Source organism: Stappia sediminis (genome assembly GCF_009826895.1).
GTDB lineage: Bacteria > Pseudomonadota > Alphaproteobacteria > Rhizobiales > Stappiaceae > Hongsoonwoonella > Hongsoonwoonella sediminis.
Genome location: NZ_WUMV01000003.1, coordinates 695172 through 752842, shown reverse-complemented (window position 1 = coordinate 752842; position 57671 = coordinate 695172). Strand labels below are relative to the sequence as shown.

At 60.5% G+C, this 57671-nt stretch carries 51 protein-coding genes (2 of these 51 cut by a window edge); 22 read left to right on the top strand and 29 right to left on the bottom strand.

All coding sequences use genetic code 11. From position 1 onward, the window contains the following. Window positions 1-489, bottom strand: the start of a protein-coding gene (locus GR183_RS10365; RefSeq protein WP_160775501.1) for a lytic murein transglycosylase. 771 nt of this gene lie to the left of the window's left edge; the window shows 489 of its 1260 coding nt (coding positions 1-489); its start codon is at window positions 487-489; its stop codon lies beyond the left edge, outside the window. Between the two features lie 117 nt (window positions 490-606). Beyond that, window positions 607-2103 carry an outer membrane beta-barrel protein gene (locus tag GR183_RS10360; protein WP_160775500.1) on the bottom strand — a complete coding sequence of 499 codons (1497 nt, stop codon included), beginning with the start codon at window positions 2101-2103 and terminating at the stop codon, window positions 607-609. Between the two features lie 205 nt (window positions 2104-2308). Between GR183_RS10360 and GR183_RS10355 the strand changes: the two genes are divergently transcribed. The 3 genes from GR183_RS10355 (at window position 2309) to GR183_RS10345 (ending at window position 5149) form a co-directional block, all read left to right on the top strand. After that, window positions 2309-3334 (top strand): KpsF/GutQ family sugar-phosphate isomerase, encoded by a 1026-nt coding sequence (locus GR183_RS10355; RefSeq protein ID WP_160775499.1) that lies wholly within the window; start codon window positions 2309-2311, stop codon window positions 3332-3334. A gap of 161 nt (window positions 3335-3495) precedes the next feature. Then, a complete protein-coding gene (locus tag GR183_RS10350; RefSeq protein WP_160775498.1) occupies window positions 3496-4266 on the top strand; it encodes a motility protein A in 771 nt (256 codons plus the stop codon). Window positions 4267-4294: 28 nt separating this feature from the next. Next, entirely contained in the window at window positions 4295-5149 is an 855-nt protein-coding gene (locus GR183_RS10345) for an OmpA/MotB family protein (protein ID WP_160775497.1), read from the top strand. A gap of 22 nt (window positions 5150-5171) precedes the next feature. On the opposite strand, the gene GR183_RS10340 is transcribed toward GR183_RS10345, so the two are convergent. The 10 genes from GR183_RS10340 to GR183_RS10295 form a co-directional block, all read right to left on the bottom strand. After that, window positions 5172-5630, bottom strand: coding sequence for an NfeD family protein (locus tag GR183_RS10340; protein ID WP_376765761.1), 459 nt, complete (start codon window positions 5628-5630; stop codon window positions 5172-5174). Then, window positions 5627-6613 carry an SPFH domain-containing protein gene (locus GR183_RS10335; RefSeq protein WP_160775815.1) on the bottom strand — a complete coding sequence of 329 codons (987 nt, stop codon included), beginning with the start codon at window positions 6611-6613 and terminating at the stop codon, window positions 5627-5629. Before GR183_RS10335 ends, GR183_RS10340 begins: the two co-directional genes overlap by 4 nt. A gap of 156 nt (window positions 6614-6769) precedes the next feature. Beyond that, a complete protein-coding gene (gene hemH, locus GR183_RS10330) occupies window positions 6770-7846 on the bottom strand; it encodes a ferrochelatase (protein WP_160775496.1) in 1077 nt (358 codons plus the stop codon). A gap of 675 nt (window positions 7847-8521) precedes the next feature. After that, window positions 8522-9760, bottom strand: a complete 1239-nt coding sequence (locus GR183_RS10325) for a phenylacetate--CoA ligase family protein (protein WP_160775495.1) — start codon at window positions 9758-9760, stop codon at window positions 8522-8524. Window positions 9761-9833: 73 nt separating this feature from the next. Continuing rightward, the gene (locus GR183_RS10320; RefSeq protein WP_160775494.1) at window positions 9834-10652 is read right to left on the bottom strand and encodes an ABC transporter ATP-binding protein; all 819 of its coding nucleotides are present in this window, start codon (window positions 10650-10652) and stop codon (window positions 9834-9836) included. A gap of 46 nt (window positions 10653-10698) precedes the next feature. Next, window positions 10699-12021 (bottom strand): ABC transporter substrate-binding protein, encoded by a 1323-nt coding sequence (locus GR183_RS10315; protein WP_160775493.1) that lies wholly within the window; start codon window positions 12019-12021, stop codon window positions 10699-10701. 98 nt (window positions 12022-12119) lie between these two features. Beyond that, window positions 12120-13196: a branched-chain amino acid ABC transporter permease gene (locus GR183_RS10310; RefSeq protein WP_160775492.1), complete on the bottom strand. Its 1077-nt coding sequence runs from the start codon at window positions 13194-13196 to the stop codon at window positions 12120-12122. Between the two features lie 23 nt (window positions 13197-13219). Further along, window positions 13220-14116 carry a branched-chain amino acid ABC transporter permease gene (locus GR183_RS10305; protein WP_160775491.1) on the bottom strand — a complete coding sequence of 299 codons (897 nt, stop codon included), beginning with the start codon at window positions 14114-14116 and terminating at the stop codon, window positions 13220-13222. 16 nt (window positions 14117-14132) lie between these two features. After that, complete coding sequence (locus GR183_RS10300; RefSeq protein ID WP_160775490.1) at window positions 14133-14957, bottom strand: ABC transporter ATP-binding protein; 825 nt, start codon at window positions 14955-14957, stop codon at window positions 14133-14135. Beyond that, window positions 14954-16942 (bottom strand): AMP-binding protein, encoded by a 1989-nt coding sequence (locus tag GR183_RS10295; protein WP_160775489.1) that lies wholly within the window; start codon window positions 16940-16942, stop codon window positions 14954-14956. Before GR183_RS10295 ends, GR183_RS10300 begins: the two co-directional genes overlap by 4 nt. A gap of 425 nt (window positions 16943-17367) precedes the next feature. Between GR183_RS10295 and GR183_RS10290 the strand changes: the two genes are divergently transcribed. The 4 genes from GR183_RS10290 (at window position 17368) to GR183_RS10275 (ending at window position 22147) form a co-directional block, all read left to right on the top strand. Then, window positions 17368-18135, top strand: a complete 768-nt coding sequence (locus GR183_RS10290; protein WP_160775488.1) for an FRG domain-containing protein — start codon at window positions 17368-17370, stop codon at window positions 18133-18135. A 1-nt stretch (window position 18136) separates the two neighbouring features. Then, window positions 18137-19198 carry a DUF262 domain-containing protein gene (locus tag GR183_RS10285; protein WP_160775487.1) on the top strand — a complete coding sequence of 354 codons (1062 nt, stop codon included), beginning with the start codon at window positions 18137-18139 and terminating at the stop codon, window positions 19196-19198. A 127-nt stretch (window positions 19199-19325) separates the two neighbouring features. Beyond that, window positions 19326-21404: a PAS-domain containing protein gene (locus GR183_RS10280; protein ID WP_160775486.1), complete on the top strand. Its 2079-nt coding sequence runs from the start codon at window positions 19326-19328 to the stop codon at window positions 21402-21404. Continuing rightward, on the top strand, window positions 21401-22147 hold the full coding sequence (locus GR183_RS10275) for a response regulator transcription factor (protein ID WP_160775485.1): 747 nt from the start codon (window positions 21401-21403) through the stop codon (window positions 22145-22147). The genes GR183_RS10280 and GR183_RS10275 overlap by 4 nt, the downstream gene beginning before the upstream one ends. A 6-nt stretch (window positions 22148-22153) precedes the next feature. Here the strand turns inward: GR183_RS10275 and GR183_RS10270 are convergent, their stop codons facing one another. The 6 genes from GR183_RS10270 to GR183_RS10245 all read right to left on the bottom strand — a co-directional run bounded on the left by GR183_RS10270 (window position 22154) and on the right by GR183_RS10245 (window position 33283). Beyond that, window positions 22154-25612 (bottom strand): indolepyruvate ferredoxin oxidoreductase family protein, encoded by a 3459-nt coding sequence (locus GR183_RS10270; RefSeq protein ID WP_160775484.1) that lies wholly within the window; start codon window positions 25610-25612, stop codon window positions 22154-22156. Window positions 25613-25756: 144 nt separating this feature from the next. Next, window positions 25757-27325 carry a TRAP transporter large permease gene (locus GR183_RS10265; protein ID WP_160775483.1) on the bottom strand — a complete coding sequence of 523 codons (1569 nt, stop codon included), beginning with the start codon at window positions 27323-27325 and terminating at the stop codon, window positions 25757-25759. Between the two features lie 45 nt (window positions 27326-27370). Next, a complete protein-coding gene (locus tag GR183_RS10260) occupies window positions 27371-27883 on the bottom strand; it encodes a TRAP transporter small permease subunit (protein ID WP_160775482.1) in 513 nt (170 codons plus the stop codon). Window positions 27884-28364: 481 nt separating this feature from the next. Then, window positions 28365-31028 (bottom strand): TRAP transporter large permease, encoded by a 2664-nt coding sequence (locus GR183_RS10255; RefSeq protein ID WP_160775481.1) that lies wholly within the window; start codon window positions 31026-31028, stop codon window positions 28365-28367. Window positions 31029-31046: 18 nt separating this feature from the next. Then, window positions 31047-32009, bottom strand: coding sequence for a TRAP transporter small permease subunit (locus GR183_RS10250; RefSeq protein ID WP_160775480.1), 963 nt, complete (start codon window positions 32007-32009; stop codon window positions 31047-31049). Window positions 32010-32182: 173 nt separating this feature from the next. Next, the gene (locus GR183_RS10245; RefSeq protein ID WP_160775479.1) at window positions 32183-33283 is read right to left on the bottom strand and encodes a TRAP transporter substrate-binding protein; all 1101 of its coding nucleotides are present in this window, start codon (window positions 33281-33283) and stop codon (window positions 32183-32185) included. Between the two features lie 439 nt (window positions 33284-33722). On the opposite strand from GR183_RS10245, the gene nthA reads away from it, so the two are divergent. The 3 genes from nthA to GR183_RS10230 are packed head-to-tail and all read left to right on the top strand — an operon-like array spanning window position 33723 to window position 35396. After that, window positions 33723-34370 (top strand): nitrile hydratase subunit alpha, encoded by a 648-nt coding sequence (nthA, locus tag GR183_RS10240; RefSeq protein ID WP_160775478.1) that lies wholly within the window; start codon window positions 33723-33725, stop codon window positions 34368-34370. Further along, on the top strand, window positions 34367-35026 hold the full coding sequence (gene nthB, locus GR183_RS21790; RefSeq protein ID WP_160775477.1) for a nitrile hydratase subunit beta: 660 nt from the start codon (window positions 34367-34369) through the stop codon (window positions 35024-35026). The genes nthA and nthB overlap by 4 nt, the downstream gene beginning before the upstream one ends. Further along, window positions 35013-35396, top strand: a complete 384-nt coding sequence (locus tag GR183_RS10230; RefSeq protein WP_208999809.1) for a nitrile hydratase accessory protein — start codon at window positions 35013-35015, stop codon at window positions 35394-35396. The genes nthB and GR183_RS10230 overlap by 14 nt, the downstream gene beginning before the upstream one ends. A gap of 18 nt (window positions 35397-35414) precedes the next feature. Here the strand turns inward: GR183_RS10230 and GR183_RS10225 are convergent, their stop codons facing one another. Both GR183_RS10225 and GR183_RS10220 read right to left on the bottom strand, forming a co-directional pair. Next, window positions 35415-36467: a nickel/cobalt transporter gene (locus tag GR183_RS10225; RefSeq protein WP_244313664.1), complete on the bottom strand. Its 1053-nt coding sequence runs from the start codon at window positions 36465-36467 to the stop codon at window positions 35415-35417. A 2-nt stretch (window positions 36468-36469) separates the two neighbouring features. Then, window positions 36470-37126, bottom strand: coding sequence for a DUF1007 family protein (locus GR183_RS10220; protein WP_160775474.1), 657 nt, complete (start codon window positions 37124-37126; stop codon window positions 36470-36472). A gap of 300 nt (window positions 37127-37426) precedes the next feature. Between GR183_RS10220 and GR183_RS10215 the strand changes: the two genes are divergently transcribed. After that, on the top strand, window positions 37427-38509 hold the full coding sequence (locus GR183_RS10215) for a Leu/Phe/Val dehydrogenase (RefSeq protein ID WP_160775473.1): 1083 nt from the start codon (window positions 37427-37429) through the stop codon (window positions 38507-38509). 36 nt (window positions 38510-38545) lie between these two features. Here the strand turns inward: GR183_RS10215 and GR183_RS10210 are convergent, their stop codons facing one another. From GR183_RS10210 to GR183_RS10195, 4 genes are all read right to left on the bottom strand, one after another. After that, entirely contained in the window at window positions 38546-39454 is a 909-nt protein-coding gene (locus GR183_RS10210) for a LysR family transcriptional regulator (RefSeq protein WP_160775472.1), read from the bottom strand. Window positions 39455-39551: 97 nt separating this feature from the next. Then, a complete protein-coding gene (locus tag GR183_RS10205; RefSeq protein ID WP_160775471.1) occupies window positions 39552-40529 on the bottom strand; it encodes a WD40 repeat domain-containing protein in 978 nt (325 codons plus the stop codon). 3 nt (window positions 40530-40532) lie between these two features. Next, window positions 40533-41588: a CobW family GTP-binding protein gene (locus tag GR183_RS10200; RefSeq protein WP_160775470.1), complete on the bottom strand. Its 1056-nt coding sequence runs from the start codon at window positions 41586-41588 to the stop codon at window positions 40533-40535. A 154-nt stretch (window positions 41589-41742) separates the two neighbouring features. Further along, complete coding sequence (locus GR183_RS10195) at window positions 41743-42198, bottom strand: methylated-DNA--[protein]-cysteine S-methyltransferase (RefSeq protein WP_160775469.1); 456 nt, start codon at window positions 42196-42198, stop codon at window positions 41743-41745. Between the two features lie 141 nt (window positions 42199-42339). On the opposite strand from GR183_RS10195, the gene GR183_RS10190 reads away from it, so the two are divergent. Further along, window positions 42340-43524: a pyridoxal phosphate-dependent aminotransferase gene (locus GR183_RS10190; RefSeq protein WP_160775468.1), complete on the top strand. Its 1185-nt coding sequence runs from the start codon at window positions 42340-42342 to the stop codon at window positions 43522-43524. 9 nt (window positions 43525-43533) lie between these two features. Here the strand turns inward: GR183_RS10190 and GR183_RS10185 are convergent, their stop codons facing one another. Then, entirely contained in the window at window positions 43534-44337 is an 804-nt protein-coding gene (locus GR183_RS10185; RefSeq protein ID WP_160775467.1) for a creatininase family protein, read from the bottom strand. A gap of 193 nt (window positions 44338-44530) precedes the next feature. Here GR183_RS10185 and GR183_RS10180 point away from each other — a divergent pair, with 193 nt between their 5' ends. After that, window positions 44531-45370, top strand: a complete 840-nt coding sequence (locus tag GR183_RS10180) for a putative metalloprotease CJM1_0395 family protein (RefSeq protein WP_160775466.1) — start codon at window positions 44531-44533, stop codon at window positions 45368-45370. Window positions 45371-45389: 19 nt separating this feature from the next. Here GR183_RS10180 and GR183_RS10175 read toward each other — a convergent pair whose 3' ends face one another. Then, window positions 45390-46736 carry an 8-oxoguanine deaminase gene (locus GR183_RS10175; protein ID WP_160775465.1) on the bottom strand — a complete coding sequence of 449 codons (1347 nt, stop codon included), beginning with the start codon at window positions 46734-46736 and terminating at the stop codon, window positions 45390-45392. A 298-nt stretch (window positions 46737-47034) separates the two neighbouring features. On the opposite strand from GR183_RS10175, the gene GR183_RS10170 reads away from it, so the two are divergent. Then, window positions 47035-47463, top strand: coding sequence for a nuclear transport factor 2 family protein (locus GR183_RS10170; protein ID WP_160775464.1), 429 nt, complete (start codon window positions 47035-47037; stop codon window positions 47461-47463). Window positions 47464-47812: 349 nt separating this feature from the next. After that, on the top strand, window positions 47813-48445 hold the full coding sequence (locus GR183_RS10165) for a hypothetical protein (protein ID WP_160775463.1): 633 nt from the start codon (window positions 47813-47815) through the stop codon (window positions 48443-48445). A gap of 134 nt (window positions 48446-48579) precedes the next feature. On the opposite strand, the gene GR183_RS10160 is transcribed toward GR183_RS10165, so the two are convergent. Then, window positions 48580-48963 carry a RidA family protein gene (locus GR183_RS10160; RefSeq protein ID WP_160775462.1) on the bottom strand — a complete coding sequence of 128 codons (384 nt, stop codon included), beginning with the start codon at window positions 48961-48963 and terminating at the stop codon, window positions 48580-48582. Between the two features lie 297 nt (window positions 48964-49260). Here GR183_RS10160 and GR183_RS10155 point away from each other — a divergent pair, with 297 nt between their 5' ends. The 7 genes from GR183_RS10155 to GR183_RS10125 all read left to right on the top strand — a co-directional run bounded on the left by GR183_RS10155 (window position 49261) and on the right by GR183_RS10125 (window position 56042). After that, the gene (locus tag GR183_RS10155; protein ID WP_160775461.1) at window positions 49261-50262 is read left to right on the top strand and encodes an ABC transporter substrate-binding protein; all 1002 of its coding nucleotides are present in this window, start codon (window positions 49261-49263) and stop codon (window positions 50260-50262) included. A 59-nt stretch (window positions 50263-50321) separates the two neighbouring features. Continuing rightward, window positions 50322-51125, top strand: a complete 804-nt coding sequence (locus tag GR183_RS10150; protein ID WP_160775814.1) for an ABC transporter ATP-binding protein — start codon at window positions 50322-50324, stop codon at window positions 51123-51125. Continuing rightward, a complete protein-coding gene (locus tag GR183_RS10145; RefSeq protein WP_160775460.1) occupies window positions 51122-51997 on the top strand; it encodes an ABC transporter permease in 876 nt (291 codons plus the stop codon). Before GR183_RS10150 ends, GR183_RS10145 begins: the two co-directional genes overlap by 4 nt. A gap of 4 nt (window positions 51998-52001) precedes the next feature. After that, window positions 52002-53312: a cytosine deaminase gene (locus tag GR183_RS10140; RefSeq protein WP_312846810.1), complete on the top strand. Its 1311-nt coding sequence runs from the start codon at window positions 52002-52004 to the stop codon at window positions 53310-53312. 2 nt (window positions 53313-53314) lie between these two features. Further along, entirely contained in the window at window positions 53315-54712 is a 1398-nt protein-coding gene (locus GR183_RS10135; protein WP_160775812.1) for an FAD-binding oxidoreductase, read from the top strand. A 2-nt stretch (window positions 54713-54714) separates the two neighbouring features. Then, on the top strand, window positions 54715-55296 hold the full coding sequence (locus tag GR183_RS10130) for an NAD(P)H-dependent oxidoreductase (protein WP_160775459.1): 582 nt from the start codon (window positions 54715-54717) through the stop codon (window positions 55294-55296). Between the two features lie 233 nt (window positions 55297-55529). Beyond that, window positions 55530-56042, top strand: a complete 513-nt coding sequence (locus GR183_RS10125; protein ID WP_160775458.1) for a MarR family winged helix-turn-helix transcriptional regulator — start codon at window positions 55530-55532, stop codon at window positions 56040-56042. 16 nt (window positions 56043-56058) lie between these two features. Here GR183_RS10125 and chrA read toward each other — a convergent pair whose 3' ends face one another. Further along, window positions 56059-57402 carry a chromate efflux transporter gene (chrA, locus tag GR183_RS10120; protein WP_160775457.1) on the bottom strand — a complete coding sequence of 448 codons (1344 nt, stop codon included), beginning with the start codon at window positions 57400-57402 and terminating at the stop codon, window positions 56059-56061. Further along, window positions 57399-57671, bottom strand: partial view of a chromate resistance protein ChrB domain-containing protein gene (locus GR183_RS10115; protein ID WP_160775456.1) — the final stretch only. Its footprint extends 537 nt past the window's final position; only the last 273 of its 810 coding nucleotides appear in the window; its start codon lies off the right edge, out of view; it ends in the stop codon at window positions 57399-57401. Before GR183_RS10115 ends, chrA begins: the two co-directional genes overlap by 4 nt.

The window sequence follows — 57671 nt, the reverse complement described above, 5'->3', positions numbered from 1 at the left end:
GGCAAGGGTCGCCAGCGCGCGGATCACATAGTGCTCGCCCTTGAAACCGCCGTAGTTCGTCTCCATGCCCCAGATCGCCAGCACGACCTCCCGGTCGACACCGAAGCGGCGCTCGATGCGGGCCAGTTCCTCGCCATATTCGACAAGCATCTGGCGGCCGGTTTCCTGCCGTTTTTCCGAAACGGCGGATTCCAGGTATTCCCACACGGGCTTGACGAATTCAGCCTGCTTGTTCATCAGCCGGATGGTGTCCGGATCGGGCGAGATCCCGCCGAGCGCCGCGTTATAGGTCGCGGAGGTCACCCCGCTCGCATGCGCCGTCGGCCAGAACTGGCGCTTCCAGCGTTCGAAACCCGCATCCGCATGCGCCGTCGCCGCAAGCGGGCCCGAGAGGGCGGCAAAGGCCAGGACCGCAAGCGGCGTCAAAAGGCGCCCGATGCGGCAAGAACCCCTCACGGCTTTCGCGCTACTCAGTACTTTCTTCCTCATCTGCTGTCCCCAATTTGCCGTATTGCCGTTGCGCCGTCAGGACAATGCGTCCAAACCTTGAACCAAAGATTTTGGCGCCATCATGGTCGCATCGCCCGCCCGCCCCGAATTTCGCGATCAATGCCGGAACCTCACTCCGGCTTCGATCGTGTTTACGTGGTAGTCTCCGCCGCTCGTGGTCGTGTCGAAATAGCGGTATGTGTATCTCGTCTGCAGCGCGATATTGTCGGTCACGGCCCAGATGAGGCCTGCGGTCGCCAGCGTGTTGCGCTCATCCAGGTAGATTCCTTCATAGCGGCGCAGCGAATAGCCCACACCGGCCTCGCCGACGAGGAAGTCGCTGAAGCTGTGCGACAGCAGAAGGTCTCCCGCGTAGACGATCGACCCGGACGCCCCGACGATGCCGGTCGCCTCGAAGGCCGTCGCGACACTCGCCGTCACCGTCGTCAGCCGCGTCGGCGACCAGATCAGCGAACCGTCGACCAGAAGCCCTTCAAGGTTTTCAAGCGCGTCGTCCTCGGGCCGCTCCTCCCGCCAGCCGATGCCGATCTCGCCGCGCAGTTTCGGCCCGGTATCGATCGTAAGTCCCGTCCTCAAGGCATAGCCGGTCGCATTGCGGTCCTCGCAACTCGTCGGATCGTCGCAGCCTTCGGTGTAGATGCGCCTGAGACCGGACGCCGAGACGAAGGGCGCGAGCTTGGCGCCCGTATCCGCATCGACGCGCAGGGTCGCGGCATAGACCGTGTTGTCACGGTCGCCGGACGTCGGTGTGCCGGTATAGGCGGTATGGTCGATATCGCCGCGAAGCTCCACGCCGATGAGGCCGACGTCGCGCGAGACGGCGAGCGTGCCGCCGATCTCGTGGATGTCCTGGTTGCCGCCGCTCGATTCCGCCGTGCCTCGTTCCTCGCGCGCGAAACCGTAGCGCGCGGTCGTGTCGACTTGCGTGCTCTCGCTCAAATCGAGCCGCAGGCCCACATTGCCGTCGAAGAAGGGATCGTTGTCGATCGGCGCGTCGGTATAGCCGGTATATCCGCCGCGCAGGGAAACGCCCAACTCGTGGCGCGACCAGTCGGAGCGGGCGGTGAGCCGCGGATTGATCCGGTAGAGAGAGCTGGGCTCGCCGCCCGCCGTTCCCGCGGCGTTGTCCGACCAGCCGAAGGCCGTATAGAGCTCGGGAAAGAAAAGGAAGGATCCGGCGCGAAAGCCGATCGCGCGGTCGCGCGTCGTATCGCCGCCGAATACGCCGTCGTCATCGCCCCCGCCATCAGTCCCTCTTGAGGGAAGCCGCCGCGATACGGCGCGCAGGCGTTCGGCGAACGGCTGCACGGGCCTCACCCGGCCCGAAGCGGAGATCGGCTCGATCTCGTCACCGAACGATATCCCGCGGCGCAGATCGCTGTCCCTGTTTTCCCCGTCGAGGTCCTCCGCGCCCGAAACCGCGAGTTCGGCCTCTTCGGGCGCGAAAACGTCCACCGCTCCCCGCAGTTCCAGATCCAGCCCCGCGCCGTCGGACACGCCGGCCGTCTGAGCGAACGCAAGCGGGGCGAACGCCGGCATGGCGAACGCGCACAGCATCGCGAGCGTCAGAAAGAGTGTGCGAGCGCGGATCATTATCGGGCCATCGATAGCAAACGGTGCGGGTGACCCCGCGAATACCGATAATGATTTGTTAGGGTTAACGGATCCTTAGTGGACACTGTCAAGGATGCCGCTTTTACGCCCCAGAATCAGGCGATATATCCGACCGAAACTATTTGCGAACGATTGTCGCCAAGGCTATTGAGCGCATGTGATGTGCTGGAAGACGGATTGATCTATGCGACAGGGATTGACGGGTCAGACGACGGCTCTCGCCGATAAAAGCGACGCCGGGCACCGGAATACGGCGATCGCCTCCGCGCTGCGCACGCTCGTCACGGAGGCGGAAGGGCTGCAGGCGCTTCACACCGCCCTTTCGGACGGTCTTGGCGCGCCGTTCTCGCGAACCGTCGACCTTATCCGCGCGTTGAAAGGCCGCGTCATCGTGACGGGCATCGGCAAGAGCGGGCATATCGGCGTGAAGCTCGCCGCGACACTTGCCTCCACCGGAACGCCCGCGTTCTTCGTGCATGCCTCGGAGGCAAGCCACGGGGATTTGGGCATGATCACCACCGACGACGTGGTGATTGCCATTTCATGGTCGGGCGAGACGCAGGAACTCGCCACCACCATCGCCTATACGCGCCGCTTCAAGGTGCCGCTGGTCGCTTTGACCTCGCGCGAAGACAGCTCGCTCGGCAAGGCGTCGGACATCGTGCTCGCGCTGCCGCGCGTGATGGAGGCCTGCCCGCACGGTCTTGCGCCGACGTCGTCGACGATCATCCAGATGGCGATGGGCGATGCGCTTGCGATCGCACTTCTGGAATCGCGCGGCTTCACCGCGCAGGATTTCAGCGTCTTTCATCCCGGCGGAAAGCTCGGCGCAAGCCTGAAGCACGCCCGCGACATCATGCACACGGGCGATGCCCTTCCGCTGGCGGGTGCGGATTTGCCGATGCGCGAGGCGATCGTCCTGATGACGCAAAAGGGTTTCGGCGTGCTCGGCATCACCGACACCCACGGTGCATTGTGCGGCATCATCACCGACGGCGACCTGCGCCGCCATCTGCGTTCCAACTTCCTCGACATGACGGCGGCGGAAGTGATGACCGCGAATCCGAAATCCATCGCTCCGGACATGCTTCTCGCCTCCGCGGTCGAGTTCATCAATGCGGTCTCGATCACCGCCGTCTTCGTGGTGGAGGACGGAAAGCCGGTCGGCATCATCCACCTGCACGATCTATTGCGCAGCGGCGCCGCCTGAGCTTCGGAACTTGGTCTTTACCGGGCGTTTACCCTATTGAAAGTAAGACGCTTTTCTTGGACGAGGCGGCGCTCGATTAGGGATTGCTTAGCCCGTGCCGCCTACCATTCATGCACAAGTTAAATCAAATCGGCCAGAATGGCTGAAGGTTTGGTGCATCAATGGATCTGGGCACAATACTCGGTATTCTAATCGCTTTCACCATGGTGATGATCGCGATCTTTCTTGGCGGCAGTTTCAATCAGTTCGCGGATTTTCCGTCCGTCCTCATCGTGATCGGCGGCGCGCTGGCGGCAACGCTCGTGCGTTTTCCCCTTTCGGGGATAGCCAGCGCCATGGCCGTCGGTTTCAAGGTGGCCTTCCGCCACAAGAAGACCGACCCGCGCGACCTGATCGAGGAAATCACGCATCTCGCCGATGTCGTGCGCAAGTCGGGTCCGCTTGGGCTTGAAAGCGTCGAGGTTTCCGATACGAACCTCGGAAAGGGCGTTCAGTTCATCGCCGATGGTTACGAGGCCGAATTCATTCGCGAAACGCTGGAGCGCGAGCGCGATCTCTATCTCGACCGGCTGCGCGACGGGCGCAAGGTGTTCAAGGCGCTTGGCGATTCAGCGCCCGCCTTCGGCATGATCGGCACGCTGATCGGCCTCGTGCAGATGCTGGCGACCCTCGACGATCCGACCACGATCGGCCCCTCCATGGCGGTCGCGCTGCTGACGACGCTTTACGGCGCGCTCATCGCCAACATCGTCTGCCTTCCGATCGTCGACAAGCTCGACAGCAAGTTCGACGTGGAGGAAGTGAACCAGACCCTCATCATCGACGGCGTTCTCCAGGTTCGCGACAACAAGAGCCCGGCGCTCATCCGTGACATGCTGACCGCCTATATCCCCGAAAAGTCCCGCCAGGACGAAACGGCACAGGCCGCGTGAAGCGTGACGGCGATGGAGGCCTGATCCGATGGCAAGAAAAAAACCGCCCGAAAGCACCGGAGCTCCGGACTGGCTGGTCACCTTCGCCGACCTGATGTCGATCCTCGTGTGCTTCTTCGTCCTGATCATTTCCTTTTCCATTCAGGACAAGCAGAAGCTGCAGGTCGTCGCCGGCTCCATGCGCGAAGCCTTCGGCGTGAAGGAAACCTCGCGCCGCACGGGCATCATCGAAATCGAAGGCATTCCGATCCGCGATTACATCAAGGACATATCGCAGATCCCGCATGAGCTTGATTCCGACTTCGCGAACCAGCGTCACGAGAAAAAGCGCAAGCAGGGGCCGGAAGCCAATACCCATTCTGTCGCCGAAGCCGAGATCGATATCCCCCGCCAGTTCGCCACCGCCGCCGCCTCGCTGCGCCAGGCCTGGCAGGAACTTCCCGAAATCACCGAGCTTTCGAGCAACATCATCCTGGAGGAAACCGAGGAGGGGCTGAACATCCTGCTCGTCGACCAGGAAGGCCGCTCGATGTTCCCCGAAGGCTCGCGCTATCCTTACGAGCTGACCCGCCGGCTGCTCGCCAAGATGGCGCCGGTCCTCGCCAGGATGCCGAACCGCATCCGCATCACCGGCCACACGACAACCGGCCGCGTGTCGACGGATCCGAGCTATACCGGCTGGGAGCTTTCGTCTGACCGTGCGAATGCGGCGCGTCAGGTGCTGGCGGAATACGGCATTCCGCAGGACAGGTTCTACTCGGTCGTCGGCAAGGCGGATAGCGAGCCGCTTTTCCCCAACGACCCGTTCCTCGCTTCCAACCGGCGCATCGGCATCCTCCTGATGGCGGAAGCCCCGCCCCTGCCGCTCGGTCACAACCCCTGATTTGCGGAACGAAGCTGGCGGTTCACCCTTCGGCGGGTTCCACGACGAGCACGGCGCCATCCGTGTTCGTCACTCGCACTTTCGACCCGCCGCCGCAGTCGGGGCCTTTCACACGCCAGATCGTATCGTCGATGTGGATACGCCCGTATCCGTCGACGATCGGCTCGTCCAGAACGAAGGTGCGCCCGACATAGCGGCTGCCGCGCCGGTTGAGGCCGGGGTCGCCCTCATCCGCCCCTGTTCCGCGAAAGAACAGGCGGCTTGCGATCAGGCTCGCGATCGCGATCACCAGGAACAGAAGCAGCGCGACCTGCCAGGAAAGCTCCACGAAGAGTGCAAGCGTGCCGACGAGGATCGCGGCGATGCCGAACCAGAGGAAGAAGGTTCCGGGCGCCAGGATCTCAAGGCCGATGAGCAAAAGGCCGAGAATCCACCACGACCACGGCCCCAACTCGTGGATCAGGCGCTCGATCAGGCTCACGCGCCGTCTCCGTTGGCCTGCTGCTGGCCGGTGCGCGGAACGCTTGGCGTAGAGCGGCGATGGAAAGCTTCCTCACCGAAGCTGTCCTTGGCGATCTCGGCAATGCCGGCAAGGGATGCCAGCATCGACGTCGCCTCGGTCGGCAGGATCATCAGCTTCTGGTTGTTGGACTTCGCGAAGGCGCCAAACGCCTCGACGTATTTGTTGGCGACGAAATAATTGATCGCCTGCACGTCGCCTGCGGCGATCGCTTCGCTCACCATCTGTGTCGCCTTTGCCTCGGCTTCCGCTTCGCGCTCGCGCGCCTCGGCGTCGCGGAACGCGGCCTCGCGCCTGCCTTCCGCTTCCAGGATCAGCGACTGGCGCAGGCCCTCGGCCTTCAGGATTTCCGCCTGCCTGCGGCCTTCGGCATCAAGGATCGCGGCGCGTTTCTCGCGCTCCGCCTTCATCTGGCGCGCCATGGCGTCGACAAGGTCGCGCGGCGGGTTGATGTCCTTGATCTCGATGCGGGTCATCTTGATGCCCCAGGGCTCGGCGGCGGCGTCCACCACCCTCAACAGCCTGGCGTTGATCTCGTCGCGGTTGGACAGGAGCTCGTCGAGATCCATCGACCCCATGACGGATCGGATATTCGTCATCGTCAGGTTGAGGATCGCGTTTTCCAGCCCCATTACCTCATAGCCGGCGCGTGCGGCGTCGATGACCTGGTAGAATGTGACGCCGTCGACCTCCACGGTCGCGTTGTCCCGCGTGATCACCTCCTGGGAAGGCACGTCGAGCACCTGCTCCATCACGTTCATCTTGTAGCCGATACGGTCGATGAAGGGGATGATGAAGTTCAGCCCCGGCTGGAGCGACTTGCGATACCGGCCGAAGCGCTCGACCGTATAGTTGTAGCCTTGCGGGACCGTCTTCACGCCCGCGAAAAAAACCAGAATGACAAGAAGAAGAAGGACGACGATCGCGATATCGAAGCCGTAGATCTCAAGCGGCATGCAGGCTACTCCCGGCGAATCGAATCAAACGGAAACGCCGGAAGTATGCGGCCAACGCGGAGGCCTCGCCACCCTGCCGCAGCGTAATCGAACGCCCTGCCGCCTGGAGGTCTCGCCTTTTCCCCGCCTTTATCGCCGTTGGGGTCACACCCAGCCGGAAAGCTCGCGGCGCACGATCGTCTCCAGCAGGCTCATGCCAAGCTCGCTGTCGTTAAGGCAGGGGATATGCGCGAAGTGCTCGCCGCCGTTTTCGTGGAATATCTCGCCGGCCTCGCCGGCGATTTCCTCTAGCGTCTCCAGGCAGTCGGATGCAAATCCCGGATTGATCACGGCAATGCGCTTCACGCCGGATTTGGCAAGCTCCTCCACCGTCTTGTCGGTATAAGGCTGCAGCCATTCCTCCGGGCCGAAGCGGGACTGGAAGGTGACCTTCAGTTTCTCCTCGGGCCAGCCCAGGCGCTCGCGCACCAGCCGTGTCGTCTTCTGGCAATGGCAGTGGTAGGGGTCGCCGTTCCTGAAATAGCTTTGCGGAATGCCATGGTAGGAGGCGAGCACGATTTCCGGCTCGAAGTCCAGTTCGCCAAGCTTCGCCTCGATCGATCGGGCGATCGCATCGATATAGGCCGGCTCGTCGTGATAGGGCGGCACGGTACGAACCGCCGGCTGCCAACGCATTTTCATGAGCGCGCGGAAGACTGTGTCGTTCACGGTTGCCGTGGTCGATGCCGAATATTGCGGGTAGAGCGGGAATACGAGAATGCGCTCGCACCCTTGCGCCTGCATTCGTTCTATCCGCGAGGCGATGGAAGGGTTTCCGTAGCGCATCGCCCAGTCGAAGACGAGGGTTTCTCCAAGTCCGCCGAGCCGTTCGGCAAGCTTGTCGGACTGGCCGCGCGTGATCGTGCGCAAGGGAGATTCATCCAGTTCCCGGTTCCAGATTTCCTCATAGGCCTTGCCGGATTTCTTCGGCCGCGTGTTCAGCACGATGCCGTAGAGGATCGGATACCAGATCGCCTTCGGCCATTCGATCACGCGCTTGTCGGTCAGGAACTCTTCCAGATAGCGGCGCATGGAGCGGTAGTCGGTGCCGTCGGGCGTTCCGAGATTGACGAGAAGCACGCCGATACGCCCGGCCTTGACCGGCGGGTGTCCTGCCGGCAGGTGCTGGGCGCGCATCTCCCTTGCGCGTTGCGTATCGGACGTCTTTTCGATCACATTCATTATACCGGCCATTCCTGTTGGGCTTCACACGCGCCCTTTACGCGCAAACCAGGGGTCTGGACCCTAGATAGGCCGGATTTATATTCGTTCCAATGTAGGTGCGAAAGCCCGCCCGCGACCGGTGGTCGCGCGGCTTCCGCTTGGTCCGCGAAAAAGTGAGGCGGAACAGGACGATGGCGTTAAGCCCGGCACGATCCATCCTTCGTCATGCTCGGGGCTTGACCAACCGCTGTCCGGTCAAGATATCTCCGTACGGCTCTTTGCATGAAGCCCGCCCCCACCTTCTGCCGTCACGCCGGGCTTGTCTGGATACCGCGCATGACGAGCGGGAGAACAAAGCGCAGCCGCAAACTCAGCCTGTCATGCCCGCGCAGGCGGGCATCCAGCAACCCACCGCCTTGGTTTCAAACGCTCGATCGGAGGTTAATAGCCCCCCGCTCGGAGGCGGGGGTGACAGCGCGGTGTTTCCGGGGCAAGTGCGTGGATGCTTTCATGCGACATGGTCGCATCAATCCTGTCGTCCCCCTTTTGTACGAGGTATCAGCCGCATCACTCTTGTCTTCCCCGCGAAGGCGGGGCTTGCCCTCGGCTCGATTGGGGGACCTCCCTCCACATGCCGTGGCTTTTCGCGAGAGATGCCCGCATGCGCGGGCATCTCTCGCGAACACACCCGCCTCAGTCGTATTTCCGCTCGTCGGAGATCACCTTGCCGTCGTTGGGAAGGCTGCCGGGCTCCGCCCGCTCCACCGTGCCTCTCAGTTTCGTCACCTCCCGTAAGGTGTTCTCAAGCGCGGAGGCAAGTCCGCCATCGGCGACGGTGCTCTCGAAGACGAGGCGCATCGTATCCTGCTCGCCGTCGCGCTCGACGATCAGCCGCGCCCGGTCCACCTCGGAGTGCCGGGCGAGGATTTCGGCGACCTGCTTGGGATCGACGAACATGCCCTTGATCTTGGTCCGCTGGTCCGCGCGGCCCATCCAGCCCTTGAGGCGCATGTTGGTGCGCCCGCAGGGGGAAGGCTCGGCAACGACGGCCGAGAGGTCGCCGGTACCCAGGCGGATGATCGGGTAGACGCGAGAAAAGCCGGTCACCACCACTTCGCCCACCTCGCCGGTCGGCACGGGCTCGTCCGTGCCGGGACGCACGATCTCCACGATGAAATCCTCGTTGACGACCATGCCGGCATCCACTTCCGTTTCATAGGCGATCACACCCACTTCGGCGACGGCGTAGCACTGTCGAACGTCCACGCCGCGTGTCGCATATTCGGCCCTGAGCGAGGGAAACAGAGCACCGCCCGAAACGAGACCCTTGGTAATCGACGACACGTCGACGCCGGCTTCCGCCGCCTTGTCCAGAAGTACTTTCAGATAGTCGGGCGTTCCGGTGTAGGCGTTCGGGCGAATTTTTGAAATCGCTTCGAGCTGCATCTCCGTGTTGCCGATGCCGGCGGGAAAGACCGCGCAGCCGAGCGCCCGCGCGCCGTGGTCGAGAATGAAGCCGCCCGGCGTCATGTGATAGGCGAAGCAATTGTGCACGATATCGCCGCGCCGGAAGCCGGCGGCGAAGAGCGCGCGCGCGCCGTTCCATGGGTCGGCGCCGGAGCCCTGCGGCTCGAAGATCGGGCCGGGCGACATGAACACCCGACCGTATTGCGACGCATCCGCGACGGCGAAATCCCCGAACGGCGGCTTGCGGGTCTGCGCCTCCAGAAGTTCGTTTTTCCTGAGAACCGGCAGTTTCGCGAGGTTGGTGCGCGATGTCACCATTTCCGGATTGACGCCGGAAAGATGATTTGCCCAGCCGGGCGCCTCTTGCATGGCATGGGCGATAAGCGCGGGAAGTCGGCGAAACAGATCGGCCTCCCGCTCGTCCGTATGCCGCGTTTCCAGGCTGTCGTAGTGCTCGCCGGTCATGGCAGGTCCTCCGCTCCATTTCGGGAACGTTCAATCGTTCGAAACTGTTATGCGAACTTGCGGCCGCGGCTCGTCAGGAAAGCCAGCGCTTGCGCCGCTTGTAGTGCTTCACATCGCGGAACGACTTTCGCCCCTCGCCGCCGACGCCGAGATAGAACTCCTTCACGTCCTCGTTGTCGCGAAGGGCCGCCGCGTCCCCGTCGAGCACGATGCGCCCGGCTTCCAGTATGTAGCCATATGTGGCGTAGCGAAGCGCGACATTGGTGTTTTGCTCCGCAAGCAGGAAGGACACGCCTTCCTTTTCGTTGAGAAGCTTGACGATTTCGAAGATTTCCTCGACGAGCTGCGGGGCGAGGCCCATCGAAGGCTCGTCGAGCAGGATCATGTTCGGCCGGCTCATCAGCGCGCGGCCGATCGCGCACATCTGCTGTTCGCCGCCGGAGGTGTATCCCGCCTGGCTGCTGCGCCGTTCCTTCAGGCGGGGGAAATAGCTGTAGACGAGGTCCAGATCGTCCCTGATCGCGCCGTGGCCGTCCTTGCGGGTATAGGCGCCGGTCATGAGGTTTTCTTCCACCGTCAGGTGGCCGAAACAATGCCGGCCTTCCATTACCTGAATGCAGCCTCGTTTCACGAGGTCGTTCGGCGAAAGGGCTTCCACCTGATCGTCCTTGAAGACGATGGAGCCCTTGGTCACCTCGCCGCGTTCGGCGCCGAGGAGGTTTGATATCGCCTTCAGCGTGGTCGTCTTGCCCGCGCCGTTGGCGCCCAGGAGGGCGACGATGCCGCCCTCCGGTACGCTGAGCGAGACGCCCTTCAACACCAGAATGACGTGATTGTAGATCACCTCGATGTTGTTGACCGACAGGATCGGTTGCGCGGCCGTCTCGTTCATTTCTCGCTCCAACTATCTGACGTTGCTTTTACGGATCGTCAGACGATCAGTTGTTGCACTCGCGCGGAGTGATATTGGCTTCCTTTGCGTAGGCCGCGGCGTCTTCCGCGATCAGCGGGTCGATCACCTCGCGGTCCGGCTGGATGCCGGAGGCGATCACGGTCCACTTCTTCGCGCCCGCGTCCCACTGCTGGATCAGGATGGTGCCCGGATTGGAGTGGACGGCGCAGGAAAGCTCCACCGGATAGGTGAAGTTCGGCAGGCCAAGCTCGGCGAGGCGTGCCTCGTCGACCTTCAGGGCATCGAAGCCGTCGCGGACGTCGGATGCCTTGATCTCGTTCGAGCCCTTGATCTCCATCGCCTTGCGGATCGCTTCGACGGTCCACACGGCGGCGATCAGTCCGCGGTTGTAGAGCACTTCGCCGACGCGTTCCTTCTCGCCGGCGCCCTTGCCGGCACCGTAGACCTTCTCGAGGATTTCCTGGTGCAGCGGGAAGTCGGGGCCCGGTGCGTGGAAGGTTGCCGAGAGATAGCCGTTGGCGTCACCGCCGGCCGGCAGCACGTCCTGCTCGGAACCGGACCACCAGTTGCCGATGAATCGGTCCATCGGGAAGCGGATCGAGGCGGCTTCCTTGACGGCCACCTGGTTCATCACGCCCCAGCCCCACATGAACACCCAGTCCGGGCGCAGGCGGCGGATCTGCAGCCAGGTCGCCTTCTGTTCCTGTCCCGGATGGTCGACGGGCAGAAGCTCGAGCTTGAAGCCGTGTTTCTCGGCCAGGCTTTCCAGCGTGCGGATCGGCTCCTTGCCATAGGCGGAGTTGTGGTAGACGAGCGCCAGCGTCTTGCCCGAAAGGTTTTCAAGGCCACCCTCTACCGCCGCCGCGTAGTTCACCATGCCGGACGCCAGGTCCCAGTAGGTTCCCGGAGGATTGAAGATCCAAGGGAAGGTGGTGCCGTCGGCGGCAGACGTGCGGCCGTAGCCCATGGTGAAGATCGGGATCTGGTCGACCTCGGCCTTCGGGATCAGCTGGTAGGAGATGCCGGTCGAAAGCGGCTGGTAGACGAGCGCGCCGGATTCGCCCTGGTTCTTGGTGTTTTCATAGCATTCCACACCCTGCTGGGTGTTATAGGCGGTCTCGCACTCGACGACGTTGATCTTTGCGCCGTTGATGCCGCCGTCGCGCTCGTTGAGAAGCGTGAAATAGTCGGCATAGCCATTCGCGAAGGGAATGCCGCTCGGCGCATAGGGGCCCGTGCGGTAGACGAGCGATGGAATGGTGAGTTCATAGGCCGATGCGGCGGTCGCCGCGATCGGTGCGGCGATCGCCAATGCGGCGATACCGATTGCCAGATCCTTAAGTCTCATTCGTATTTCCTCCCTAGGATCATGCTTGCGGGTCGGTGAATTTTGACCGAGGCGCCCCTCTTTATTGATATCCGGCGGACGGCCGGTTCGGCTTCGCCTCAGTACGGGAACGGCCAGAGCCTGAATTTCTCCTTCAGGATCTGCCACATGCGGGCCAGGCCATGCGGTTCGACGATCAGGAAGCCCATGATCAGAAGTCCCATCAGCAGGATTTCGACATGCTTTGCCAGAACGGGCAGGAGCCCCAGGCCATCGACCATGAAATTCTTCAGGAAGATCGGCATGAGGACCAGGAACGTCGCGCCCAGGAACGAACCCAGGATCGAGCCGAGCCCGCCGATGATCACCATGAAGAGCACCAGGAACGAGACGTTGATGCCGAAGACCTCCGTCACCTCGACGGCGCCGAGGTAGACGGTGAAGAGAAGCGATCCCGCCATGCCGACGTAGAAGGAGGAGAAGGCGAAGGCGGACAGCTTGGTCTGCAGCGGGCGCACGCCGATAAGCTCGGCGGCGATGTCCATGTCGCGGATCGCCATCCAGTTTCGGCCGATCCGCCCGCGCACGACGTTCTTGGCGATCAGCCCGAACAGGGCGAGGAACGACAGGCAGAACAGGTACTTCACCCAAGGTGCGGCCGTCGGTCCGGTCACCACCAGGCCGAAGATGGTGCGTTCGGGAACGCTGATCTGGCCGGTGGCGGAGTAGTTGTAGAACCATCCGAACTTGTTGAAGAGCCAGACGAGGAAGAACTGTGCCGCGAGCGTCGCCACCGCCAGGTAGAAGCCCTTGATGCGCAGGCTCGGCAGGCCGAACATGACGCCGACGAGCGCCGTCGCTCCGCCGGAAAGCAGCACGACGATCGCGATGTTGAGCTCCGGAAAGCTCGTCATCAGCTTGTAGGAGGCGAATGCCCCCACCGCCATGAAACCGCCGGTGCCGAGCGAGATCTGCCCGCAGTAGCCGACGAGGATATTGAGCCCGAGCGCGGCCAGCCCGTAGATCAGCAGCGGCAGCAGAACGGCGTTCGTCCAGTAGTCGTTGACGAAGAACGGCACGACGAGGAAGGCGATGGCGGCAAAGGCGATGACGGCCCAGCGGTCCTGCGCGATCGGGAAGATCGCCTGATCCGCATCGTAGGTCGTCTTGAACTGGCCGGCCTCACGGTAAAGCATGGTGGATTACGCCCCTCGTTGTCCTAAACGCGCTCGATGATGCGTTCGCCGAAGAGCCCTTGCGGACGCACCAGCAGGAAGGCGAGCGCAAGCATGTAGGCGAACCAGTTTTCGATGGCGCCGCCCACGAACGGCCCCAGGTAGATTTCCGCGACCTTCTCGCCCACGCCGATGATCAGCCCGCCGACGATGGCGCCCGGGATCGAGGTGAAGCCGCCGAGGATAAGCACGGGAAGCGCCTTCAGCGCGATCAGCGACAGCGAGAACTGCACGCCGGACTTCGCGCCCCACATGATGCCGGCGACCAGCGCCACGATGCCGGCGACCGACCAGACGATCACCCAGATGGTCCTGAGCGAAATGCCGACGGAAAGGGCGGCCTGATGGTCGTCGGCGACCGCGCGCAGCGCCCGCCCGATGCGCGTCTTCTGGAAGAAGACCGCAAGGCCGGTGACAAGCGCGGCGGCGACAACGGCCGCGACGACCTCCAGCTTTTCGACGTAGATGTCGAAGGTGTCGAGCATCCAGTCGGAAGCGCCGGAAGGCAGGCCGATGTCGAGCGGCTTGACGTCGGAGCCCCACATCAGGTCGCCCAGGCCTTCCAGGAAGTAGGCGAGCCCGATCGTCGCCATGAAGAGAATGATCGGCTCCTGGTTGACGAGATGGCTCAGCAGGAAACGCTCGATCGCCCAGGCGAGCGCAATCATCACGCCGACGGTCAGCACGAAGGAGACGGGCCATGGAACGCCCGTCTTCTCCATGATGCCGACGAAGGTGAGCGCGGCGAAGAGGCAGAAGACCCCTTGCGCGAAGTTGAAGATTCCGGATGCCTTGAAGATCAGCACGAAGCCGAGGGCGACCAGCGAGTACATCACGCCGGCCATCAGGCCCGACAGGACGGTTTCTATGAAAAACAGCATGTGTGGAGCCGCTCCCTCATTCCTCGTGCGGAACGCCGAGATAGGCGTCGATCACGTCTTGGTTCTTCTGCACGTCCTCGGGCATTCCGTCGGCGATCTTGCGCCCGTAGTCGAGGACGACGACCCGGTCGGAAAGGTCCATGACCACGCCCATGTCGTGCTCGATCAGCGCGATCGTCGTGCCGAACTGCTGGTTCACGTCGAGGATGAAGCGGCTCATGTCCTCCTTTTCCTCGAGGTTCATGCCGGCCATCGGCTCGTCCAGCAGCAGAAGTTCAGGCTCCATGGCAAGCGCGCGGGCAAGCTCCACGCGCTTTTGCAGGCCGTAGGGCAGCCGCCCCACCGGCGTCTTGCGGATCGCCTGGATCTCCAGGAAATCGATGATCTCCTCCACCCGGTGGCGATGGTCGATCTCTTCCTTCAGCGCGGGTCCCCAGTGCAGGCATTGCCAGAGGAAGTTCTTCTTCATCGACAGCCCGCGCCCGGTCATGATGTTGTCGAGCGTGGTCATGCCCTTGAAGAGCGCGACGTTCTGGAAGGTGCGGGCGATGCCGTGGCTCGCCGCTTCATAGGGCTTCATCTTGCGCCGCGCCTTGCCGCGCCAGGTGATGGTGCCTTCCTGCGGATGGTAGAAGCCGTTGATGACGTTGAGCATCGACGTCTTGCCGGCCCCGTTCGGGCCGATGATCGCGCGGATCTCGCCCTTGCGGATGTCGAAGGAGATATTGGTGATCGCCTTCACGCCGCCGAAGGCGAGCGAGACGTTGGCGACGCTGAGCAACACCTCGCCCTTGGCGACGCCGCTTCCGGGCATCGTCGCCGGTTCCACAAAGGCGTTCATTCCGCCGCCTCCCGGGTCACGTCGCCCTCGGGCGCATAGGTCTTCATGTCGCGGATCTGCACCGTCGCCTCGATCGCGCCCTTTCGTCCGTCTTCATAGGTGACTTCGGTGCGCACGTGCTTTTCGGTGGAACCGTCGTAAAGCGCCTCGATCAGCGGGGCGTAGCGATCCGCGATGAAGGAGCGGCGCACCTTCAGCGTGCGCGTCAACTCGCCGTCGTCGGCGTCCAGTTCCTTGTGCAGGATCAGGAAGCGCCTGATCTGCGCGCCCGCCATCATCGGCTCGCGGGAAAGGTCGCGGTTCACCTGGTCGACGTGTTCCTCGATCATCTTGTAGACCTGAGGGTTCGCCGCAAGTTCCTGGTAGGAGGCGTAGTTGACGTTGTTGCGCTCCGCCCAGGAACCGACCGCCGTCAGGTCGATATTCACGAAGACGCTGGCGAAGTCCCGTCCGTCGCCGAAGGCCACGACCTCCTTCACGTTCGGGAAGAACTTGAGCTTGTTCTCGATGTATTTCGGCGCGAAAAGGTCGCCGGACTTGAGCTTGCCTACGTCCTTGGCCCGGTCGATGATCTTCAGGTGCCCCTCGTCGGTGATGATGCCGGCATCGCCCGTCAGCACCCAGCCGTCCTCGGTCTTCGTGTTCTTCGTCGCTTCCTCGTTCTTGTAGTAACCGACGAAGACGCCCGGCGAGCGGTAGAGCACCTCGCCGTTGTCGGCGATCCGGATTTCCACCTGCGGCGCGGGCGTGCCCACGGTATCGCCGTAGATCTGCCCGTCCGGCTGCATGGTGATGTAGACGGAAGCCTCCGTCTGGCCGTAGAGCTGCTTCAGGTTCAGCCCGAGCGCGCGGTAGAAGCGGAAGATCTCGGGGCCGATCGCCTCGCCGGCGGTATAGCCCACCTTGAGGCGGGTAAAGCCCATCTGGTTCTTCAAGGGGCCATAGACCAGGAACTCGCCCAGCCGGTAAAGCAGCCGGTCCTTGAAGGAGACGTCCTCACCGTTCAGGATCGGCTCGCCCACGCGGCGCGCGACATCCATGAAGTAGTCGAACATCCTCTTCTTCAGCTTCGAGGCGTCCTCCATGCGCACCATGATGTGGGTCAGCATGTTCTCGAAGACGCGCGGCGGCGCGAAGAAGTAGGTCGGCGCGATCTCGCGCCGGTCGGCCTCCACCGTTTCGGCGCTTTCCGGGCAGTTCACGCAGTAACCGGCGGTATAGGCCTGGGCGAGCGAGAACACATGGTCGCCGATCCAGGCCATCGGCAGATAGGCGACGATTTCCTCGTGCTCGTCGAGCTTGTCGAATTTGTTGCCGTTGCGCGCGGAAATCACAAGGTTGTCGAAGGACAGCATGACGCCCTTCGGCTGGCCCGTGGTGCCGGACGTGTAGAGCATGACGGCGATGTCGTCGCCCTTTGTGGCGGCAATGCTTTCTTCCCAGGCCTTCACGGCTTGCGGATCGTCGGCCATCGTCTTGCGGCCGGCCACCTGCACCGTCTCGAAGCTGTGCAACGTGGCGTGGTCGTAGTCGCGCAGGCCCCGGTCCTCGTCGTAGATCACCTGCTCCATCGTGGGCAGGCGGTCGGAGATCGAAAGCACCTTGTCGACCTGCTCCTGGTCCTCGACGCATGCGAATTTCACTTCCGCGTGCTGCAGGACGAAGACCATCTCTTCCGCGACCGAATCGGAATAGATCGGCACGGGCACGCCGCCGAGCGACTGTGCGGCCACCATCGTCCAGTAGAGACGCGGGCGGTTGGCGCCGATGATCGCGATCCTGTCGCCTTTCTGGAAGCCCAGGCCCTTCAGGCCGATCGCGAAGGCGCGGATTTCGTCGAGGACTTCGGCCCACGTCCATGCCTGCCAGATTCCTAGATCCTTCTCGCGAACCGCCGGGCGGTCCTTGTAGACCACGCCGTTGCGCAGAAGGATTTTGGGAAAGGTGTCCTCGTCGAGACGCTCGACGACGGGCGACCCTGCCATAGCGTTTCTTCCCCTCTTGATCGTCCCGTTTTCGGGATCGTTCTCTTCGCGTATGAAACGCCTGCCGCGACCGCTTTATCAAGTCCTTTTTGCAAAAGACCGAATTGACGTCGCGTTGACGTGAGTTTCCGCGCAGGTCAAACGTTAGGTCAACTGCATTTCCCCATTATGTTTTAATTGCAACGAATTGTTTCGAGAGCCTCGGCAGCCTAAATTTTAGCAACACAAGATCCACTGGCTCGGACATGCTGCGACTTGTCGAACGTCGTAAATTTTGCTTGCTTATAATGGCATCGCAATATGCCGAGAACCATCACAGAAGGATTTGCCTTTCTATGGATTAATAGCGGCTTTAATCCGTGAAAGATTCATATATCAAGCAATAGAAGAAATATATTTCTCATTGATATTGAAGGAATTCAATAATGAAAATAAAAAAGTTCAGTCAATTCATAGGATCAATTGAAAAATTTCGCCAAAAGGCCGCGCATCAAGAGCTTTGGTACCGCGGACATGGCTCCGAAAAGTATCTACTTGAGCCATTTTTACATCGAAATCGAAAAGCGGCAAATATAGATGAAATAGAGCAAATTGAATCCGATATTTACGCTGAATTTGCCCGTCGCTCTCCGCTATATGATACCTATCAGCGCGAAAAGTGGGACATGTTGTTTTTAATGCAACACTATAGGGCACCGACAAGATTACTAGACTGGACTTCGAGTCCCTTAATAGCCCTATTTTTTGCCTTGATGGGAGGGGACTCCGATAACGACTCTACTATTTGGTGCCTAGATCCAGCAGCATGGAATGGAATTGTATTGAAAGACATATCCGAGGAGCCAAGGATTTTTACCACAGAAGAAAGACTAGTAGATCAATATCATCCATTATTTCGCGAGAAAAGCAGTAGAAATGAGCCATTAGCGATACAAGGAATTATAAATAATCCTCGAATTAACGCGCAAAAAGGTCGTTTTGTTATTTTTAGCTCAGTCCCTCGCACTTTGGAAGAACATGCATCAGATTATAAAATAAAAGATAATGGACCAATCCTACATAAACTCAACATATCCAAGGATGCTAAGAGAAATATTCTGAGAGACTTGGAGAGTTACGGAATCACTTATTCTACAATATTCCCAGACTTAGAGGGTCTGGCAGTCGAGATCAGACGGCAATACGAGGCGTGATATGTTTGAAGTTCAGCATCAGCAATTTAAATCTGCCCGTTGGTGGTTTGCGCGTCGCAAGCAGATCGATACTAGCCCACAGTATCAACGTAAGGGAAATCTATGGAAACTCGAAGATAGGCAATCCTTAATTGACACCATGATAAATGGCTATGACATGCCAAAATTGTATTTTGCTGATTTTACAACAATAAAATCTAAACTCAATGAGGCTGGATTAAGATATGCTGTCGTTGACGGAAAGCAAAGATTAGAAGCGATATTTAAATTTCTTGCAAACGAAATGCCTCTTTCTGATCATTTTGTTCTCGAAGAAGACTCATCCATTGAGTTAGCTGGTTTGTATTATAGAGACATCTCAGAGATATCAACGGAATTAGCCGAACGTGTAGAAGAATTTCCTCTTCCAGTTGTTCACGTGATAACTGATGATTCTGCGCGGATACGCGAGTTATTTTTACGACTGAATAAAGGCCTTGTTCTTACGGGCCCTGAGAAACGGAATGCCATGATTGGCGGAGCGCCCGAAGTTATTTCCGAAATAGCTGCACACGATTTTTTTTCCTCTTCCACTTCTTACAAATCCGACCGCGGGCAAGACTTGAATAATGCAGCTAAGATTCTGGCGTTTGAATTAAACAACAATCTCACTGACACAAAACGAAAATACCTTGATAAAATCGTAAGTGACTATAGAGATAATGTCGATTCTCTGGAATACTCAAAGATGAAAGTTTATCAAAATTTGGATAAATTGTCCTTAGTTTTCGGAAAGAAAGATAAGATATTAAGATCCGCAGGCAGTATTCCTGCTTTTTATTGGTTTGTTCGCGATGTAGAGTTAGATAGAATTAGGTTTATACGGCCATTTCTTGAAAGCTTCTATCGATATATTGGAAATGAAGATAATAACATTGAAGTTTTTAGAGATATTAGTGTAGATGAGTACAAGAGGGCATTGAGAAGCGTTAATGATCGATGGTCGCATAGTTTGCGCGTCGAGATTCTAGAGGAAGCATTTCATAAATGGCTACGGAGCAATGATACCAAGGTATCTTCTTAGCGTCAGCGGTGCCGCTTTAGGCACATATTTTCCCCAATGAATCCTCATTGCGTGACATCCTGAATTCCGCACTCCCTAAGCCCTTTGCCGGTCTTCTCCCGCGCGCATCCTCGGTTAAAATCCGGCCATGACGACGGCCACGACCATACAACACGGCCTTGAGGATCATCCCCAGCTCGATGTCCTTCAGGCCGCGCTCGATCACATCAATCAGGGCTTTTCGGTCTTCGACGCCGATCTCAGGCTGCTTGCCTGGAATCGCGGCCTGTTCGAGATGCTCGACCTGCCGATGTGGCTTGCCGCGCGTGGCACGCCGCTTGAGTACTTCTTCCGCGTGATCGCCGGGCGCGGCGAATACGGCCCCGGAAATATCGAGGAGCAGGTGCAGCGCCGGCTGGAGCGCGCTTGGCTTTTCGAGGCTCATTCCTTCGAGCGGGTACGCCCCAACGGTCAGGTGATCCTGGTCACGGGCGCGCCGCTGCCCCAGGGCGGCTTCGTGACCACCTACACGGATGTCACCAGCGAGCGCCGCCAGCAGGAGCAGCTGGAGCAAACCGTGATGGAACGCACGCGCGCCCTTCGCCAGAGCGAGGACTGGCTGCGGCTCGTCACCGACAATGTTCCGGCCCTCGTCGCCTACTTGGCGCCCGGTCCCGTCTTCGGTTTCGCCAACCGCGCCTATGCCAGGTGGTTCGGCCAGACGGTTTCCTCCATTGTCGGGCGTTCTGTGGAGGAGATCGCGGGACCGGAGCTTTATCCCGTTCTTGCCCCGCACATCGAACGCGCGTTCGAAGGGGCCGCCGTTTCCTACGAATACAGCCGCGCGAGCGCGACGGGGCGCATTGCCCATATGCGCTCCACCCTCATCCCGGATCGCACGCGTGACGGGCGCACGCTCGGCTGCTTCGTCCTCTCGCTGGACGTGACCCGGCAAAAGCACAGCGAAGCAGCCCTTGCCCAGGCCCAGCGCATGGAGGCCGTGGGGCAGCTTTCCGGCGGGCTTGCGCATGATTTCAACAATCTGCTGACGATCATCATAGGCAACACGCTTGCACTGAAACGGCGGGCCGACGAACAGGCCTTGCCGGATCTGAGCGGCCATCTGGACCCTCTGCTTCACGCCGCCCGGCGCGGCGCGGATCTGACGCGCCGGCTGCTGGCGTTTGCGCGCGGCGATGTCTCGGACCAGTCGCGTGTCAGGCTCGCGACCCTTGTCGCCAACGTCGGCAGGCTTTTGTCCGGATCTCTGCCGAAGAACGTGCATCTGAAGCTTGAGCTTTCCGATCAGGACACCGATGCGCTGATCGATGCGTCCGGCCTTGAAAACGCGTTGATCAACCTTGCCTTCAACGCGCGCGACGCCATGCCCGAAGGCGGCGACGTCACGCTTTCGCTCGCAGCCCGTCAACTGGACGGTTCGGAAGCGAAAGCCTTCGGCATCGCCGAAGGCGCATACGGGGTGATAACGGTCGGCGACACGGGCAGCGGCATGAATGCCGAAACGCTCAGGCGCGCGTTCGACCCCTTCTTCACCACCAAGGCCTTCGGAACGGGAAGCGGCCTCGGCCTGCCGACGGTCTATGGCGTGGTCAAGCGCGCCGGCGGCCATGTCGAGATCAATTCGGCACCCGGAGAGGGCACGACAATCACGCTTTACCTTCCCGCCGCTGGCAGCGCGGCCGGTGTTGCCTCGATACGTGAGGAAACGAAGGCCGCGCCCATATCCGACGGCGCGCCGGAGCATATTCCGTTCAGGTTGATTCAAGCTGAGCGACAAGAATATGCTCAAGACATTGATCCCGAAGCGATTTCTTATCGATCGGGCATCTCAGCCCGATCGGAAAGCGCTTTGGTGCTTGTCGTCGACGACGAACCGGACGTCGCCGAAGTGGTGCGCGACCAGCTCGTGGAACTCGGCTTTTCGGTGCTCGTCTCCACCGACACGGAAGACGCGCTCTCGCTCGTGCGCGACGTGCCGGAGATTGTGGCCGTCGTCAGCGACGTCGTCATGCCGGGGCAATTGAACGGCACGGCATTAGCGCGGAAAATGCGGGAAGTGCGGCCCGATCTGCCGATCGCGCTGATGAGCGGTTACCGTAGCGACCGTGCGGGAAAGGATACGCGCGAAGCCGGGTGCTCGGTGCTTGAAAAACCCTTTACAAGCGGCATGCTGGCGAACGCGATGAACGAGATTCTAGATCCATGACGCATCCCGATCCGATCCGCGACCCGCGCAAGGCGACCATGGAAGATACCGTCGTCTATGTCGTCGATGACGAAGCGGACATTCGCGCGCTTCTCGTCGACACGCTCGGCACCTACCGGTTCCGCGCGGAGGGCTTTGCGACCGGTCAGGAGGCCCTTTCCGCGCTCAACCTTCGCGAACCCTCGGTCTTCGTGCTGGACCTCGGCCTGCCGGACATGGACGGCATGGAACTCATCAATCGCATCCGGGCAAGGACGGCGGTGCCGATCATCGTTCTGTCGGCGCGCGCCCATTCCTCCGACCGGATCATGGGGCTGGAGATCGGCGCGGACGACTATGTGGTCAAACCCTTCGACCCGCGCGAGATCGTGGCGCGCATCCGTTCGCTCCTGCGCCGCGCGGTCCCTGATTCTTCAAAAAAATCGAGCGATACCTCCAGGGCCCGCTTCGCGGGCTGGACCTACGAACCGCGCTCGCACCGTCTCGTCGCGCCCGACGGCGAGGAGACGTTCCTTCCGACCGGCGAGGCCCAGCTTCTCCAAGCATTGCTCAATGCGCCGAAACGGGTCCTGTCGCGCGATTTCCTGCTCGACCACGGCGGGCGCGACGATGCGCTCGACCGCGCGATCGATGTCCGCATCTCCCGCATCCGCAAGAAACTTTCCGGCGACAGCAAGACGCCGCTCATCCGCACCGTTTACGGCTCGGGCTATATGCTGACCGCCGACGTCGACTGGTCCTGACACTCGTCATTCCGCCGCGAGATCGGCGCGGCTGCCTTCACGATAAGCCGAAAGCCGCTCGGCCTTCACGGCTTCCGCCTTCCTGGCATTCTCCGCCCGCACCGGCCCGAAACCGCGAATGCCTTCCGGCCACGCCGCGAGCCGGACGGCGGAAGCGTGATTTTCAGCGCTCAGCATCGCCGCGATCTCGTCCAGCGTCGCCTCGTAGTCGGCCAGATGCCGCCGTTCGATCTTGCGGTCGGCGCTGAAGCGGAACGGATCGAAGATCGTACCGCGCAAGCCCTTCATGCGGGCAAGCAGCTTCAGCGGGGATAACATCCAGGGCCCGAAGCGCATCTTCTTGGGCCGCCCAGTACGCGAATCGATCCGGGCGAGAAGCGGCGGCGCCATGTGGAACTCGACCCGCTCATAGCTCTGGAAGGTCCCGTGGAGCTGTTTTTCGAAGCTGCCGTCGGTGAAGAGCCGCGCGACCTCATACTCGTCCTTGATCGCCATCATCCGGAAAAGCTGTCGGGCAACCGTCTGCGACAACTCGCTGTTAGTTATCCCCGCCGCGCGTTCCTTCTCGCGGATTTCATCGACACGTTTACGGTAGCGTTCGGCGTAGGCCTCGTCCTGATAGGCGGCGAGGTATTTCCGGCGTCGAATTGCTATTTCCTCGACCCCTTCGGAATTCAAACCCGCCTTTTCGGAATTCTCCTCGCCGCCAATCGCGGCAACCTTTTGCGGATCATCCGCCGCCGCCCGCCCCCAGGCGAAAGCGGCAAGGTTCATTTCCACCGACACTCCGTTCAGCCGGATCGCCTCTTCTATGGAGGCGCGTTCCAGCGGCACGCCGCCAAGCTGCCAGGCGTAGCCCAGCATGAACATGTTAGCCGCGATCGCATCGCCGAAAACAGCAGTGGCGAAACGCGTCGCATCGAAGAAATGGGCGTTCTTTCCGCCCGCCGCCCCGGCAACGGCCTTGGCCAGCCTGCGGCCCGGAAGCGAAAAATCGGGATTGAGAGCGAAATCGCCCGGCAGCGTCTCATGCGTGTTGACGACAGCCATGCTGCGCTCCGGGTCCATCGCCCCCAGCACCTTGGCCGATCCGGCCACGACGATATCGCAGCCGAGCACGAGATCGGCGCTGCCGGCGCCGACACGGATCGTCGAAATGTCTTCCGGACGCGGCGCGAGCTTGATGTGGCTCGTCACCGCGCCGCCCTTTTGCGCAAGGCCCGCCATGTCGATGATGCCGCAGCCGAGTCCGTCGAGATGCGCGGCCATGCCGAGCACGGCACCGATCGTCACGACACCCGTGCCGCCAACGCCGGTGATCAGGATCGAGTAGGTTTCCTCAAGCGGGCGCAATTCCGGTTCGCCAACCCTGGGCGCCTTCGCCGGATTGGCCGTGCGCCCTTTCAGCTTTCCGCCCTTCACGGAAACGAAGGACGGGCAGAAGCCCTTGAGGCAGGAGAAATCCTTGTTGCAGGCGGACTGGTCGATCTGGCGCTTTCGGCCAAATTCGGTCTCCACCGGCTGGATCGCCACGCAGTTCGACTGCACGCCGCAATCGCCGCAGCCCTCGCACACAAGCTCGTTGATGACGACGCGTTCGTCCGGATCGGGAAACTGGCCGCGCTTGCGCCGGCGGCGCTTTTCTGCCGCACAGGTCTGGTCGTAGATCAGGACCGTGAGCCCCGGAATGCGGCTCAGTTCCTTTTCGATCTCTATAAGATCGTCACGATGGTGGATCGCGGTCATCGCCGGCCATTCGGTCGAAGCGGGGTACTTGCCGGGTTCATCGGTAACGATGGCGATGCGCGCGGCCCCTTCGGCCGCTACCTGCCGCGCGATCTCGGGCACCGACAGCCCGCCGTCGTGACGCTGACCGCCGGTCATTGCCACTGCGTCGTTGTAGAGGATCTTGTAGGTGATACTGACGCCGGACGCCTTGGCCGCGCGGATCGCCATGATGCCGGAATGATTGTAGGTGCCGTCGCCTATGTTCTGGAAAACATGGCCGCGCTTTGAAAACGGCGCTTCGCCCACCCAGTTGGCGCCCTCACCGCCCATCTGGGTGTAGCCTTCGGTATTGCGGTCCATCCACTGCACCATGTAGTGGCAGCCGATCCCGGCATAGGCGCGCGTGCCCTCGGGTATGACGGTCGAGGAATTGTGCGGGCAACCGGCGCAGAAATAGGGCGTGCGTGTCGCCACGTCTTCCGTCAGCTTCAGGCGCTCCCGCAGCCGGCCCAGATGCTCGACACGCGCCTTGAGCCGTTCGTCCGGGAAGCGCTCAAGGATACGGCTGCCGAGCGCCACCGCGATCTCTCCGGCATCGAGCGCGCCCGCGATCTTGAACAGGGTTTCACCTCTCTCGTCGGTCTTGCCGACAATCTGCGGCGCGTTGGCCGTCCGGTAGAGAATTTCCTTGATTTGCGCTTCGATCAGCGGGCGCTTTTCTTCCACGACGATAACGAGTTCAAGACCATCGGCGAAGGAGCGGATACCTTCCGCCGACAAAGGCCAGGGGCAACCGACCTTGTAGAGCGCAAGCCCGAAATCGGCGGCGCGAACCTCATCGATCCCGAGCGTGTCCAGCGCCTCCAGCACGTCCAGATAGCTCTTGCCGGTCGAAACGATGCCGATGCGCGGCTTTCGCCCGCCGCGAAGGACCAACCTGTCGAATGCGTTCGCCGCGATGAACGCTCTTGCGGCGGGAAGCTTGACCTCGTGAAGGCGGGCTTCCTGCGTCAGCGGATGGTCGTTCGGGCGGATATGCGGGCCGCCCGGCGGAAACGCAAAATCCGGCAGGACCGGTGTGACACGGTCAATCCGGCCGTCTATCGAGGCCGTGGATTCGATATTGTCCTTCACAAGCTTCAAGCCTGCCCAGACGCCTGCATAGCGGGATAACGCCCAGCCAAGCAGGCCGAAATCCAAAATCTCCTGCACACCGGCCGGGTTCAGGATCGGCATCATCGCGTCTACCAGCGCGAATTCCGACTGATGAGCGGTGGTCGAACTTTCGCAGGTGTGATCGTCACCCATCAGCGCCAGCACCCCGCCATGCGGCGAAGTTCCGGCGAGATTGGCGTGGCGGAAGGCATCGCCCGACCGGTCGACGCCCGGCCCCTTGCCGTACCAGATGCCGAAAACGCCATCGACGCGCCCCTCGCCGCGCATGGCGACCTGCTGCGTACCCCAAAGCGCGGTTGCCGCCAGATCCTCGTTGATCGCCGGCTGGAACAGGATGTCTTCAGGCGCCAGAACCCTGGCCGCACGCTGGAACTGCTGGTCAAGCGCGCCGACGGGAGATCCGCGATAACCGGTCACGTAACCCGCCGTCCTGATGCCGGCCGCGGTATCGAGTGCCTTCTGCATCAAGGTCAGGCGGATCAGCGCCTGCGTTCCGGACACGAAAATCCGCTCTTTCGTAAGATCGTATTTGTCGTCGAGCGTGACCACGTTTCGCGCCATGGTGGCCTGTTCCCCAATATTTCGTTCCGGCGGTCGGATAACGATGACCCGGTTTATTTGGGTCAGCCTGACTGACCCGTTACCCCATGGTCAATCATATTCGATATTGCGCCGCAGTGGATAACCTGACCTGTCCGCACGGGCCTAGCCGTAGATGACGCCGGGAAGCCAGGTGGCCAATTTCGGATAAAACCAGAGAATGAGCAGCATGACCAACTGCAGCGCGACGAAAGGGACGACGCCCAGGTAGATATCTGCGGTTTTCACGTTTTCCGGCGCCACACCCCGAAGGTAAAACAGCGCGAAACCGAAAGGCGGGGTCAGAAACGACGTCTGCAGGTTGACCGCCATCATGACCGCGAGCCAGACAGGGCTGAGCGTCGTGCCGTCGGCGAGCGGGATGCCGAGAAGTGCGGGCGTAACGATCGGCACAACGACGAAAACGATTTCCAGAAAATCGAGTAAAAAGCCGAGCGCGAACATCACCAGCATGACGGCAAGCACCGCGCCGCCGGCACCTCCGGGCACGCCGGAAAGGGCGGATGCGATCAGTTCTTCGCCGCCAAGGTCACGGAAGATCAGCGAAAATATCGAGGCGCCAATTACGATTGTGAAAATCATCGCAGTGATTTCCGTCGCCTTGCGCAGCGCTTCGGGCAAGATGCCGCCACGATGAACCTGCCGAACGGCTGCGAAAATGGAAACCGCGAAAACACCTACGAGCACGATCGCCGCGAAAATCGCGACCACGCCGGACAAGGTTCCGGCCACGCGTGCGGGCTCAAGATCGACGACCAAAGTGAGAAGCACGACGCCAGCACCGGATACGAGCGCGAGAGCGGCGGGCCAGTTTCCACCGTCCGTCCGCCTGCTTGCGAGCACGACGGCGCCGAGCGCGCCGACAGAGGCCGCCTCCGTCGGTGTTGCAAGACCGGCAAGGATCGAGCCCAGAACGGCGATGATCAAGACGGCCGGCGGCAGGAGCGCAGCGAGTGCTTGCCTGACATCGCGGGAAGAAAGGGGGCGCTTGCGCATCGGCGGCGCCTTTTCCGGATGCAGCCATGCCGCCGCCACCTGATAAAACCCGTAGAGAGTGGCAAGCAGCAGGCCCGGAATGAGGGCGCCGGCGAAAAGGTCGCCAACCGTCACCGTTTCCGGAGCGAAGTTTCCAGCCTTCAGCTGAGCTGCGCGGTAGGCGGCCGAAATCTGGTCGCCCAGGACGACCAGAACGATCGATGGCGGAATGATCTGCCCGAGTGTTCCCGACGCCGCTACGGAACCTGCGGCAAGCCTGGCGCTGTAGCCTTGTTTCAACATTGCGGGAAGCGCCAGTAGCCCCATTGTCGCGACGGTCGCACCCACGATACCGGTGGATGCGGCAAGGAGCGTGCCGACAAGAGTGACCGAAAGGCCCAAGCCACCCGGCAGCCTGCCGACCAGCCGGCCCATCGCATCGAGCAGACCTTCTGCTACGCGCGAGCGTTCCAGCATCACACCCATGAAGACGAAAAGCGGCACCGCGATGAGCACCTGATTCGTCATGATGCCGTAGATGCGTGAGGGAATTGCGCCAAGCGAGAGCGACGCCCCCGCGAACCAGCCAAGCCCGGCAAAGATGAGAGCGACACCGGCAAGCGTGAAAGCCACCGGAAAACCCGCCAAAAGGCACATGCAGGCGGCAACGATCATCAGGAGGTCGAGGGTTTGCAGCATCGGGTAGCGTCAGCGCCCGGAATACCGGTCCGTGCGGAATGCGGATCAGGAGCCGGCGCGCGGAAGAGCGAAAAACGACGACCCCGCGCGGATCATGAGCGCAAGCCCCTGGAGCCCGGTCAAAATCGCGAACAGCAGGATACCCGTTTTCAGGAGGAACACCGCCGGAATGCCGGACGCTTCCGCGGATCCCTCCAGAACCTGCCATGAACGGGCGACATAAGGCCACGACTGCTCGAATATCAGGACACAGGCCGGGATGACGAAGAAGAGCGCACCGAGACCGTTGACGAGCGCCTTTTTCCGGGCGGGAGCGTTACGGTAAAAGAGATCGACACGTACGTGCGCGTCGATTGCGAGCACATATCCGGCCGCGAGAAGGAAAAGGAACGCGTGAAGGTAGATCACGCCTTCCTGGGCCCAGAGGAAGCCCACGCCGAAAACGTAACGCAATACCACGACGGCGAACTGGGTAAGAACAAGGCCGAACAGCACCCAGGATACGGACCGTCCGATTGCTATGTTCAACCGGTCGATCTGTCGTGCCAATTCCTGCATTGCGCTCGCCACTCCAAAATCTCTGCGAAATCAACCGTCGGTTTTATCCGCTATGATCGATTCCAGTGTCAAGAAAAAGGCAAGGCAAAATATTTTTACGACTGCTCCACAGGCAATCGACCCTGCGGGAGAACTGCGAAAAACCGCTCGAGACTACTCGCCCAGTCCACTACCTTGCACAAAATGCGACCGGATTCATCAACGAGATTAAGAGGCTAAGCGTCCGTCGCCGCGAAAATTAACTGACGGATGACCCGCCAATGCAGATCGCACGAAACCAGTACCGAGCCCGGCGGCATAAACGGTACTAGCCATTGAGGTTACCAGGTTTTCATGTCGCGCAGGGGCTGTCGAGCGATCTCAATGCGCATTGGATGGGAGCTAACAGGTTCCGGCGTCTGCAAAATCCCGCCTATGCAATAAACCATGATCCGAATTGAAGCCGTCCCGGATGAGTCCGGGACGGCTGTCGCTCCAACAATCAGAAATTGAGCGATATGTCGCGGTGCGACGAATTGCAGGCCGCAACGGAGAGCGCCACATCGCGCGGCAGGCGCGGCTGGCTGCGCAGGCCGATGGTATCGGCCACTGCAGCATCATACGCCTCGATCGCCGGGAGAAGTTCGGCTTGGGCGCGCGAACGCCACTCGACTTCCCGCTCGAACAACGCGACGGCTTCGGCGATTCCCGCCATGGCTGCGGCCTTGTCCGGCTCGTCCTGACGCATGGCCTTGCGCGCGTCGTTGATCGCCGACCGGATGTCCGATGCACCCTCGACCGGGTTGAACAACGAGCGGACTTCCGCCGAACGTTCGACGAAGACTGGCGCATCCATCGATTCCAGGTCGTTCGTCAGGCCGCGCAGTTCATCTTCCAGGTCCTGGAGGGCAGCAAGGTCGGCAATCACCTTCTTCGTTTCCGCGAGCGGCTCATAGGCATCGTCGGCGTTGCGGCGGTACTTCAGGCGGGCGGTGTTTTCCGCGCGCTGAATTTCCGCGAACGCCTTGTGGCGCTCCTCCCAGTCGGCCGGGATTTGCGCAAGCAGGGCGTCTCGCTCGACCGTCAGGTCCTCGATACGCTTCGCCGCCCGTTCACCCCGCGCTTCGGAATAAATGCCGTTAGGTCCAGAGCGCTGCACGATAACGCGCAGCTCCTCGATCTCAGCGTCGATACGGCGTGCATCACGCTCCAACCCGCGAACCTGTCGATGGAGCGGACGATAAGGACCCGACGCCTGCTCCACCGCCTGCTCCGCGGCGGTAATATCGTTCATGAGCGGGATCGCCTGTTCGGCCTTCTCCAGCCCTTCCGCGAAATCATCACGAAGGCCCTCGGGCAGATAACCGAGGTCGGCTGCCTTCATCTTCGAAATCGCCGCCAGAATGGTGTCGCCGTCATCGGCGAATTTCTCGGCAACATATTCCTCGATGCAATACTGCAGCACCGGATTTTGCGGCGGAGGCGCCGTTTCCGAAAGCAGCGACGCGCGGTTCGGCAGGTAGTTCACCAGCTGCGGCGTATAGCCGACTATGCCGAGAGCGACGAGCTGGAGGATGATAAAGGCGATCACGCCCTTATAGATGTCCAGCGTCTTGACGATGGCGGGCGCCACTCCGCGCAGGTAAAACAGCGCGAAACCGAAAGGCGGCGTCAGGAAGGACGTCTGGATGTTCAGGCCGATCATGACGCCGAGCCAGACGGCGGTGATATTGGCCTCCGGGTCGGCCAGCAGGATGGGCGCGACGATCGGCACCACGACCACGGCAATCTCGATGAAGTCGAGAAAGAAGCCGAGGATGAAGATCACCAGCATCACGATGATGAACTGGGACCAGAAACCGCCGGGCAGGCCCTGGAGGAAGTCCTTCACCAGTTCCTCGCCGCCGAACGCGCGGAACGCCGACGTAAGCATCGCCGCGCCGATCAGAATGATGAAGACGAGCGAAGAGGTCTTCGCGGTTTCGATCATCACGCCGCGCAGCGTGTTCTCGAATTTCAGCGTCCGCCACCCGCTCCAGAAAATCGCGATAAGGAGCAAGGATACGGCGATCACCGCCAGCACGATGCCGAGCACATCCTGGCTCGAGTGAATGCGGCGGATGTTGAGATCGAAGTAGCTGGAAACGACGCCAATGGCGAGAAGTGCCAGGATGGCGATGATCGCCGGCGAATATGCCCCGCGCTTGCCTTCACGCAGCCGGTATCCCGCCATGACCATGGCACCGACAGCCCCGATGGCGCCGGCCTGGTTGACCGTAGCGATGCCGGCGATGATGGAGCCGAGCACAAGGATGATCAGCGCGAGCGGCGGCACCAGCGTGAGCACCACCTTGCCCAAGAACGCGCGGTCGAACTTTCCTTCTCGATGGACCGCCGGAGCGGCGCTCGGCTTAACGAGAGCAAAGCCCAGAATGAAGAGCATATAAAGCCCGACGAGCACCAGGCCCGGCAGGAAGGCGCCAAGGAACATTTCACCGGCGCTGGTCGACGTCACCGCGAAATCCGACGGCATGGTGAGTTCGCCGGTCGAATTCTTGAAGAGCGTCTGGCGGATCGTTCCTGCCTGGTCGACGGCGCTTGCAAGCTGGTCGGCCAAGATGATGAGGACGATCGACGGCGGGATGATCTGGCCAAGCGTGCCGGACGCCGCGATCGTGCCGGTTGCGAGCGGCACCGAGTAGTTGTTGCGCAACATGGCCGGCAGCGAAATGAGGCCCATCGCAACGACCGTCGCGCCGACGATGCCCGTGGTGGCGGCAAGCAGGGCGCCGACGAAGACGACCGAAATGCCGAGACCGCCGGGAATGGGCCCGAAGAGCTGCGCCATGGTGACCAGCAGGTCCTCGGCGATCTTCGAGCGCTGCAGCATGATGCCCATGAAGACGAAGAGCGGGATGGCGATCAGCGTATCTCGCTCCGCCTCCCAATAGACGCCCCGGAAGTTGGTGACGCCCGCGCTCAGCCATTGAACCGGCCCGCCTTGCGCGAAGTAGGCATCGGGACTTCCGCCGAAGAGGTAGCCGGAAGCTGCCGCGATCGCGATCGTGATGATGGCCGAGCCGGGAAGCGCGAAGGCCACCGGGAAACCGGAGCCCAGCGCGAAGGCCATGATGGCGATGAGAAGTATGAGGAAAAAAAGTTCCATCTGGGCGATCTCGTCGGACTAGCTTACGTGCGGGGCTTCGTGTTCGCGCCCGCCCGGCTCCTCGCGGATGTCGGCGACGGCGTCGAGCAGATAACTCACGAACTGGATGAGCATGGTTGCGGCGAAGACGGCGAGGAAGCCCGCCATCAGGTACTTGACGAAAAGGCCGAAGCCGGACTGCGTCACCTCGTAGGACAAGAGCGGGCTGTTGATGATGTTGTTCCGGCCCGCCATGCCGATGATGAGGATGGTCCAGCAGAAGGTCATGCCGAGCAGGATCGAGCCGATCGCGTTCACATAGCCCTTAAGCTTCGACGAAAAGCCGGAGTAGAACACGTCGACGCGCACGTGCCCCTCTTCCACCAGCGTATAGGCGCTGGCGAAGAGGAAGAGCGCCGCGTACCAAAAGCGCACAAGGTCGGCCATGAAGGCCTGCTCGTAGGAGAAGATGAAACGTCCGACGACGATGAGGAGCTCCGCGACCACCACCAGAAGCGCAAGCCAGGGAAACCCCAGCGTGCGCGTAAACGCCGCGATGGCCACCGAAAGCGCGATCAGCGGCATGTGCACATAAGCGCCGCGATATTGCGAGCGCCCGAGATCGGACGCTAGCTGATGCCCGACGAGCTGATCCAGAAGTCCTTCCACGCGCAGGAAGGAAATCGTCATGTCGGCAAGGCCGACAATCAGGACGGCCCAGAAGGCCGCCCGGATGATGAAGGTATTGATGTCGGTGATACGCTTGCTGTCGGGGCGCAAGGGGGCGTCCTTGCTGCGCATGACGTAAAACACGGCAAGCACGATACCCAACGCATAAAGGCCAACCTGCAGCCAGGCCAGAGACGGCGAGGCGCCGCCGTGGGCCTGTGCGCCGAAGGCGGCTCCGGCACCTGGAAAGCCCTGCCAGAAATTCAGATAGTTGTTGAAGAGGAATGCGGCGAGTACCGCCAGCATCATCCAACTGAACAAGCGAACGAGCATCGCGTATCATTCCGAGTTGGGAAAACGCGCGGCTTTAAGGCCGCAATAATCCGGCACATCCGGGAAAGCCGGCGGAAGGGCGGGCGTAGCGGGCTGCACCGGGCGCCATCCGCGGGCACGGACAAGGCGGGGACGGAGCTGATGCCCCGTCCCACACCGTTTCGATCGCGCGCTTAAACCGTGATGCCGAGCACGCGGTTACGCTGCTGCGTGTAGCCGGTATCGGCGAGCAGCATCCAGCGGCCGATCTCGGAGCGCGATTTCGCGAAGCTCTCGTGCACGCGGTTGGTCAGATCGCTGTGCTCGCGGGTTTCCGCGAAAACCTCTTCCGAAGCTTCGCCGAAAGCGTCGTAGACCTCGTCGGAGAACTTGCGCAGCTCGACGCCATGCTCGTTGATGAGCTTGTCGAGATAGCGGCCGTTCTCGGCGTTGGTCTCGGCCATCTGACGGGCGTTTTCCTCGTTACACGCCGCTTCGATGATCATCTGGTCGGTCTTCGACAGCGAGGTGAACCAGGACTTGTTCATGCCAAGCGCAAGCGCGGAGCCCGGCTCGTGGAAGCCCGGATAGTAGTAGTACTTCGCGGCTTCGTAGAACTTCATGAAGTAGTCGTTGTACGGTCCGACCCACTCTGTCGCGTCGACGGCGCCGGAGATCAGGTTCTCGTAGATCTGGCCGCCCGGCAGGGAAACCGGAGAGGCGCCGAGCTTTGCCATCACGTCGCCGCCGAGGCCCGGAATACGCATCTTCAGACCCTTGAGGTCGTCAGCGGTCTCGATTTCCTTGTTGAACCAGCCGCCCATCTGCACGCCGGTGTTGCCGGCATTGAAGTTCTTGAGACCGAACTGGTCGGCAACTTCGTCCCAAAGCTCCTGGCCGCCGCCATATTTGATCCAGGCGTCGAACTCGGCATAGGTCAGGCCGAAGGGAACGGCCGTGAAGTATGCCCAGGCCGGGTGCTTGCCCTTCCAGTAGTAATCGGCGCCGATGTAGCCCTGCGCGTTGCCGGAAGCCACTTCGTCAAAGGAATCGAAGGCGCCGACGCGCTCGCCGGCAGCGAAGTACTGAACCGCGATACGGCCTTCCGTGAGCTCCCCGATACGGGCCGCAAGGCGCTGAGCGCTGATGCCGAGGCCCGGGAAATCGCGCGGCCAGGTGGAGACGATCACCATGTCCGTACTGGACTGCGCGATAGCCGGAGCGGCCAGCGTGGCGGCAGCGGCAGTCGCGCCGGCTCCGACACCGGCCTTTTTCAGGAATGAACGACGATCCATGTATTTTACCTCCCAACACGGTCGTGAGTGCCCGACGGCGCAGACAGTTGCACCTCAGGCTTCGTGTGTCTAGGCGACGCACCGGAATTTCACCCCTTAGTCTTTAGGCTAATGCCGGGGCCGGAATCCGAAGCGAGCGCTTATCGGGTGATATACGAGCTTTCGCCAGTTCGCAATCGCAACGAGGGCCAGTGGTATTAAATTTAGACCAGTTTTCCGCATCCAACCTTGCGTAACGCAACTTATTACGCAACGGCATATAAGGGTTTTTATTGTATGACGAATTTGCAAGCCCACGAAGTCGGCGAACCGGGCGCTTCAGCGTCGAGCCAACCACGCCCAAAGCCCTTTATGTCCTCTTGTCCGGGAGGTAGCATCCCGGCGACAAGAAACCGAAGGCGATCCGCGCCGAAGCATCGCAAAGGGCAGGAAACCGGTCATGAGCCATTCGTACGACCATGCAATCGGCCACAATCACGAGACCTCGGAACTCACAGATACGGAGCTCCGGGTTCGCGCGCTTGAGTCCATTCTCGTCGAAAAGGGATATGTGGACCCTGCGGCTCTCGATGAATTGATCGAGACCTATGAAACCAGGGTCGGCCCCCGCAACGGAGCGCATGTCGTAGCGAAAGCGTGGAGCGATGAAGACTTTGCCAACTGGCTGTTTGAGGATGCGACAGCGGCAATTTCGTCACTCGGTTATATCGGCCGGCAGGGCGAACACATGGTGGCGCTCAGAAACACTCCGGAAAAGCACAATATCGTCGTATGCACATTGTGCTCCTGTTATCCGTGGACGGTCCTCGGGCTGCCGCCCGTCTGGTACAAATCCGCGCCCTATCGCTCCAAGGCTGTGCGCGACCCGCGCGGCGTTCTCCACGATTTCGGGGTCGAATTGCCCGAAGAAACGGAAATCTGCGTTTGGGATTCCACCGCCGAGGTACGCTATCTCGTCATTCCAAGGCGCCCTGAAGGAACGGATGGCTGGAGCGAGGAAGACCTTGCGCGCCTCATCACCCGCGACAGCATGATAGGCACCGGCCTTGCCCTTTCGCCGGGCGAGCTTCAGGAGGTGGCGGAATGAACGGCGCGCACGACCTTGGCGGGATGATGGGCTTCGGCCCCGTGGTGGCGGAAGAAAACGAGCCGCGCTTCCACGAGGAATGGGAGCGCCGGGCCTTCGCCATAACGCTCGCCATGGGGGCTACCGGAGAATGGAGCCTCGACGAATCGCGCCGCAAGCGCGAGAGCCTGCCGCCTCGGCAATATCTCAACTTGAGCTACTTCGAGATCTGGCTTGCCGCGCTTGAACAGATCCTTGCGGACCACGGTCTCGTTCAGCCGGACGAGATCGAAGCGGGACGCAGCCTGCATGAAAGCCGGCCCGTCAAACGTGTGCTCAAGGGCGAGGATGTCGCAGCGGCCCTGAAGCGTGGCGGCCCCGTTAATCGCGAACCGGAAGCACCCGCGAAATTCGCGGCTGGCGACCGGGTCACGGCAATAAACATGAACCCGACGGGCCATACGCGCATTCCGCGCTACGTGCGCGGGCGGCCCGGCACGATCGAGGCGGTTCAAGGCTGCCACGTCTTCCCCGACAGTAATGCCGCAGGCCAGGGCGAAGCGCCGAAATGGCTTTATTCCGTTGCCTTCAAGGGAACCGATATCTGGGGCGCGGACAGCGACCCTTCTCTTACAATACGCGCCGACCTTTGGGAGCCATACCTTGAACCACGCTGACGTCGACCTTTCGGCGCTGCCGGACATACCGGTCCGTGACGATTCACCCGTCTTTCGCGAGCCATGGGAAGCCCGCGCCTTCGCTATGGCGGTCAAACTGAACGAAGCCGGCGTATTCGAATGGGGCGAGTGGGTCCGCACGCTGGGAGCGGAGATCCGCGCAGCGCAAGCCAACGGCGATCCCGACCTTGGGCAAACCTACTATCTGCACTGGCTTGCGGCGCTGGAAAAGATCGTCACAGACAAGCAGGTCACCGCGCGCGAAAGACTGCTTGCGCGAAAGGACGCATGGGACCGAGCGGCGAAGGCAACGCCGCACGGAGAGCCCATCGAACTCGGGCGCGACGGGACGCCGGTCGCCCCCGCCTGAGCCCGCAATCCTCCAGACCTATCCCCAGCCGGCGGCTGCGATGAACAGCGTCGCGCCAAGAAGGAAGACAAGCGCGGCACCCATTATCTCTATCGCCCGGTGAACACGCTGGAATGCCGTGCCTTCGCCGAAAAATTTCAGGGCAATGCCTTTTGCCCCTACGGCCATGCTGGCAAGCACGGCAACCGTTATGCCGGTGCCGAGCGCCATGGCGAAGGTTGAAAGAATACCCGCCCAGACCAAGCCCTGGGCCAGCGCGAAAACGAGAACGACGAGCGCGCCGGTGCAGGGCCTGAGGCCGACCGCGACAATGACCGACCAGGCCTTGCCGAGCGACATTTTACCTTGGAGCTGGCCCGGATCCGGCGCGTGCGAATGTCCGCAGGAGGGGCAGACTTCTTCCGCTGAATGATGATGGTGGTGATGAGGTCCGACGTCATCGTGCTCATGATAATGCGAGTGGCCCTCCGAGAGCGCGGCACCCGCACCGAGCGAGTGTGGCCTTGCACCGGCGACCAGCGGACGGAACGCCTTGAGCCACAACAGCCATGCGCCGATGAGCATCACCGCGAGATAGGAACCCAGCTCGAACCAGCGCGTCGTCTCGGTAATCGCGATCGACGTCATGTTTAGCAGGATCGCCGCGACACCGATGAGCACGACGGCCGTTACCGCCTGCGCCAGGGCGGACGCGAAGGACAAGACGATGCCGCGCCTGACGGTTTCCTCGTTCGCCAGCACATAGGAAGAGATAATCGCCTTGCCGTGACCCGGTCCGGCCGCATGAAAAACGCCATAGGCAAAGGAAAGCCCGACGAGCCACCAACCTGCGCTTCCCTGTTCCTTGAGCTGCTTTATCGCGTCCTGAAGGGAGCGATAAAACGCGCTTTGCTCTGCCGCGACCCAGGCGAAGAAGGAAGCGAACGGCCCGGAGGGAGCCGCATTCGGCTCGGGCAGGCCGACGCCGAAGGGCGACGGCGCGGCAACGGCAGGAACCACAACAATCGCAGCCACCAACAATGCAAGAACGGTCGCCGCGATGCGGCCTGACCGAGAGCAAGATTTCGACATGCTCATTTGCATGTCACGGTCGCCGTATTGGAGAGGGTTTCGGTGACGGATTGAAACTCGTCCGGGATATCGCGCTGGCTCGACGGGATCTGTGCAAGGGCGGCAGCCGTGCTCGTATCCAGTTCAGGAGGCGGCGTGAAATCGAGCGAGCAACCCGCCGGGGCATCGACCATGGCAAAAGGCGTATCGGGCGTCATCTCATAGGCTACGAAATAGGTTGGATCGTACACTTCGAGCGTGAAGGAGGCTCCATCGGAAATCGCGGGGCTTTCGAGCGGCAGGGTAAAGAAAAGCGTGAGCCGGCCGCCGTAGAAATCGAGCCAGTATTCAACAGGCTCCGTAAAGCCAAGCTCGTCGTTACCGTGAAAGAGATAAGTGAAATAGTCGTACTCTTTCAGGGATTCCACATTGATCTTGGCAAGCGGCTGCAATTCTTCTGTCGTCAGTTCGTTGTCGCCGTCCTGGTCCAACCCCTGAATCGCGAAAGCGGTGAACGCCTCGTCGAACCGCCAGGAATGGCGTACGCCCGTCACACGGCCCGCTTCGTCGAATATGACTTCGGATCGCGCTTCCACGAAAACATGCGGATGAGCATTGGCCGCTCCGCTCGCGGCAATGCCGATCGCAGCACTCAGTGCAAGCGCCATAGCAGTCTTCATCAGCTTCAGGTCTCCGGCAAAGTCGGTTCGGCATGCGCGCATCGCGCTTATCTGGAGATTACCTTCATTCGCGGCAAGAGCGTGACGACAATCTCGATTGCGGCAAAATAGACCGGCCTGCGCGGTGCAACAAACAGTCTGGAACATTCTCCCTCGTCGCCCGCTCCAACGAGAAGGATTTCACTTGCTTCAATGAAATTGACGAAAACAAAGAACGGATAATCCGCTCAATCGGGTACATAAATTCCTCAGTGGAGATTTTTTGGAGCAGGAACGTAATTCGTTCCGTTGGAGGACATCATGAATGCTCCCGTCGCCCGGGAAAGACTGACCGTATCCGAGCCGTCGGTATTCGACCATCCGGAATTCAAGAACCACGAGCAAGTGGTTTTCGGTTTCGACGCAGCGACCGGGCTTCGCACGATTATCGCCATCCATGATACGCGCCTTGGCCCGGCGCTCGGCGGCTGCCGCATGTGGGCCTACAAGAACGACGCCCAGGCACTGACCGATGCGCTGCGCCTTTCCCGCGGGATGACCTACAAGAACTCGCTTGCCGGCCTTGATCTGGGCGGCGGCAAGGCGGTTATCATCGCCGATCCGCGCACCGACAAGACAGCTGGCATGCTGGCGGCTTTCGGGCGGCAGGTCGACAGGCTTGGCGGCACCTATATCACGGCGGAGGACGTCGGCATTTCCTCGGACGACATGGAAATCGTCGCGGGCGAAACGCGGCATGCGCGGGGCACGAAGGCAACAGGCCTGGGAGATCCCTCGCCCTATACCGCGCTTGGCGTTTTCGTCGGCCTGAAGGCGGCGGTCGCCCATCAATTCGGCTCGGAAGACTTGACGGGACGCATTGTCGCGATCCAGGGGCTAGGCCATGTCGGCATGTATCTCGCCGAACACCTCCACAATGCGGGCGCGAAGCTTGTGGTCGCCGATATCCATAAGCCTTCCGTAGAGCGTGCCGTTTCCGAATTCGGCGCGCGCAGTGTCGATACGAAGAAGATCCATGCCGTGGAAGCGGACGTTTTCGCCCCTTGCGCGCTTGGCGCGGGGCTGAACGACGGAACCATTCCGGAACTTGGCGCCCCGGTTATCGCAGGTGCGGCCAACAACCAGCTTGCCGACGAGCGGCACGGGCTTGAGCTGAAGAAACGCGGCATCCTCTACGCCCCCGATTATGCGATCAACGCCGGCGGCGTAATTTCGATCGCCATCGCCAGACCTGGAACGGAGGAAGCGAAGGTGCGCGACAAGGTGATCGCGATCGGCCAGACGCTGACGCATATCTTCGAGCGTGCGGCAGCACTTGATTTACCGACGCAGACCGTTGCCGACCAGATCGCCGAGGAGCGGCTGGAGCATTCACGCGGCTGAGGTTGGCGGTGTGTCAGGAAATACGAAGCGCGGAGATCAGCACAGGTCTCCGCGCTTTCGCGCATCCTGAAACCATTTCGCCAGAAAATCCACGAACGCCCGGACCTTTCCCGAAAGATGACGGCGATGCGGATAGACCGCATAGATCGCCTGATCGTCCGGGTGGAAATCCTGAAGCACCTCGACGAGGCGGCCTTCCGCCAGATCGCGGTGGACGAAGCTTTCCGGCGTTCTCAAAAAGCCTAGATCGCGGATCGCCGCTTCACGCGCCGAAGCCGCACTGTTAACCTCCACGCGCCCCTTCACCGGAACGCTGACCCTGCTTCCGTTTTCCTGGAAACCCCAGTTTGCGCGGAAGCGGTAATTCGTATCGATTATGCAGGGAACCTGAGCCAGATCCTGGGGGCGCTTGGGGAGGCCGAATTTCTCGATGACGGCAGGCGTCGCGCAGACAACCCCCCTGACGGGGTAGAGCTTGCGGGCGATCAGGCTTGAATCTGTCAGTTCCGTCACACGGATCGCGACGTCATAGCCCTCGTCCACGAGATCAACGAAGCGGTCCTCAAGCTTCAGATCCAGCGAGATTTCAGGCTCCGCGACGACGAAATCCATGATCGCGAGATTCAGGAGATCATCCCCCATCGAGCGCGGCGCGCTGACACGCAAAAGGCCGCGCGCGTGCTGATGGGTATCGGTTATGGAATCGTGCAGATCGTCTATGCGCTGGAGGATATCGGTCGCTTCGCGATAGAAGACCTGGCCTGCTTCCGTCAGCGAAAGCTGACGCGTCGTGCGATTTAGAAGACGCGCGCCAAGCTCGTCCTCAAGTTCGCCGACATATTTGGAGATCAGCGCCTTCGAGCGGCCAAGATCGCGCGCGGCTGCCGAAAACCCGCCGGACTGGACGACCTGAAGAAACGAACGCATGCGAACGAGCGTGTCCATGGCGTCTCCGCACGGTGAACGGTTGAAGCGTAACAGGCCTGATTGTTAAACGTTCAGCCGAATTACCGAAAGCGCAAATATCAGCCAGTCGCCAACGTCATTCGCCGAGTGAGATGATCCCGGCCTCGCCCGCCTCGGTGCCGAAGGCAAGCCGCTCGCCACGGGCATCCCACGCAAGCGTCGAAACCGGCGCTTCGCCGGGACGGCGCAGCAGAACCTCGGCGTTATCCTCGAAACGCACTGCCAGCACCATGCCATCCTGATAGCCGATGGCGATCACATCTTCCTTCGGGTGGCAGGCGACAACGGCAACGATCGTATCGGAGCGCACGCCGAGCTGGAGCGGCTGTTGGCCCATCGGGCCACTCTTGCCGTGAAACGGCCAAAGCACGGCGGCGTTGGCGCCGGATGTCGCGAGATAGCGCCCCTTCGCCGACCAATCCATCGACTTTACCTTGGTGGGATAGCCGGTCATGCGCATGTCCTGCTGGTCGGCAAGGCGCCAGCCGTGCAGCGCGTTTTCCTGCATGGTCGTGACGATGTACTTGCCATCCGGCGAGAAGAGAATGCCGGTATGCGCTCCTTTCCAGGAAAGGTCTTGCTCCGGCGAATCCACATTCACCCAGAAAAGCGAGACCCCGTCATAACGCGCGACCGCCAGGCGAAGCCCACGCGGGGCGAAGGCGATGCCGCCAACGGCGCGCGGCAGCGTGAATTCCTTTTCCTTGCCGCCCTCCTGCACGACCCAGGCCGTGCGTCCGGAGGCGAATGCCACCGCGCCCTGTGCCGCGACCGTGACCATATCGATCCATTTGCGCGGACGGCTTGCGATTTCGCTCAAGGAACCATCCGCCGAGACGCCGACCACGCGCCCGTCATCCCCGCCCGTGACGATGCGACTGCCATCCGGCGAAACAGCGGCGGCAAGCAGGCCGCCGTCATGCGGTTTGGCGAGGGTTTCGCCCTCACCGACAAGGCGAACGGTGCCGTTGCCACAGGCGAATGCGGCAGTATTTCCAAGAAAAGCGGCTTTTACGACGAAAGTGTCACAATCGACAGGCGCAATGACCGGCATGCGTCAGGCCTCGCAGGCCTTGAGGCCCGTCACAAGGGCATTTTCGTCCAGCTCGCGACCGATGAAGACGATACGGCTGACCCGCTCCTCGCCATCCTTCCAGTCGCGCTGGTGATCGCCCTCCACGATCATGTGAACGCCCTGAACGACATAGCGCTGGGGATCGTCCTTGAAGGCCATGATGCCCTTGAGCCGGAGGATGTTCGGGCCCTGTACCTGTGTCACGTCGCCGATCCAGCGGAAAAACACCTGCGGGTTCAGCTCGCCCGCCGTCAGCGAGATGCTTTTCACCGAATGCGGATCTTCATGATGGTGATCGTGACCGTGCTCATGGTCGTGATGATGATGGTCGTGGTCGCAGCCCGGCCCGCATTCGTGATGGTGGTCGTGGTCTTCGAGGAACTGAGGATCTAGCGAGAGGATACGCTCAAGATCGAAGGCGCCGCGATTGAGTACGGCCTTGAGATCGACACCACAACGCTCGGTGCGGTGGAGGACGGCATAAGGATTGATCGAGTGAATGCGATCTTCCACCGCCTTCAGCTCCTCAGCCGTCACGAGGTCGGTCTTGTTGAGCAGGATGACGTCGGCAAAGGCGATCTGGTCTTCCGCTTCTTCCGTGTCCTCCAGACGCTTCAGTACATGCCGGCTGTCCACCACCGTCACCACCGCATCGAGCCGCGCCTTTTCGCGCACGTCATCGTCCATGAAGAACGTCTGCGCGACCGGGGCGGGATCCGCCACGCCCGTCGTTTCCACCAGAATCGCATCGAAGGAGCCTTTGCGCTTCATCAGGTTCTCGACGGTGCGGATCAGATCGCCGCGAACGGTGCAGCAGATGCAGCCGTTGTTCATCTCGAAGATTTCCTCGTCCGACTCGACAAGGAGATCGTTGTCTATCCCGATCTCGCCGAACTCGTTGACGATCACGGCGTATCGCGTGCCGTGATTTTCCGTCAGGATCCGGTTCATCAGCGTCGTCTTTCCGGCACCCAGATATCCGGTCAGCACGGTCACGGGGATCTTCGTGTCGGCACCTGCCTCGGGCGTCGCGGTCATGGGGTGTCTCCGGGAAAGAATGAAACTGTCGGCGGACTAAACCATTTAATGGCCGAGCGCAAAGGCGTTCGTCATCCGACCGCTCCGATAGATGGGGCTCGGGCGAGCCGGTTTCCAGACGCAAGGCGGTTTGCCGCAAAACTGTCGGATATTGTCAGATAAGAAACGGATAGCCGCCTTCCTGACGCAGGAGCGCGATCTTCATCTCTACCCCACCTTGGCCGGAATATCCGCCGATACCGTTGGCCGAAAGAACGCGGTGGCAGGGAATGATGACGGGAATCGGATTCATGCCGCAGGCCTGGCCGATCGGCTGTCCATAGGTGTCGAGTTCCTTGGCGAGCTGGCCATAGGTGCGCGTCTCGCCGTAGGGAATGGCCAGCATCTGCCGGTAAACCGCCTGCTGGAATTCGTTGCCGCGCGGCTTCAGGGGCAAATCGAACTCTGTCAGTTCGCCGGCGAAATAGGCGTTCATCTGGCGCACCGCCTCATCCAGCAGAGGCGTGCGTTCCCCTTCATCCGCACCATCCCAGGCAAGTTCGACGATGGCACCGTCTTCCTCGACGATCCCGAGGCATCCCACAGGCGTTTCAACGGCGGCTACAGGCATGGCATTCGATCCGAATCTCCAGACTTTCAACCGGCACAGTTTATCCTATTCTTCCCGCCAAGCGTGATACCCGCCTTCTTTCATACTGCGAGAATTCGAACTAGAAACAAGGCAACGACAAAACGACTTCGGGACGGAACAATGCTCAGGACGATCGCCGGATTCGACCGCATCGGCGAGGAAAACGCCTTCGCCGTGCTGGCACGCGCCACCACCCTTTCCTCGCAAGGCCGCGATATCATCAACCTCGGCATCGGCCAGCCGGACTTCAAGACGCCGGATCATATCGTTGAAGCGGCGATAAAGGCCTTGAAGGACGGGCATCACGGCTATACGCCCGCGACCGGCATCCTGCCGCTTCGCGAAGCGGTGGCGGCCGACGTCGAAAAGCGAACCGGGGCCGCGGTTTCACCCGACAACGTACTGATCGTGCCGGGCGGCAAGGTGACGATGTTCGCCGCCATCCTGATGTTCGGCGAGCCCGGCGTCGATATCCTCTATCCGGACCCCGGCTTCCCGATCTACCGGTCGATGATCGAGTTTACCGGCGCCAACCCGGTTCCCGTCCCGATCCGCGAGGAAAACGAATTCGCGTTTTCCGCGGAGGAAACGCTTTCACTGATCACACCGCAAACAAGGCTTTTGATCCTGAATTCGCCGGCGAACCCGACCGGCGGCGTTACGCCGAGCGGCGAGATCGAAAAACTCGTGGAGGGCCTCGCCAACCACCCGCAAGTCGCGATCCTTTCCGACGAAATCTACGGCCAGATGACCTACGACGGCGAGGCCCATGTCTCGCTGATGGAATTTCCGCAAGTGCGCGACCGGGTGATCCTGCTCGACGGCTGGTCGAAGACCTATGCCATGACCGGCTGGCGCATGGGCTATTCCGTCTGGCCGGACGAACTGATGGACAAGGCGCGCAAGCTTGCCGTCAACGCCTGGTCCTGCGTCAACGCTCCGGCGCAATTCGCCGGCCTCGCGGCCCTGACCGGGCCGCAAGACGAGGCGCGCGCCATGGTCGAGGAATTCGACAGGCGGCGGAAGGTCGTCGTGGACGGACTAAATGCCATTCCCGACATTTCCTGCCGCACGCCGAAGGGGGCCTTCTACGCTTTCCCGAACATCAAGGCGACCGGCTGGAAGGCGAAGGCGCTCGCCTCCGCTCTTCTGGAGGAAGCAGGCGTCGCCGTTATCGGCGGGCCGGATTTCGGCATCCTGGGCGAAGGTTATATCCGCCTTTCCTATGCCAACTCGACGGAGAACATCCAGCGCGCGCTGGAGCGTATCGGCAATTTCCTGTCGGGCTCCCAGGCGAAGGGGTAAGGAACCTTCTTACTCTTTCCAAAGCCTTGTCAGTTCGAAGGCGTGAACGTCCTTCAGCAGTTCCACGAAACCGAGTGCGGCATGGTCTAGCGAAGCCTTGCCCTTCTCGGGCGTTGCCGCAAGCGCATTGCCGACGACGCCCTTCGCGTTCAAATCCTGCGCTTTCCAGCCGAACTGCTGGGCTCCATGCCCGCGCAGATATTTGAACTCCTTCAGGAAATCCTGCTGCGCGGAGGCGAAATCCTCCGCGCGGTCCATCTTCACGAGATCCGGGCGCAGGTGCAGCATGATCGACGTTTCGATATCGCCGCCGTGGATGCCGTAGGTGAATTCTTCCGCCGGGAAGACGCCATCCGGCTGGCCGAAGCGGCTCCATGCGGTCGCAACCGCCAGCATGTCGTATTTCACGCGAAGCTCGCGCGCGACGATATCGATGATCGGCACATTGCCGCCGTGCGAGTTGATGAGCACGAACTTGCGGATGCCGGCGCGCGCCACGCTGTCGCCGATCTCCTCCCAGGCCTTGGTGACCGTATCCCACGAAAGCGTCAGCGTGCCGGGCGAAGAGATGTGCTCGTTCGATTTGCCGACCGCCTGAACGGGCAGGAACGTCGCCGGGATGTCTTCAGGCAAAAGTTCCAGCACGCGGGCGATCTGGCCTTCGGCGATGCAGGTGTCCGTAAAGACAGGAAGATGCGGGCCGTGCTGCTCGATCGCCGCAACAGGAAGGATCGCGATCCAATCGGAGGTGTCGGATTCCGCGAAATCGAAGGTCGTCATTTCATGCCAGAAACGGCGTGGCAAAGCGGACATGGGCGAACCTCTTGCTGGCTTCGGACGGCGATCTGTCGCCTTCGACGAAGACATGGAATTCAACGGCGGACCATAACGCCAAGACATCCGCGCGTCATGCCCGATCGATGCAGAAGCACGTTCACGCGGATATGAAGACGGCATGCAACCACAATTAAGTTTCCGCTCACCACGTTGAGCAAGACTGAAGCCCATGTCACTCGGAGTAGGCCTACCCTTTGCCAGCCCGTTCCAACGGCCCGTCAGCGCGGCGGCACCGTCAGCCGTCGCGTCCGCCAATGGCGCGGTCGCCGCGCGCGATCCGGCACGTCCCGAAGGCAATCAGGCAACACAGAATATCGCGACACAACGCGCCGATGCGGTGCGCGCGAGCGACGAGACATCCGCCACGCACCTCAACCACGGTAGGCAACCCGACGAGGAGCGGCGCAAACCGGGCGAAATCGCGAAAGAAGATCGCAAGCCCGGCGAGACGGAGGCAAAATCCGACAAGCCAAGCGCAGGCGGCGAGGAGCTGAGCGAGGACGAGGAAAACCAGGTTCGCGAACTCAAGCAACGCGACACGGAAGTACGGCAGCACGAACAGGCGCACGCCGCTGTCGGCGGACCCTATGCGGGTTCGCCGCAATATGAGTTCACCACCGGGCCGGACGGCAAGAAATACGCAACCTCCGGCGAAGTGCCGATCGATGCTTCGGCCGAACGCACACCGGAACAGACGATCCGAAAGGCGGAGATCGTCATCCGTGCCGCCCTTGCCCCCGCCGAACCATCCTCGCAGGACCGGCAGGTTGCCCAGCAGGCCCAGCGCCTTCGCACGGAAGCACAAGCCGAATTGCGAAAGCAAAAGCAGGGCGAAGGTGACGAAAACGGCGGGACCGCGAAAGCGAGCGGCCAGGGCTCGTCATCGGCATCCGACGCGCTTGCCGGTGCGTTGCAGGCGGCCGCGGCCGCCTATGAGCAAACGGCTTCGGCGATCTTCGGCAGCACGGTCGGAGGTGGCAGCCTCTTCGGCGATGGCGTCATCGCCTGACGACGCCACCGCCTGAGGGTTACTGCAAGGATTCCAGGAAGCGCTTGGCCGCTTCACCGTGCTCGTAGCGCAAACGCTCCACGTCGATGTGAACCGGGAGGCCATTCATGACCTTCCAGGCACCCGCGATCATCACACGATCCGCCGAATGAGCACCGCACAGGACGAGCGCGGCAAGCGGATCTCCGCTGCCGGAAAAACGCAATTCATCAAGAGTGTAGAACGACATGTCAGCCTGCTTGCCGACGGCGATCGCGCCGATATCGTTGCGGCCCAGACATTTGGCCGAGCCTTCCGTCGCCCAGCGGAAAACGTCGAAATGGGTGACGCTCGCCGCATCATAGGTAAGACGATTGATCATCAGCGCGTGGCGCACGCCTTCCATCAGGTTGGAATTGTCGTTCGACGCGGAACCGTCGACGCCGAGGCCCACGGTAACACCGGCTGCCTCCAGTTCCTTCGTCCGGCACTGGCCGGAGGCGAGCACCATGTTCGACGTCGGACAATGGCAAACACCCACGCAGGCATGGCCGAGACGCTTTACCTCCTCGTCGGTAAAGTGGATGCCATGGGCAAGCCACACCCGGTCGTTCAGCCAACCGCATTCCTCAAGATAATCGACCGGCCTGCAGTTGAAGTGATGCTCGCAGTAGTCGTCCTCGTCCTTCGTCTCGCCAAGATGAGTATGCAGGCGGCAATCGTATTTCTCCGCCAGCGCCACGCTGTCGCGCATCAGCCGCTTGGTCACGGTGAAGGGCGCACACGGCGCAAGCGCGACCTGGATGAAAGACCCCTCGGAGGTATCGTGATAGCGCGACAAAACGCGCTCGCAATCGGCCAGGATCGTGTCCTCGTCCTGAACAACCGAATCCGGCGGCAGGCCACCGTCCTTTTCGCTCAGGTTCATGGACCCGCGCGTCACCGTCATGCGGATGCCGATGCGCGTCGCCTCCTCCACCTGGATGTCGACGGCTTCGTCAAGGCCGGCGGGGAAGAGATAGTGATGGTCGGCGGCAGCCGTGCAGCCGGACATCAAAAGTTCGGTCAGCGCGAGCCGTGTCGCCATCCTGAAGGTTTCCGGCGTCACGTTTCTCGCCCAGATCGGATAGAGCGATGTGAGCCAGGGAAAAAGTTCCTTGTTGATCGCGGAAGGATGGGCACGCGTCAGCGTCTGGAAGAAATGGTGGTGCGTGTTCACCAGCCCCGGGGTGATCACGTGGTTGGAGGCGTCGAACGTTTGGTCGACCGGCAGTGCCGGCTCATTTCCGCGCGCGACAAGCTCGACGATGACGCCGTCCTCCACGACGACGCCGCGTTCGGCACCTTCAGCCAGAATTGCAATAGGGTCTTTGATCCACAAGCGCATGGAATGGTCCTTTTCCAATCGGACCTGCAGGCTTTGATAGCGGCCCGGATTTTCCAGGCCGCCCGAGTTCCGCGCAGGGGGAATTCAGTTTCGAATAACGGGCTTCGTCTTGCCCGCCAGTTTCAGCGCCAAAAGGTACACCTCGTGGCGCGACAGCGAAAGTTATCATCCTCGCCGTCGATACGGCAACGGCGATAACGGCAACGCACTGGGAAACGGCAGATTCGCCGGAAAACGGCTTTCCGGTTATGATGATCGAAAGATTTTCAATCTGAATTTTTCAACGGGAACAGTCGCAATGCCTTCCGAGGAAAGCAATATCTCCATCCTTAAAGCCGCATACGCTCACTGGCATGAAACAAAAGGCGGCAGCATCGATTACTGGCTGAACCTTCTGGATGACAACGTCAACTTCGATTCGTTGGCGGAAGGAACGAAACCTCTGGAATTCACGCAACACCGGAATGCAAAGTCTGAAGTGGAAGATTATCTACGCTCGCTCGTCGAGCAGTTCGACATGATCCACTACACGATCGACGAATATGTCGCCCAGGGCGATCGCGTGGTCGCCATCGGCTCAACCGCGTGGCGCAATAAGGCCACCGGCAAAACCGTGGAAACGCCGAAGATCGATCTCTTCAAGATCAAAAACGGCAGGATCGTCGAATTCTTCGAGATGTATGACACGGCCAAGGTGCTTGCCGCGTGTGAACCCGATTGCGGGTGAAGTGCACCTTACCTGTCGAGCGCGAGCTTGCAGCCGAAACCGACGAAGAGCACCCCGGCCAGCCGGGTGATCGACCGCGCGAAGCGGCTGACAGTCTCGATGAAACTTGACCTGGGTGGACGACCGTCTGAGCCCAAACAGCGGCTAATCACCGGGAGGCCGGGAAGAGCTCTCTAATTGCCATTCTCAACTCACATTCAGCTTTCGTCGCGATCACCTCGAACTAGAATTTTTTGCGCGCGAAACCTAAAAAGCAAAATTTGAAAAATAAGTATTTAATTGAATTTCACCTTGATCAAAGAAATTAAACATCGTATTAATGAAAAATTCAAGCAGACAGGACAATATTATGACAAGTAAATCTAAATTAAATTCGAAATTGGAAAATATTATCTTCCTAAAAGAAGAATTTGAAGGCGGGTTAGATTTTAATGAAAAATTATACACAGATTTGGAAATTAAAGCGCGCCATTATTTGACACTATTAATCCCAACTTTAACTGCTATAATAATATATATTTTTAATAATTATAAAAATTTGAGCGACGTCTTCATTTTATTAAATATCTCAATATCTATCAACATACTCCTCTCAACAATCTTCTTTGCAGCTTCAGTTAATTTGAAAAATTACGATTCCGGCAGAGTGCATCCGCCAGATTGGGACATCAATAATTGGAATGATTTAATAGAAAACAATCAAAATTTCAGCCAAGATCTACTTCCTGAACTCGCAAAAAAACGACTATTGGCTTGGCAAAAAAATTCGAAAGAAAATCGAAACAAATCTCAGAAAATAATTACTGGACAGCGAATTATATTTTTAGCTCCTTTATCTTGTTTCCTTTCCGGGATCACCTTCATCTTTCTGAGCGACATCAGTGGGAAAACGGTCAGCATCATTTTGGGTTTGGGATTGGCTGCTGCCGTCGCTTTCCTTCCCATTTTCTCTTTCTATTATCATCACAACTCTCGCAGTTAGATATGACTTCTATTTTTGTAAGCTGAAAATTGCACAAATTGCAACCAACCCTCTTTCATGGTCCAAATCCCCGACACTGATTCTTACCTCTCCATCGAAGGAAAAACGCTTGATTATATAGATTTATGGTAATTTCACGTACTCGCCGCGATCACCTCGACCTCGACCAGGAATTCCTCGCGCGCGAAGCCCGAAACGATCATCAGCGTGGAGGCCGGTGGCGGATCGGCGGTAAATTCGTCACGCACCTTCATATAACCCCTGAGGTGCTCGCGCCCTGTCACGAAAGCGTTGATGCGCACGATATCGGCAAATCCCATTCCGCCTTCCGCGAGAATTGCGCCGATGTTTTCGAAACAGAGGCGCGTCTGCCCTTCCACGTCGGCGGGAACACGATCGTCAGACGCAATGCCGAGCTGGCCCGAGCACACGAGAAGCCGCGCGCCTGCGGGAACCTCGATACCATGGCTATAACGGGCAAAGGGTGGGCGGATCGAGCCTGGGGTGATCTGGCGCATTGGCTTTCCTCGAGAAACGACCGGATGGCAAACGGATGCTAGCCGGTCTTTCGGCTGCCGCGAAAGCCGCGACTGCAATCAATGCATGCTGCTTTTTTGAGCAGGAAACCTGCGCTAGTGTCTTAATCGAGCTGCCGCTTGTCGAGTTTTGCAGGCGCGAAGCCTAAGTGCGAGAGGCACGCGACATGGCACGGCGCTTGCTCGGTATCAAAGGTTGCCCAAAGGGGCCGCATCGAAATTCCAGGGAGACCCCGAAACCATAATCGGGCGCCATCACCAACCGGAGGCCGACGTACAATGCGAATTCTGGCAGGACTATGCGCATCGATCGCGCTTTTCGCCACCACGAACGCGGCAATCGCGCTCGACGAGGTGAAATTCGGAACCAACTGGCTGGCCGAAGCCGAGCATGGCGGCTTCTACCAGGCGGTTGCCGACGGCACCTACGAGAAATACGGGCTCAATGTCGAGATCATCCAGGGCGGCCCGCAGGCGGCCAACCAGGCGCTGCTGATGGCCGACAGGATCCAGTTCTACATGCAGGGCAACCTGATCGGCTCCTTCTCGGCCGTGGAACAGGGCATCCCGGTCGTCGAGGTTGCCGCGATCTTCCAGAAGGATCCGCAAGTCCTGATCGCCCATCCCGATCAGGGGATCGAGACATTCGAGGATCTGGCCAAGCTGCCGACTATCTTTCTCGGCAAGGATCTTTACGCAACCGGCTTTCAGTGGATGAAGGCGAATTTCGAGGGCTTCCGCGATGAGCAATACAAGCCCTACACGTTCAACCCGGCTCCCTTCCTTGCCGACAAACAGTCAGCGCAGCAGGGCTACATAACGTCGGAACCCTTCGCAATCGAAACGGAAGGCGGCTTCAAGCCGAAACTCTTCCTGCTGGCCGACGCCGGCTTCGACACCTATTCAACCATGATCGAGACCAAGGCCGATTTTCTGGAGCAAAATCCGGACATCGTGAAGCGTTTCGTCGAGGCTTCGATCATCGGCTGGTACAATTATCTTTACGGCGACAACAGCGCGGCAAACGACCTCATCAAGCAGGCCAACCCGGAAATGACGGACGCCCAGATCGCCTTCACGATCGACAAGATGAAGGAATTCGGCCTCGTTGAATCCGGCACAGCGCTTGAAAAAGGCATTGGCTGCATGACGGAAGAGCGCATCAAGGGCTTTTACGACGACATGGTGAAATCCGGTGTGGTCAAAGCCGATCTCGACATTTCCACTGTCTATACGACCGAATTCGTTTGCAACGGCCTTGGAATGGACCTGAAGAAATAGGAAGGCGCTTAAGCAACGTGACGGCAAATTCGATTGCGGCGACCGGCTCCGCGCGTGAAATGGCGCGCGGAGAAAACTCCGCGCCGATTATTTCGCTGAAGAAAGTTTCCAAGGTCTTCGCCAACGGCACCGTGGCGCTGAAGGAGATGTCGCTCGACATAAAGCGTGGCGAATTCGTGAGCCTGCTTGGGCCCTCGGGCTGCGGCAAGTCGACGGCGCTCAGGATCATCGCCGGGCTTTCGACTGCCTCTTCGGGCTCCGTGACCTGGCCCGAGGAAGCACGGCGCGGGAAACCGGCGGAAGACGGCGGCCACGAGATCAGCTTCGTTTTCCAGGAACCGACGCTGATGCCCTGGGCGACGGTGTTCGGCAACGTTTGGCTGCCGCTGAGGCTCAAGGGCGTTTCAAAGCGCGCCGCCCGCGACGACGTCATCGCCGCGCTGGAGATGGTGGGTCTTGAAGATTTCGCCGACAGCTATCCGCGCGAACTTTCCGGCGGCATGAAGATGCGCGTTTCCATTGCCCGCGCGCTGGTTACCAAGCCGCGCCTTCTCCTGATGGACGAGCCCTTCGCCGCGCTCGACGAGATCACGCGCTTCAAACTCAACAACGACCTCCTGCATCTTTGGGAGAAGTTCGGCTGGACGGTCATCTTCGTCACCCATTCGGTGTTCGAAAGCGTTTATCTTTCGAACCGCATCGTCGTTATGGCGGCCCGCCCGGGCCGCGTGGTGGAGGACATGGCGGTCGACGCGCCCTACCCCCGCGAGGAGGAGTTCCGCACCTCGCCCGTCTATAACGACTACTGCCGGAAAGCGTCGAACGCGCTGCACGATGCGATGGAGGCGAGCGCGGAAGCATGAGCCTCGCAGCCACGGAGAAAAAGCCCGAGAACGTAACGAATGCCGACCCCGCCGTCGCCCTGCTGGATGCGAAATCCGCACCCGGCAGGACCGCGCGGGCAAAACGCATCCTGATCCCGCTCCTCATGCTTGCGCTTCTGCTTGTGGCATGGAGCCTTTACGTCTGGGCCTTCGACGTGCCGCATTACATCCTGCCGAGCCCGATGCGCATTGCGGATGCGCTTGTCTCGGACTGGGGCATTTTGGGGCCCGCACTTCTGGTCACTCTCAAGATCACCTTTCTGGCGCTCATTCTCGCGCTTTTGGGCGGCGTCGCACTGGCGGTTCTGATCGCGGAATCGAAGATCGCCGAACTTGCGCTCTACCCCTATGCCGTGATCCTGCAAGTCACACCGATCGTGGCGATCGCGCCGCTTATCCTGATCTATGTGCCGACCACGCAAGCCGCTCTTTTGATCTGCGCCTGGATCGTCGCCTTCTTCCCCGTGCTTTCAAACACGACACAGGGGCTGAAATCGACCGACCACAACCTGCTCGATCTCTTCAAGCTCTATGGCGCAAACCGCTGGCAGACGCTGATTTTCCTGAAGCTGCCGAACGCATTGCCATATTTCCTGGCGGGCCTTCGCATTGCGGGCGGGCTTGCGCTGATCGCCGCCGTGGTCGCGGAATTCGCCGCGGGTTCGGCAGGTGCGGGTTCTGGTCTCGCCTTCCGGCTGATCGAATCCCAGTTCCGGCTCAATATTCCAAGGCTCTTCGCCGCCCTCTTCCTGCTATCGATCACGGGCGTGCTGATTTTCGCGGCGACAAGCTTCATCTCGCACATGCTCCTTCGCAAATGGCACGAGAGCGCGCTGAAACGGGAGGTGTGAGGCCGTGAGTTTCCTTGATATCCCCGATCAGCCCTTCGTCATTGCAAATGCCTCCATGCCCGCCTGCCTCACCGCGGCGTCCCTTGCGACGGATGCGCAAGGCCTTTCACGCGCGAACATCAGGATCGAAGGCGGGAAGATCGCCGCGATCTCTCCCTCGGGCGAAGCAACGCCGGACGGCCTGAAGGTTGTCGATGCCGATGGCGGCCTTGTCCTGCCTATGCTTGTCGACATGCACACCCACCTCGACAAGGGCTATATCTGGAAGCGCGCGCCCAATCCGGACGGGACGTTCACTGGCGCCCTTGAGGCCACGACAACCGACCGCACCGCGCGCTGGAACGCCGAAGATGTCCGCAGGCGGATGGACTTCGGCCTGCGATCCGCCTACGCGCACGGTACCGCGCTCATCCGCACCCATCTCGACTCGATCCCGCCGCAGGACGAGATTTCCTGGCCCGTTTTTCAGGAAACGCGCGAGGAATGGCGCGGCCGCATCGAGCTTCAGGCCGTTGCCCTGTTCGGCATAGAGGCGGTGTTCGAGGGCACGTTTCTCGACAGGATCGCGAAGCGGGTGAAACAGGCCGGCGGAACTCTTGGTGCCGTCACCTATATGATCGACGCGCTGGATGCCGCGCTCGACAAGGTCTTCAGGACGGCGAGCCGCCATGGTCTCGACCTCGATTTTCATGTCGATGAAACGCTGGATCCGCAAGCAGCATCCCTATCGCTCATCGCTCAAAAAGCGCTCGACCATCGCTTCGAGGGAAGGATCGTTTGCGGGCACTGCTGCTCGCTTTCCGCCCAAACGCCGGGAGAAGTCGACCGCACGCTCGATCTTGTCGCGAGGGCCGGGATCGGCATCGTCTCCCTGCCGATGTGCAATCTCTATCTTCAGGACCGCCTTCAAGGCCGCACGCCGCGCCGGCGCGGTGTGACACTCCTGCACGAGATGAAGGCGCGAGGCATTCCCGTTAGCGTTGCCTCCGACAATACCCGAGATCCCTTCTATGCCTACGGCGATCTCGACATGTTGGAAGTCTTCGCGCAGGCGACACGCATCCTCCACCTCGACCATCCGGTCGATGACTGGATAAGGACGGTGACCGCAACGCCCGCGGATCTTCTCGGCCGCTCCGTATTCGGCCGCATCGACGTCGGGCAACACGCGGATATACTGGTCTTGCGCACGCGCGACTGGAACGAACTGCTTGCCCGCCCGAGCGGGGACCGCATCGTCCTGCGCGGCGGACGGAAGATCGACCGCAAGCTTCCGGACTACCGCGAACTCGACGATCTCATGGGGAGCGAATGACTATGGATCTCGATGCGCTGAAAATGGATCTCGAAGGCCTGGAAGTCGAGGACAATCCTCAGATCGTCAAACAGAAGAGCCGCGATTTCTTCTGGTATTCGCCGGTTCTCAAACGCCAGCTCGACGATGTTGCCGGCGACCTTGTCGTAACGCCATCGAGCGAGGACGATATCCTGCGGATCGTGAAGGCCTGCTACGAGCATGACGTGCCGATCACCACCCGGGGTGCGGGCACGGGCAATTACGGCCAGGCGATGCCGCTTGCCGGAGGGCTCGTCCTCAATCTTGCGAAGCTCAACAAGGTTCTGGAGATCAAGACCGGTTCCGTGCGGGTCCAGGCCGGCGCGATCATGGCCGCGATCGACGAGGAAACGCGCGCGACCGGCCAGGAACTCAGGATGCATCCGTCGACCTACCGTACGGCGACCATCGGCGGCTTCATCGCCGGCGGCTCCGGCGGCGTCGGCTCGATCAACTGGGGGGGCTTGCGCGATTTGGGCAATATCATCTCCTTGCGCGTGGTCACGATGGAGGAGGAGCCACGCATACTCCATCTCACGGGCACGGACCTGCAAAAGGTCAGTCACGCCTATGGCACCAACGGGATCATTACCGAAGTCGAGGTGCCGCTCGCGGCCGCCTATGACTGGGTCGACGTACTTGTCGCCTTCAACGGCTTCATCGACGCAGTTCACTATGCCGACGCCATGGGAAATCAGGACGGTATCCTGACGAAGGAGATTGCAGCGGTCGCAGGCCCCGTGCCGTACGAATATTTCCTGAGGCACCAGAAGTACCTGAAGAAGGACCAGTCGGTCTGCCTCTTCATGGTGGCTTCCTTCGCCATGGATGCGTTCATGGCGTTTACAGAGCAGTTCGGGAAAGGTTCCGTCGTCTTCCGCAGCGACACAGCGACGGAGGAGGAAATGAAAGGCCTGCCGCCGGTCTATGAGCTGGCCTGGAACCACACGACCCTGAGAGGCCTTCGCGTCGACCCCTCAATCACCTATCTTCAGGTGCTGTATCCCTTCCCCGATCACGTGGAAAAGGTCGCGAAGCTGACGCGGCTCTTCGGCGACGAAGTGCCCGGCCATCTGGAATTCGTGCGTTTCGACGGAAAGATCACCTGCTTCGGCCTGCCGATCGTGCGCTACACGAGCGACGACAGGCTTGAGGAGATAATGCGCATTCATGAGGAAAACGGCTGCCCGATCTTCAATCCCCATCGTTACACGCTCGAGGAAGGCGGCATGAAGCAGACCGACGCCGTCCAGCTCGCCTTCAAGAAGGAAGCGGATCCCAAGGGGTTGCTCAATCCGGGCAAGATGATCGCCTGGGAAGATCCGGACTTCGATTTCAACTCCGACAGGATGTTCCTCTTTCCCGGTCTCGCGCGCTGAAAATGAGGGTTCTGGTCGTCTACGCCCATCCCGTCGAGACGAGCTACTGTTCGGCATTGAAGGACGCCACGCTCGCCGCGCTCGAGAAAGGTGGGCATGAGATCGACCTGCTCGATCTTTATGCCGAAGGTTTCGACCCGTGCCTGAGCCGCAAGGAGCGGATCGCCTACCATGACCCTGACGCCAACCGCGCGCCCGTTGAAGATTATGTCGAGCGTCTTCTGACGGCCGAAGGCCTCGTCCTGGTTTATCCGGTCTGGAATTTCGGATTTCCCGCGATCCTGAAAGGCTATTTCGACCGGGTATTTCTGCCAGGCGTCAGCTTCGAACTCGTCGACGGAGACGTGGTTCCCGCCCTTCACAACATTCGCAAGCTTGCGGCGGTAACGACCTATGGCGCAACGCCGCTTCGCGCTTTCCTTGCAGGAAATCCGCCGAAGAAAATCGTCAAGAGGGTGCTGCGCGCGGTGATCAGGCCCGGTGCGCCGCTCACCTACCTCGCGCATTACGACATGAACAACTCCACGCCCGGTACACGCAAACGGTTTTTAGGCCGCGTCCACGATCGGATGCGACGTTACTAGAGCGCTTTCCACGAAAGCGGGATCGCTTTCGTGACCAGAATTCGCTCCAGTATTAATATCCCCAGCATTTCCTTGTCGCGAAATCCGATCCAGATTTCGCGGGATATGCTCCAAGGCTGAACACGTTTCGCTTTTGGCCGGCAGAGGACTATCGTCAGCCGGCAAAGAATACACTGCGGTATTATATGATATTTCGTCATCAAAGTTTCATCGACGGTTGGTAGGTCGAACGTATGGCTTTCAATCACAAAAAGAGTGTCACCTTCCGCCTGTCTCAGGCTTCCAAGGCACATCGATCGCGTGCGGGCACGCATTTGACGCGTATTGGCCTGCACCCCGGCCAGGAAGCCGTCCTGAAAATCCTTTCAGGCGAAGACGGACAGACGATGAGCCAGCTCGCCGCTGGACTTGGCGTGCAGCCGCCCACGGTGACCAAGATGATTTCGCGGCTTTCGGCTCAAGGATTGTTGCGCCGGGAAGCATCTTCCTCCGACGGACGCCTTGCGCGCGTTTACCTGACGAATGACGGACGCGAAAAAATCGCCTCGATAGACAAGACATGGAAGCGGCTGGAGCGGGAGGCTTTGGCGGGCCTTGACGACAAGGATCGCAAGAAGCTGCGCAAGCTCCTTCGCCATGTGGAGAAGAACCTCTCCGCGCGGATCGATCTCGACCCGGATCTGGATCAAGAGCCCGACGATCCCGAACCGGCGCCAACGGAAGTTCTTGTCGCCAAATCCGCTTGACCTTCGCCGCCGCATTTCAGATTGCCCCGGCAAGCCACCGTGTCGCCAGCCCCAGAAGCGCTGTGACTGCCACCACCGTCGCTACGCCGCTTTTCGTCCGGAATACCAGAAAGGCGGCGACCGCGGCGAGCAGGATCGCCGTGACATCTACCGTTGCGACATTGGGCAAGGGCAGCGACAGCCAGCGCCCGTCGATTAAGGCCACATCCGCAAAGAAGACATGAAGCGCGAACCAGACGGCCAGATTCAGGATCGTGCCAGTGACCGCAGCCGTTATCCCCTGCATCGCGGCTGAGAGCCTTGCGTTTCCTCGCAACCGTTCGATGTAGGGCGCGCCAAGAAAGATCCACAGGAAGCTCGGCGTGAAGGTGACCCAGACGGTCATGACCGCTGCCAGGACACCGCCGGCAAGCGGAGAAAAGGGGGCAGGCTCACGGTATCCGGCGAGAAACCCGACGAATTCGGTCACCAGGATGAGCGGACCCGGCGTCGTTTCCGCCAGACCCAGCCCGTCGAGCATCTCGCCGGCGCTCATCCACCCGTAGGTCTCCACAGCCACCTGCGCCATATAGCTCAACAAGGCGTAGGCTCCGCCGAAGCTGACCACGGCAAGCATGGAGAAAAAGCCGGAGATCTCGACGAGAACGTGCTGCGGCGTGAACACGAGAGCGGCGACGAGCGGGGGAAAGGCCCAGACGACCAGGCCTGTCGCCAGGGTCTTGGCAAAGCCTGCGCCGCGAGACCCTCGCACCGACTCTTCCGCAAGCGGATCTCGAACAGCGCTCCCTTTCAAGCCGAACGCGCCAATCAGCGCGGCGGAAATGATGACCACGGGAAACGGAACGCCGAATACGAAGAGAGCGAGAAAACTGGCCGCCGCGATCCACCAAGCCAGGCGCATCTTGAGCGCGCGGCTTCCGACGCGAAGCAGCGCCTGAACGACGATTGCCAGAACGCCCGCCTTGATCCCGTAGGACAGGCTTTCGACCAGCGGCACATTACCGAATTCCGCATAGACGCCGGCCAGCACCAGCATGGCAAACGCGCCGGGAAGGATGAAGAGCAACCCGGCCGCGATGCCGCCACGTATGCGATAAAGCAGCCACCCGCAATAGGTGGCAAGCTGCTGGGCCTCCGGCCCCGGCAGAAGCATGCAGTAATTCAACGCATGCAGGAACCGGTCCTCGGAAATCCAGCGCTTTTCGTCCACGAACTCGCGGTGCATGAGCGCGATCTGCGCTGCCGGCCCACCGAAGGAATAGATGCCGATCTTGAAGGACGTGGCCAAAAGGTCCGAAAAGGCCGGTGCCCGCCCTTCGCCAGTCGTATCGACCTCATCGACGATAGCTGTCTCCTTCATGTCGGCGAAGTCCAGTTATGGGTTTCATCGACAGCGTCGCGGCACCAGCGATAGAAGGCGTCACAAAGGACCATGCCGGCTTCAAGCTGTTTCAAATCGTCCTTGTGGATGCGTGACAGTCCCAGGCAAGCGGCGAGAAAACCAGCGGATTGGGGCGTGAGATCGAGACGCTGCGTATCCGCACCGCGCACGATGGCCGACAGCTTCAGCAGCGGCTCGGTAAGCAATCCGAACTCTTCAACCATGGTATCGAACGTGCACCTGTCATC

Excerpts from the sequence above, each read along its gene's own strand:
- GR183_RS10150 (WP_160775814.1), top strand. The coding sequence starts at position 50,322 with ATGGCGCGCGGAGAAAACTCCGCGCCGATTATTTCGCTGAAGAAAGTT.
- GR183_RS10355 (WP_160775499.1), top strand. The coding sequence starts at position 2,309 with ATGCGACAGGGATTGACGGGTCAGACGACGGCTCTCGCCGATAAAAGC.
- GR183_RS10250 (WP_160775480.1), bottom strand. The coding sequence starts at position 32,009 with ATGCTCGTTCGCTTGTTCAGTTGGATGATGCTGGCGGTACTCGCCGCA.
- GR183_RS10280 (WP_160775486.1), top strand. The coding sequence starts at position 19,326 with ATGACGACGGCCACGACCATACAACACGGCCTTGAGGATCATCCCCAG.
- GR183_RS10160 (WP_160775462.1), bottom strand. The coding sequence starts at position 48,963 with ATGCGCCAGATCACCCCAGGCTCGATCCGCCCACCCTTTGCCCGTTAT.
- nthB (WP_160775477.1), top strand. The coding sequence starts at position 34,367 with ATGAACGGCGCGCACGACCTTGGCGGGATGATGGGCTTCGGCCCCGTG.
- GR183_RS10295 (WP_160775489.1), bottom strand. The coding sequence starts at position 16,942 with ATGGCAGGGTCGCCCGTCGTCGAGCGTCTCGACGAGGACACCTTTCCC.
- GR183_RS10275 (WP_160775485.1), top strand. The coding sequence starts at position 21,401 with ATGACGCATCCCGATCCGATCCGCGACCCGCGCAAGGCGACCATGGAA.
- GR183_RS10145 (WP_160775460.1), top strand. The coding sequence starts at position 51,122 with ATGAGCCTCGCAGCCACGGAGAAAAAGCCCGAGAACGTAACGAATGCC.
- GR183_RS10175 (WP_160775465.1), bottom strand. The coding sequence starts at position 46,736 with ATGCGCTTGTGGATCAAAGACCCTATTGCAATTCTGGCTGAAGGTGCC.
- GR183_RS10220 (WP_160775474.1), bottom strand. The coding sequence starts at position 37,126 with ATGAAGACTGCTATGGCGCTTGCACTGAGTGCTGCGATCGGCATTGCC.
- GR183_RS10360 (WP_160775500.1), bottom strand. The coding sequence starts at position 2,103 with ATGATCCGCGCTCGCACACTCTTTCTGACGCTCGCGATGCTGTGCGCG.
- GR183_RS10200 (WP_160775470.1), bottom strand. The coding sequence starts at position 41,588 with ATGACCGCGACGCCCGAGGCAGGTGCCGACACGAAGATCCCCGTGACC.
- chrA (WP_160775457.1), bottom strand. The coding sequence starts at position 57,402 with ATGAAGGAGACAGCTATCGTCGATGAGGTCGATACGACTGGCGAAGGG.
- hemH (WP_160775496.1), bottom strand. The coding sequence starts at position 7,846 with ATGAATGTGATCGAAAAGACGTCCGATACGCAACGCGCAAGGGAGATG.
- nthA (WP_160775478.1), top strand. The coding sequence starts at position 33,723 with ATGAGCCATTCGTACGACCATGCAATCGGCCACAATCACGAGACCTCG.
- GR183_RS10185 (WP_160775467.1), bottom strand. The coding sequence starts at position 44,337 with ATGTCCGCTTTGCCACGCCGTTTCTGGCATGAAATGACGACCTTCGAT.
- GR183_RS10130 (WP_160775459.1), top strand. The coding sequence starts at position 54,715 with ATGAGGGTTCTGGTCGTCTACGCCCATCCCGTCGAGACGAGCTACTGT.
- GR183_RS10255 (WP_160775481.1), bottom strand. The coding sequence starts at position 31,028 with ATGGAACTTTTTTTCCTCATACTTCTCATCGCCATCATGGCCTTCGCG.
- GR183_RS10290 (WP_160775488.1), top strand. The coding sequence starts at position 17,368 with ATGAAAATAAAAAAGTTCAGTCAATTCATAGGATCAATTGAAAAATTT.
- GR183_RS10125 (WP_160775458.1), top strand. The coding sequence starts at position 55,530 with ATGGCTTTCAATCACAAAAAGAGTGTCACCTTCCGCCTGTCTCAGGCT.
- GR183_RS10320 (WP_160775494.1), bottom strand. The coding sequence starts at position 10,652 with ATGAACGAGACGGCCGCGCAACCGATCCTGTCGGTCAACAACATCGAG.
- GR183_RS10135 (WP_160775812.1), top strand. The coding sequence starts at position 53,315 with ATGGATCTCGATGCGCTGAAAATGGATCTCGAAGGCCTGGAAGTCGAG.
- GR183_RS10265 (WP_160775483.1), bottom strand. The coding sequence starts at position 27,325 with ATGCTGCAAACCCTCGACCTCCTGATGATCGTTGCCGCCTGCATGTGC.
- GR183_RS10180 (WP_160775466.1), top strand. The coding sequence starts at position 44,531 with ATGTCACTCGGAGTAGGCCTACCCTTTGCCAGCCCGTTCCAACGGCCC.
- GR183_RS10225 (WP_244313664.1), bottom strand. The coding sequence starts at position 36,467 with ATGTCGAAATCTTGCTCTCGGTCAGGCCGCATCGCGGCGACCGTTCTT.
- GR183_RS10245 (WP_160775479.1), bottom strand. The coding sequence starts at position 33,283 with ATGGATCGTCGTTCATTCCTGAAAAAGGCCGGTGTCGGAGCCGGCGCG.
- GR183_RS10310 (WP_160775492.1), bottom strand. The coding sequence starts at position 13,196 with ATGCTTTACCGTGAGGCCGGCCAGTTCAAGACGACCTACGATGCGGAT.
- GR183_RS10285 (WP_160775487.1), top strand. The coding sequence starts at position 18,137 with ATGTTTGAAGTTCAGCATCAGCAATTTAAATCTGCCCGTTGGTGGTTT.
- GR183_RS10215 (WP_160775473.1), top strand. The coding sequence starts at position 37,427 with ATGAATGCTCCCGTCGCCCGGGAAAGACTGACCGTATCCGAGCCGTCG.
- GR183_RS10300 (WP_160775490.1), bottom strand. The coding sequence starts at position 14,957 with ATGAACGCCTTTGTGGAACCGGCGACGATGCCCGGAAGCGGCGTCGCC.
- GR183_RS10195 (WP_160775469.1), bottom strand. The coding sequence starts at position 42,198 with ATGCCTGTAGCCGCCGTTGAAACGCCTGTGGGATGCCTCGGGATCGTC.
- GR183_RS10315 (WP_160775493.1), bottom strand. The coding sequence starts at position 12,021 with ATGAGACTTAAGGATCTGGCAATCGGTATCGCCGCATTGGCGATCGCC.
- GR183_RS10205 (WP_160775471.1), bottom strand. The coding sequence starts at position 40,529 with ATGCCGGTCATTGCGCCTGTCGATTGTGACACTTTCGTCGTAAAAGCC.
- GR183_RS10190 (WP_160775468.1), top strand. The coding sequence starts at position 42,340 with ATGCTCAGGACGATCGCCGGATTCGACCGCATCGGCGAGGAAAACGCC.
- GR183_RS10305 (WP_160775491.1), bottom strand. The coding sequence starts at position 14,116 with ATGCTGTTTTTCATAGAAACCGTCCTGTCGGGCCTGATGGCCGGCGTG.
- GR183_RS10165 (WP_160775463.1), top strand. The coding sequence starts at position 47,813 with ATGACAAGTAAATCTAAATTAAATTCGAAATTGGAAAATATTATCTTC.
- GR183_RS10260 (WP_160775482.1), bottom strand. The coding sequence starts at position 27,883 with ATGCAGGAATTGGCACGACAGATCGACCGGTTGAACATAGCAATCGGA.
- GR183_RS10155 (WP_160775461.1), top strand. The coding sequence starts at position 49,261 with ATGCGAATTCTGGCAGGACTATGCGCATCGATCGCGCTTTTCGCCACC.
- GR183_RS10270 (WP_160775484.1), bottom strand. The coding sequence starts at position 25,612 with ATGGCGCGAAACGTGGTCACGCTCGACGACAAATACGATCTTACGAAA.
- GR183_RS10210 (WP_160775472.1), bottom strand. The coding sequence starts at position 39,454 with ATGGACACGCTCGTTCGCATGCGTTCGTTTCTTCAGGTCGTCCAGTCC.
- GR183_RS10350 (WP_160775498.1), top strand. The coding sequence starts at position 3,496 with ATGGATCTGGGCACAATACTCGGTATTCTAATCGCTTTCACCATGGTG.
- GR183_RS10345 (WP_160775497.1), top strand. The coding sequence starts at position 4,295 with ATGGCAAGAAAAAAACCGCCCGAAAGCACCGGAGCTCCGGACTGGCTG.
- GR183_RS10325 (WP_160775495.1), bottom strand. The coding sequence starts at position 9,760 with ATGACCGGCGAGCACTACGACAGCCTGGAAACGCGGCATACGGACGAG.
- GR183_RS10170 (WP_160775464.1), top strand. The coding sequence starts at position 47,035 with ATGCCTTCCGAGGAAAGCAATATCTCCATCCTTAAAGCCGCATACGCT.